Source organism: Bifidobacterium sp. W8110 (genome assembly GCF_016101375.1).
In the GTDB taxonomy this organism is placed as follows: Bacteria; Actinomycetota; Actinomycetes; order Actinomycetales; family Bifidobacteriaceae; genus Bombiscardovia; species Bombiscardovia asteroides.
Window position 1 is genome coordinate 519,044 of sequence record NZ_JACFQO010000002.1, and the last position, 57,671, is coordinate 576,714.

Here is a 57,671-nt window from a genome sequence, read left to right on the forward strand (position 1 = left end):
AACATGCCACCTTCGCCCACGTGGGGATTCAAAGCCGCGACGCCGATGGTCGGGTGTTTGAAGCCGAGTTTCTTGAATTCGGTGTCGATGTTCTTGAGAAATTCGAGTATGCGATCATGGTTCGCCAGATCACAAGCCTTGCGTAACGAAACATGTCGGCTGACGAAAAAAACACGCAGCTTATGAACGTTGAACATGGTTAAGGCATAAGGCGAATGCGTGAGCTCCTGATAAATCTCGGTATGTCCAATGTAAGGCACATCTGCCATTTTCAGTGCAGCCTTATTGATTGCTGCAGTGGAAACGGCGTCGATCTTGCCCTCCAATCCCAGTTCAATGGACTTGGTGATGTATGAGTAGGCGCGAATTGCAGCATCACGCTGAGGGTACCCGTATTCGATTTTCGCATCATTGGCCGCATCCGTCTGTAGCAGATCGACTGTGCCATAGCGGTAATATGCTTCGCCGGGATCGCTGATCATATGGATTTTCAGAGCATCTACATTGCATACTTTCATGGCCTGTTCAAAGCTGTCACGATTGCCGATGACGAACGGTTTGCATATGTCGTAAATCATCGCGGACCTCATGGTCTGCACCACGGTTTCGGGTCCGATTCCAGCTGGATCGCCAAGGGTGACGGCCATAACAGGCTTGTGCAATTCTTCGCTCATTTCAAACAGTCGCTTTCTCTGATTGGTTTACTTGGACATGTTGTTCATCGAAAAGACGGTTGACGACCTGAAGGGAGGTCTCTTCTACGCCGGTCAAGCCTCCTTTACATATCACCGGCGTGCCCGAGAAGGGTCCGCCGACAATAATTGATTGATCCACTTGAGGAATGAGGTAATCGACCATGTGCAGGCCCTGGGCGTCGATGGCCTTGCAGAAACGTACCGTGGTGTCGCCTCCTGTCAGATAGAAGCCGGCGCAACGTTCAGGGCTAACTATATTGGCCACCGTGCGGGCAACCTCACTGAATTTTTCCGTTATCAGATTCGAGGCTTCCTCGGCTGGAAGTCCGCTGATTTTCGTCAATTCGTCGGGTTTGGCAGGCAACTTGTTTTCCAAGGCATTGTCAACAGCAAGAAGCAGAACCCTCGGCAAGGTGGAGCCTGGTGAAAATATCCGTTTGGCTTGTTCTTCGACCCGCTGCATCTCCTTGCTGGATACCAACGGCTGATTTGAAATCAGCTTGATGGGATCGACTGAAAGAACCACTGTGCCTGGCTCAGCAGACAAGCGCATCATCTGCATACGAGTGGTCTTCGTGGCGCTGCCGGCGCAGGTGAGCACGATGCCGTTGTCGAATTCGCTGGCTTCGGTACGTATTGATCGATCAGGACGAGAACTAGGGCAAATGGATCTGTGCCTACGGGCCAATGCCAGAGTGAACGGGCCCGGATCTACGGCAACCACTTTCCATCCCAAATCGACGACGGCATCTGCGATCCACTGAATCTCCTCCAATGTAGCGGCATCAATCACGAAGACCCTGCATCCTCTAGACCGTTGCAGCAGCAGCTGGGCTGCTATGGTATGGGCGCCGAGCACTACATCGTCGACCGGGACATAAGCCACCTCCTGCTGCATCTGGGACTGCACAAGATCGCGCACATCAGAAAGCACTACAGGCGTGCGCACATCATGTGCGACGTCGGTCATTGCCAAGGGAATCGAGTCAATGAGCAAATACCCCCCGATCATGACTTTTTTCGATTGGGGCATCGCCGGCACCACCAACGCGACATAGTCGTCATCCAGGGCCGAAAGCATTCCTTCCACCTCGGAACCGATACTGCCGCGCATAGTGGTATCGATGCGCTTGGAAAACTGTGTGGCACCGAGCGAGAGTAAACTCTGTGTGGCTTCACGCACGGTTTTATAGGCCGCTTCCGGCTTCATGGCACGGGAGTCGGTGCTGGTGATAATCACGTTTTCGTCGGGACCCACGATATCGGCCATGGTCCGTGCGTCATAGCACAAGGTCGGTTCTATTCCTTCGCGTGCCAGCAACGCTCCCACAGTGGTGCCACCAGTGACGTCGTCAGCTACAATGCCAAGTTCGGTCATTATTGCTCCTTTGCTGCTTTCAAAGTTCTGCGGATGGGATGAAAAGTGCTCATTCGGCAGTTGCCTCCACTTCGACAGCCTTGTCATTTCGTGACTCAACTCCAGGTTTGAACTCGGTAAGTGTGAGCAAAATGAAGAATGCGATTACCAATATCAGTACGAAATAGCTGAATGCCACGGTGTAATTGTGTGTGGAATCAAGCAGCGCGCCTACGATCAGAGGTGCGAAGAAGCCACCGAGATTGCCTCCGCTGTTGATGATGGAAATGGCGAACGGATAGGTTGAATCAGTTGTCGTATTCATTGCAAATGACGTAAAGCCAGACCAGCCTATGTTGAGGAAGAAACCGGCAAGGATCAGCACGGTTGCCAAGAGTCCAGAGTTATTGGGAGTGATCAGCAGAATCGCCATCATCACCGCAGTCATCAGTGCCGTAATCAGCATCGCAGGCTTCCTGCGTCCGCGGAAAATGCGATCTGAGACAAAGCCGCCAAGAACAGCGCCGATTAGACCTCCGATATACGGAGTGGAGGACATCCAGCCCATGGAAATGGTTCCATAGCCTCGTGCGCTTTTCAGATAGTCGGGAATCCAGGTAATCATCCCATAGAGCACGTTGTTCATGCAAAAGTAGGCAAGCGTAACACCCCAGATATTCCAGGATTTGAGCACTTCGCCGTTACGACGGAGACGATGGCCTTGGCGCAGTCTGATGACCTTGTCAATCCAGCCCATATTGCCGAAATCGACTGCTGTGGCCTTCCCCCCGGTCTTGTCGCCTTCGATATACTCGAGCTCCGCCTTGTTGACGTGCTTGCTTTCCCTCGGATGAGAATGGACAATCATATAAAATACCACGGCCATGATGAATCCCGGTACCGAGAACCAGATGAACACGGATCTCCAGCCAAATGCCTGAGCCAGGAACACGGAAACTATTGGAACAAGAATCGGGGCCACCATGGTGGAACCGATGTAGACACCTGTGGCGATGCCTTTTTCTTTCAATGGGAACCATGAATTGATCGTTGATGTCATACCGACCGGTGTGGGGCCTTCAAGCAGTCCAAGGAACAGACGTAGGATCAGCAGCGCCAATGCTCCGCCTACATGGCCCATGAGGAAGGTGACGATTGAAAACCCTAAAATCGCCACGGAGACGATTTTTCTGGTGCCGAATTTGCCCATAACCAAGCCGGCAGGAATCTGAGAAACAGCATATCCCAGGAAGAAGAGGCTGGATACTGCACCTGCTTCAAAGTTTGAAATCTGGAATTCGCTTCTTATCATCGGCAGAATGGCACCAATATTAGAGCGATCTGCCATGCAAATAACGTAGCCTACGAAGATTGTCGAAAGGACTACCCAGCGATAACCGCTGCGGTGCTGTTGGGACGCTTTCTGTGTGGTTGCCATATTTGCTTCCTTGCAATATGAGTTCGGTTGAAACATGAAAATTTATATCAATTGTTCTTGTGATTTGAAACTAAAAACTGTACTTTTGAGAAAAGAGGTCAAAACAATGTAGCGAAGATGATACAAATGACGGATTTAACTGATAATGAGAAATCCCGTGACTATCTTGCCGACGTAGCGGAGTTGTATTGGATCCAAGGGATGAAGATCGAGCGGGTGGCACGCGAGATGGGTATTTCACGCTCAACGGTTTCCAGACTCATAGCAAGGGCCAGAAAAGAGCATGTTGTCGAATTCATCGTGCACAGGACGAAGAATTCTGCGCTTGAGCTCGAAAACCGGCTTATCCAGAAATACCATGTTCGAGTAGTCGTTGCCGATACCAGCGACAATGCAGACAACACATTGAAAAGAATGGCTGTAGGAAAATCCGCTGCTGTCTGGCTCAATACCCTTATTCATTCCAACACCACAATCGGGGTTGCCTGGGGCCGCACCATAGAGGCCATGTCGTTGCAATTGCAACAGCGTCATTTGCCGGGCATGCGAATCCTTCAGCTACACGGGTTCGGTAACTCACAAACCTTCGGAGAGAACTATGCCACGCAGATCCTTTCGCGGTTTCATAAGAACTTTGACGCGACAGTGCGGTTTCTTCCGCTCCCTGCGATTTTCGACTCTGAAAATACCAAGAATCTGATGTATCAAGAGTCAAGCATACGCAAGATTCTTGAATTACGAAAACAGATGAATCTGCTGATCACTTCTGTCGGCACACCGAACGGCTCCGAACCAAGCCCGCTGTTTACGCCGGGACTGTTGAGTAGCAAAGACATAAAGGCTCTACATGAACAAAAGGTGATCGGCAACCTCGCCTCTACATTTTACCGCGCTGATGGCAGTACCAGCGACATTGACCTGAACAGCAGGTCGACAGGATTGAATCGTACTGAACTGATGAGTGTTGCATCACGGTTGTTTCTTGTAGCCAGCCCCAGTAAAGCTCAAGCTCTGCATGTCGCTCTCAGGTCCGGGTTTGTGACGCACCTGGTGGTCGACCGTCAGACAGCGGTGGCACTGCTTAAGTTATAAAATATATGGGATGATGAATATACAATCATATGTTACATAACCACTGCTTATAGTACTTGTAAATGCATTGCACTCAGTCATCAGCATTGGGTACCTGTCTATCCAGAATTCCCAGAAATAAACGGATTTAACCAGGCCATGGAAGAAATTTAAGTCTGAGTGGCTCGCTTTTTGGCATGTAATTTTCGTATAAAGAAGATCATTGATAATCCAGAGAAGGGCCTATGAATAGGTAATAATGTGCGTGCTAATGTTGAATTTCGTACATACTACCTTCAAAGCTTGTATGTAAAGTTGTCGTTGCGGATGGCTCGTGGAGCAGGGGAGGCGTTATAGTCACCATAAATAGTGGTTTCTTATTTGTATTTGTGTCAAAAGAGTCTCCTTCAAGTAGCTAACTTCTTTTTTCTTTTGTCACTGGTTGTCTGATTGGGTCATTTGGCTGAATGCCTGAACAGTCACTTGTGAGCAAGATCGGGTTTTGCACAGATAACACACCGTAGGTTGAATCGCTTTTCGTATTTATAAAATCAGTATTTTTGAGCAGGCTAGACTCACCGCACCTTAGCTAATAGCTGTTTGTCAATGTCTCCGTTCAATCAGAATCCGAGTTCTTTCTTTTTTGCTAAGAATCCTGCAAGCGAGATTCGTCCAGCCTCGAAATCCTCATTCAATGCTGTCTTGTTGTATAGGTCACCCTTGGATATGTGTCGCTGCGGCATCGATTCTGATTTGTGAAAGTTGGATGTTGGCCTTTTTTGCTTAGCTGCAGCAGCTTTTTGCGCAGAATCATTAATGGCGGTCGCAAATCTCATCGAGTTAGATATGTGGTTACGGTTGGCCCGGGCTACCCACGCGAAGTCTGGGCCTTCAACAGTTAGATATTTCTCTCCTCCGCTTTTCTTTTGAAAACAAATGCTAAGAGACCGACTGCAAGCATTCTGGTTAACGTTACCCGTGATTCCAATGTTGAGCCATCCTCAACACTCGCGTGGATACCGTCGAGCTTATGTTGTTCGTCTCCGCAAGCTATAAGGTCATCATAAAGTCGAATTATTGTTCCATCGTCTCCCATGAACTTCTTGGGCTCCAGACTTGCCACAGCTATGCCTCTCATTACTTGAAAGCTGTAAGGTTGCCAATCTATATTTTGCAATCGCTGCATTCTTATATAATTATGACTAAACTTAATCCATCATAAACAATCAAACTCATCGAAGAGAGTCTCAGCGGTTGCGTATATAAGAAGATTGATCACAAATTACCTCATAGTGATCTTATAGCGTCCTCTTTGAGTAGGCTTATAAAAAAACAATCAGATTGGTGTCTCTGACATATCACAGTTATTGGCAGCGAAGACACGTCTTCTTTATCTAAGACCACGATGAGCTCCTGAATCGAATTAAAGTAATTGCAGATTCTGACCTAGGGAACCTTTTTAGACAATGGCCATAACTGTTTTGCACTATGTAGAAAGTTGTCATGAATGGGTTTTGCTCATTTTTGTGCTATGTTCTATATTTAAATTCCGGGCCCCAGTAATGCAGTTACCTCTAGAACGGATTGCCGCTTCAACAAACTCCCACGGATTTGAAAGCCTAGTTCCTATTGGACTGGGTAAGTCTCATGCGGGTCATGAGTGCCCGTAATCCAAAAGCCAACCGAATGGATGTGACGCCCCACATGATGCTGAAAGATGGATCCTGGAACAAAAAAACGGTATGCAAAAAGCCAGCCGAGTTGCCTCGGCCGGCCCTTGTCTTGTGGAGCTGCGGGGAATTGAACCCCGGTCCGGTGACCGCACCCTCAGTCTTCTACGTGCGTAGTCTGCTGGCCTTTGTGGCTATCTGTCTGCCCCCACCTGTGTCGCAGACAACCGGTGGCGGGCATAGCCGCAGAAAAAGTCCCCGAACCGCCCTGTGGCGCGGCAGTTCAGGCAAGTCTTCTTAATGACGCTCAGCATCCCCCCGAAGGCGAAGAGGAGTGAACGGAGCAGCTGCTCACTGGTTAATCCTGGCGCGAAGCTCAGGCAGCGAGAGCGAACTCAGTGCGGTTAGATTTAGCACTTGTTGTTTGCGGGAGGACATTAACGAGCGGACCCCCGCGTTCTCGGCACGCTTCCCTGCGACGAACAGGTCACCGTCGAAACCGATCAGCCCCAATCTTGAATTATCAAGCTCCGCTGGCGCCGATTCGGGCCAGCCTCGTCAGTATACAACAGATGGACGCTGCGGATATTCCCGCTTCTCCCTCGGCATTGACTCCAATTTTGGTCAAGCCACAGAGCCCAGTCGGTTGGTGGCATAGTCACTGAAGGCATGCACCTCCTCCACGTCCTCGTGGAAGGCCTCCCGCTTGGTGTCGTTGAAGAGGAAGATGTTGAAGCGAGGCATGTCGTCACCGGCAAAGGGGATGAAGCGCAGGCCATCGCCAGGGTGTACGCCGGCCGAGGTGATCAGGCTGCAGACCAGGCCGGATGTGGTCACCATTTTCAGTGTTTCCACGTCGGAGACCTCAATCAGATGGCTGACTGGCTCAGACAGGTGAATCAGTCGTTCCGCTGCCTGGGCATGGACGAAATCGCGGTTGAGGGTGGCGAAGGGGACGTCCCCGGGAAGCATGGACAGATCCTCGGGGTGCAGGCTGGTCATTCCTGCCGTACCCAATCGTTCGACCATGGACTGGGTGCAGACCATGCCAAAGGGGAAGGAGGCCAGCTTGGTCGTCTCCACGCCATCCACGCTCAGCGACTCGTCGACGCTGGCCACCGCCCCGTAGTCCACGCGGTGGGCCTCTATCTGGCTCAGCAGCTTTTGGGATCCTATGGTTTCCACGGTCGTGTTCTTGTCTGGTTCGCACTGCCCTTGCTGCCCTTGTCCGGAGCTCAGCAGCGATGAGATGATGGGCGGCAGACCGATGGTACGCCGTCGAATCCCGGACCGCGCAGCCAAGGCCTCGGGCAGGGTGTTGATCAGATCCAGGGCCTGGCTGACATGATCCACCACTGTTTTTCCAGCCTGGGTGAGCTGTGTGCCATCACCTGCGCCGAAACGTTGCCTCCGGACCAGCTTGGTTCCCAGACGCTTTTCCAGTCTTCTGATGGCCTGCGAGACGGCAGGTTGGGAGATGCTTGCCTCCAACGCGACATCGGTGAAACTGCCGTACCGGGCCAGCATGGTAAGCAGCTCGAGGTCGCGGACATTATCCATATAGGTCATGAGCCGCTTCCCTTGATTGGTGCTCATATTATTGCTTATCCGTCAACTTTGGCGAAAGACTACTTACCACTACACTATCATTATCGGCTGGATTTAAGAAGATTGACCCTTGAGAATATTGGCCTGGCCTGACTCATGATGAGGGTCCGGTCGCCACGATCATCGGCTATCAATCGTGTCGACCGGACCCTCATCTCAATCTCGCAATATGCGAGGGAGCTGGTTTCGCTCAGGCGTCGTAGTGCCACTGGGCATTGGCCACGGCGGCGTCCACATCCTCAATCGGCTCCCGGTTCAGACCCTCTTGGACCGCCTGTGCAGCCACAGCAGTGGCCACCCGGCGTGAGATCTCCTTGAGGTCGGCCACCGGCGGCAATACGGCGGTTCCGGGCTTGTCCACGTCGATCATGTCGGAGATGGCGTAGGCTGCGGCCAACAGCATCCCCTTGGTGACCAGCCGTGCCTTGGCGACGATGGCCCCGAAGCAGATGCCGGGATACATGAGTGCGTTGTTGCCCTGTCCGATGGAATAGGTGACCCCCTGGTACTCAACAGGCTTTGAGGGGGTGCCGGTGATGACGAAGCCGCGGCCGTGGGTCCAGGCAATCACGTCGGCAGCCTTGGCCTCGGCCAGTTCCGTGGGGTTGGAAATAGGGCAGATCAGCGGCCGCTCCACATGCTTGGCCATGGCCTCAACAACATCCTGGTTGAAGGCCCCGGCCCGGGTTGAGGTGCCGATGAGCACCGTGGGTTGGAAGGCGTCGACAACCTGTGCCAGCGAGGTCTTGTCGGTGACTGAGGCGAACTCATCCGGCTTGCGTGCATAACGGGTCTGACCCTCGGTCAGATCATCCTGACCCTGCTCGATCAGACCCTGACGATCGAAGAGTAGAACCCTGCTGCGTGCAGTCTCTGAATCCATGCCCTGGCGGATGATCAGGTCGTCCACAATCTGGTCGGCGATGCCCACACCGGCGGTCCCTGCGCCGAAGACCATGATCCTGGTGTCCTTGGGGTCGGCTCCGGCAATTTTTCTGGCGGCGATCAGAGCGGCCAGGACGGTCACGCCGGTGCCCTGGATGTCGTCGTTCAAGGTCAGGATTCGGTCCTGGTAGCGCTTGAGGACGGGCGCCGCCTCAGGCCTGCCGAAGTCCTCCCAGTGGATCAGCGCCTGCGGGTAGCGCTGCAGGACCTGCTGGACGAAGTCATCGATGAAGTCGTCGTAGCGCTGGCCTCTGACCCTGGCGAAGTGGTTGCCCACGTAGTCGGGATTGTCCAGAAGGGGCTGGCGGTTGGTGCCGACATCCACCATTACCGGCAGAACGCGCGAGGGATCGATGTTGGCGGCGGCGGTGTAGACCGCCAGCTTGCCCGTCAGAATCTCAGCACCCTGTGCGCCCCAGTCGCCGATGCCGAGAATGCCTTCCGCGTCGGTGCAGACCACCAGGTCGATGGGTCGGTCGCCGGCGTATTGGTCCAGGGCGTCACCGATTCCTTCGGGGTGATCGATGGAGATGTAGGCCACGTCGCTGCCCGAATAGAACTCGTCGTAGCGTTGGATGGATTGTGCCACGGTGGGTGCGTAGACAATGGGCATGTACTCGGTCAGGTGCTTGTCCATGCTCCTGTAGAAGAGCCGACGGTCGGTGCGGCAGATGCTCATCAGATAGAGTCGTTTGTCCAGATCGGTAGGCTGGGCCAGGAAGCGGCGGTAAACGATGCGCTCGCGTTGTTCCTCATCCTGCACGGCAGCAGGCAGCAGCCCGTCCAGCTTTAGCTCGCGCCGCTGCTCATAGTCGAATCCCAGTCCCCGGTTGGCATAGGAATCGTTGATGGTATCGAATCCTGTCATGGTCTCACTTGTCCTTCACGATCGGGGCCGGCCGCGTTGCCGGACCTCTGCAATCAGCCTAGGAAAGCCCTTGGCGGCCCGGCAAATAAGCATCGTCTATATGCAGTTAAAGGCCTATTGCCGGTCCTTGGCGGGTCTGGGAGGTCATAGACAGCCGGCAGTTATGGTGCCCCCTCATATAGGCAGCGCTTATTTGTCGCCCCTACCGCCTGCCGCATAGCATAAGTCCACATGAGCATGCCGACGAAGAGGTCGGCGGTTTCCGGGCAGTTATACGCCGGATCATGAGCGAAGGAGCAATGATGGGTGAAACAGTACGAACGGGTGAGGGCAGGGGAGGCCCCCAGACAGGGGCCAAACAGCCTTTCAATACGGGCCAACTGGTCAAGGCTCTGATCTGTGTGGCGGTAGGGCTGGTCATCTTCCTCATACCGCCTCCCAAGGGGTTGACTCCCCAGGGCATGCACATGCTGGGAGTCTTCGTGGGCACCATTCTAGGGCTGATTCTGCAGCCTCTGCCCACATCAGCAGTGGCCATCATCGGCATGACCGTGGGGATGCTGACCGGGGCCCTGGATCCCAAGAAGGCGGCTTTCAACGGACTGGGCAGCGCCTCGATTTGGTTGATTGTGGCGGCCTTCTTCATTGCCCAGGGATTCGTCTCCACCGGACTGGGCCGCAGGATCGCCCTGGTCTTTCTGTCCAGATTAGGCAAGTCCAGTCTGGGCATAGCCTACGGGCTCTCGGCCGCCGACCTGGTCCTGGCTCCGGCCACCCCGTCAAACACGGCTCGTCTGGGCGGCATCCTTTTCCCGATCATCACCTCCATCAGCGATGTGCAGGGTTCAAAGCCGGACACTGATGAGTCCCGGCGACGCATCGGCGCTTACCTGGCAATCACGGCCAACAATGTCAACGCCATCACATCGGCTATGTTCCTGACCGCCATGGCTGCCGGCCCGGTCGTGGGACAGCTGGCCCAGAAGTTCCACGTGGACATCGGGTGGGGGACCTGGGCCCTGGCGGGCATCGTGCCCGGCCTGATCTGCCTGATTCTCATTCCCGCCTTGATTTACCGCATTTTCCCGCCCACCCTGAGGAACGTGCCCCAGGCTCAGGAGGACGCCAAGGATGAACTCAAGGGACTTGGCCCTCTGAGCATGCACGAGTGGATCATGGCCGTGACCTTCCTGGTCATGTTGGTCCTCTGGGCGACAGGCTCGGTGATACATATCAATTCCACCACTGTTGCCTTCCTGGGCGTGGCTGTGCTGCTGTGCACCAAGATCATCACCTGGCAGGACATGGTGGCCAACAAGTCGGCCTGGTCCACACTGATCTTCTTCGGTGTCCTGGTAGGCATGGCGGAACCCCTGAACACCTTGGGCGTCACCACCTGGGCAGGGGAGATCATCGCCGGACTGGTCAAGGGCATGCCCTGGGTGCTGGTCCTGGTCATTCTGACGGTCTTCTACTTCTTCATCCACTACATGTTCGCTTCTGAGCTGGCTCAGGTCGCGGCCATATACACGCTCTTCGTCAGCGTGGCAGTGGCTGCCGGGGTCCCTGCGATGCCTGCAGCGTTGATGCTGGGTTGCGCCAGCGGTCTGATCGGAGCCATGACCCATTACGCCTCCGGACCGGCGGCATTGATTTACGGTGCCGGATACGTCAAGACCTCTGAGTTCCTGCGGATCGGCCTGATTTGCGGACTGGTGACTGTGGCCATCTTCCTGACCGTGGGTCTGGGCTGGTGGCGCCTCATCGGTATCTGGTAAATTCCGGATTCCGTAGATATAAGACTGGTGCAGATATAAGTTTGGTCCCGTACAGTCGACAGTTCGACCGGGCGGGACCAAATCATGTTCAAAGCTGGTGGATCATTTACCCTGCTGGCCCAGGTAGTCGGGGATATGCTCGGGATATTCGGGCCAGGCGCCCTGCTGGGTGCAGACGAATGCGGCGGTGTTGACGGCAGCTCGGTGGGCCTGGGTCAGGGATGCTCCCAGCAGGCGGTTGATGGCGAAGGTGCCGGAGAAGGCGTCGCCGGCTCCGACCGTGTCGGCTACGGTGATTTCAGGCGTCGGCAGGTGGGAGGACTGGCCGTCCGCCAGGTAGATCGTGCTGTAGTCGCTGCCGGCGGTCAGCACGATGGTGTCAAGGTGCCACTGCTCCATGAACCAGCGGCAGAGCTCGTCGTCCGTGGCCCCGGGAACGTGGAACATGTCACGCAGGGTGACCAGCTCCTCGTCGTTGAGTTTGAAGACCGTGGCCATGTCCAGCAGCTCCTGGATCAGATCCTTGCTGTAGAAGGTGCCGCGCAGGTTAATGTCGAAGAAGCGCATGGCATGGCTCTTGGTGTGACGCAGGACCTGCAGGCAGGTCTCGCGGGACTGACTGCTGCGCATGCCCAACGTGCCGTAGCAGACCGCGTCGGCCCTGCTGGCAAGCCCGGCCAGGCCATCCGTGTATTCCAGATGATCCCAGGCCACATCAGGCTTGAAGACGTACTGGGGGATGCCCTCGGTCAGCTGGACCTCGACAGTGCTGGTGGGGTGGTCGTTGTGCTGCAGGACGGCATCGACCCCGGCCTTGTGAACATCCTCCTCAAGCTCGCGGCCCAGGTCGTCACGTCCCACGGCGCTGATGGCATAGCCTTCCGCCCCGTTCTTTGCGGCGTGGTAGCTGAAGTTGACCGGTGCGCCACCGGCCCGTTTGCCTGTTGGCAGGACGTCCCAGAGAATTTCCCCGATGCTGAGGACCACAGGTTTACTGGTCATGGTGTTCCTTTCCTGACGACAGGCGATGTGCCCGCCTAATGCTTGTTGATTTCACAGTTGAGCGGCCCATGCTGGCCGGATGTTCCAGAAATTGGCTGGCAGCCACCGCGGCTGCCCCTGTCAGCGTGGCATCGGCTGGAAGGCGGGAGAGCAGAATCCTCGTGTGCTCGCGCAGGCCGGGTAGGGCGCGCTGGGATACCATGGTCCGAACTCGTTCCAGCAGTCGGGTACCGGCGTCGGCCACCATGTCTCCGATGACGATTTGGGCCGGGTTGTAGGCGTTGACGATGGTCACGCAGCCATAGCCCACGTAGTCGGCTATCTGATCCACCAGGGTCCGGGCGACCTGCTGACCCGAGCGGGCCTGGTCGAACAGGCTTGAGCAGGCCTTGGCGTGGGTCATGGCCTCGACTCCAGGGAAGTGATCCCGCATATCCGGCTTGCACATGCGGCGGTGGATTGCTACCGCCGAGCAGTAGCATTCCAGGCAGCCTCGGTTGCCGCACTCGCATGGCAGGCCGTTCAGATCGATGCTGACGTGGCCGATTTCTGTGGCCGCTCCCTGGCTGCCGTCAACCAGGGAGCCTCTGTCGATGACTCCTAATCCCACGCCTTCGCCCACCAGGAAGTAGGCCATGCTGGATGCGTTCACTCGGGGATCGAAGAGACTTTGCGCCAGCGCGCCGGCTCGGGCATCCTGCTCGATAAAGGTGGGTACACGGAAGGCCTGGCCGAATTCGTGGATAAAGTCCACCCCACGCCAGCCGGGCATGCTGGTGACCAGGGCGATGCGGCCGGTCTCGCGCAGGTAGGGTCCCGGTACGGCCATGCCCACGGCCACGATGGCGGGATTTGAATCCAATCGTCTTCCCACTCGCGTTCTGACCTCAGCTACTGCGCCGGGGATGTCATCGGGGTCGACGGGGGGCATCTCCTCCGAGTCCAGCAGACGGCCGCTGATGTCGAACAGTCCGATACTGACCATGCTGCGGGCGAACTTGACTCCGATGACCTGGTAGCGGTCGGCGTTCAAGGCCAGGCCGATGGATCGACGGCCGCCCTCTGAGTCCATACTGCCGGTCTCGCTGATCAGACCCAGGCCGATCAGACGGGCCACCAGCTTGCCTACAGCCGCCGGCGTCAGGTTGAGTTCCCGGGCCATCTGGGCTCGCGAACTGGTTCCGTGCTGGTGCAGATATTGGACGATGCGTGACTGGTTGAGTTCGGAGAGGGCCTTTGGTGTGCTGGCGTATGGGCTGCCTCGCATGTCAACCTCCTCCTTGAGTGCTACCGTCACGCTAACTTTGCGCACTTTATGAACAACGTTTATATATTAACATCGTTTAGTATTCTTGCGCAACTGATTCGATGCCGGTAAGGAACCGATAAGGGATCGCCGTCGGCGTTTGTCATAGGTCTGTAGCCGTAGGTGGGTTTGCTCTGTGGAGGTGGGGTGTGGCAACGAAGGGGGTATCGACAGAGTCGATGTAGGTTGTGCCGCCGTGAAGGGCATTATCGAACCCAAGACGTCAAAGGGTTTGATGGTCCGTATGCAGGTGGTCGACTGTCGACCTTCCAATGCTCAGCCCCATACAATTTCGTAGGCTTTTGACCGGGCGCACACGCAGTGGTGCAGACGGATCGATTGGTCCGCCCGGGCGGGCCCTTGTGGCTTGAGATCAAAGCTTCAGACGGTAGTCATCAGGGCTCTCGTCCAGATTCGATTCATGTGCCCATGCAAGCGTCATCTATATAATTTAACGAATTGACAAAATCAATCCCTCCCTCTACCCTTGATGTTCAGGAGGCAGGAACTGATTTCCTCCCCTGTGAACGCCGTAAAGGCAAATGCAATAGGCAAAGGAGCATTTCGGATGGGTCTGTGGGACGTTGACAAGATTGAATACGTGGGTCGCCAGGGCGTCAAGGAAGGCCTGGGCTTCCGTTACTACGACAAGAACAAGGTGGTGGCCGGCAAGCCCATGAAGGACTGGCTGCGCTTCGCTGTGGCCTGGTGGCACACCTTCAACCAGGGTCTGGTGGATCCCTTCGGCGATCCCACTGCGCAGAGGCCCTATTATCGCTACACCGATCCCATGGATCAGGCGCTGGCCAAGGTGGATTACGCCTTCGAGCTCTTCACCAAACTGGGGGTCGAGTTCTTCTGCTTCCACGACCGTGACCTGGCTCCCGAGGGTGACACCCTGCGCGAGACCGATGCCAATCTTGACAAGGTGATCGACCGCATCGAGGCCGCCATGAAGGACACCGGAGTCAAGCTGCTCTGGAACACCTCCTCGCTCTTCACCAACCCCCGCTTCGAGGCCGGTGCCGGTACCTCGCCCTTCGCTGACATCTATGCATACTCGGCAGGCCAGCTCAAGCACAGCCTGGAGATCGGCAAGCGGCTCGGTGCTGAGAACTACGTCTTCTGGGGTGGCCGTGAGGGTTACGAATCCTTGTGGAACACCCGCATGAAGGAGGAGCAGGACCATATGGCCGCCCTCTTCCACATGTGCGTGGACTACGCCAAGGAGATCGGATTCGATGCTCAGTTCCTGATCGAGCCCAAGCCCAAGGAGCCCACCCTCCATCAGTACGATTACGACGCGGCCACCACCATCAACTTCCTGCGCACCTACGACCTGCAGGACAACTTCAAGCTCAACATTGAGGGCAACCACGCCAACCTGGCCATGCATACCTATCAGCATGAGGTCCGCGTGGCTCGCGAGGCCGGATTCCTGGGATCCCTGGATGCCAACCAGGGCGACAAGCTGATCGGCTGGGACATGGACGAGTTCCCTTCGGACCTCTACGATGCCACCGCCGTCATGTGGGAGGTGCTGGCCAACGGGAGCATCGGGCCCCGTGGAGGCCTGAACTTCGATGCCAAGCCGCGCCGCTCCTCCTTCCTGCCTGAGGACCTCTTCAGGACCCACATCGTGGGCATGGACACCTATGCCGCTGGTCTTCTGGTCGCTGCCAAGATGCATGAGGACGGCTACATCGAGCAGCTGCAGCAGGAGCGCTACTCCTCCTTCGAATCCGGCATCGGCTCGACGGTAAAGGACGGTACGGCCACGCTGGCCTCCCTGGAGGAGTACAGCCTTGACAAGCCGCAGGCCGAACTGATCGCCGCCGACAAGTCCGACCATCTTGAAGTGGTCAAGGCCACCATCAACAACTACATCGTCGAGGCTCTGGCCCAGGCCTGAGGATAAGAACATTCTGTTTTCGTCCCCGTGCGGTGCTGCTGGCACCGCACGGGGACGAATCATTTATTGAGACCGTGCGCCTGCAGGTTGTCGATGAGCCAGGACCAATCGTAAGGGCCTTTATAACGTTGGATGAATTCGAGAATAGTGGGAATGCCGGGTGCGCTAAGGGCGCCTCCCGGGGTCTGCACTGAGTAGGCGGATGCCGCTGTCGCCAACTCCATGCAATGGCGCAATGGCCATGACCATGTAAAGGCTGTCATTAAAGCGGCTGCAAAAATGTCGCCGGCGCCGGTGGGATCCTTTGCTTCCACGGAAGGGGCCGGGACTTCGATGAAGCCGGTCGGGTCAGAGGCAGAAGATCCCAGGCCGCCGCGCGTGATGACAGCCGTTGATACATATTCACGTAGCATTTTCAGAGCACCTGCTGTCGTTTTCTGACCAGTGAAGTGTCTTGCTTCGGTTTCATTCATCAGCAGGACATCGACTCCTCTGGCGGATTCGAGGATCTGCCTAGGCCAGCGGCCGGAGGAATCCCATCCGACGCCGCCGAATATGATTGTGCCCTGGTCTCGTAGGGGCTGTGACCAGGTGGGCAATCCTTCAGAGAGGCTGACGAAGAGCGTTCTGGTCAGTTTACCGGCAGGCCAATCCAGGGCAAGCGCTGAACGGTCATAGGTGACAAACGCGCGATCATTGCCAGTGCTGATAGCCACTGAGACCGGATTGCGGTATGCCGCGCTGGTGGTGCACAGATCAAGATTGAGATGGTCAACCTTTTGGAGGGTTTTGAACAATAAAGTCGACAATTGATCGTGTCCGCGGTTGGTGAGCAGACCGGATTCGGATCCAAGTCTTGCGGCAGCCACGGCCCTGTTGGCTGCACCCCCCGGAGAGATGGTCAGGTTGCCGGCCATTACTTCGGTCCCAGGCTGTGGGAAATCAACATCCGAAAAAACCAGATCCAGGTAAGTTTTCCCGGCAATCACTACGTCGAAGATCTTCGGACTGGCTTTATCGATCATCGTCTCATTGTTGATTCTGCTCATGTTTGCTCATTCTAGATAGAAACACTCAAAATGAGCAAACTTTGTCAAATCCTGTCATTTCATGTATGGTGAAGTCATGCTTTTGGATGAACGCCGTCAACGGATTCTCGATCAGCTGGCCGAGCATGGACAGTCAGTCAAGGACTTGTCACATGGTCTTGGGGTCAGTGAATCCACTATCAGAAGGGACCTCACATTCCTGGAGCAGGATGGCCGCCTCAAGCGCAAATATGGCGGTGCGATGCTGACCCAGGGCAACAGGGCCGACATCACTGACTCCGGCAAGCAGGACCGCGTCGTCGAGGCGACTGATGCGCAGATGCAACTTTGGGAACGCATGGCCAAGGCTGCTGCTGACATGGTTCAGGACGGCTCGGTCATCATCTTGGATGTGGCCCCTGAAGCGGCTTTGATTGCACGCAATCTGCGCGGACACAAGGTGACCATCATCACATCGAATCTGGCCGTACTTGATCAGGTTCGTGATGATGAAGCAGTTGACCTGGTGCTCATAGGCGGTGCGGTGCGGCACCATCATAACAGTCTGGTCGGCCCGCTGGCTGAACGGATGATCGCCGATGTTGCAGCTGACTTGATGTTTCTTTGTTGCACCGGTGTGCGGGGGAATGCCGTGGTGGACAACATGGCGGTCGAAGCCCCGATACGTCAAGGTTTCATAAAGGCGTCCCAGCAAATAGTCCTGTTGGCGGATGAATCCAAATTCCCTGGAACCGGAAGTTTCAAACTGTGCTCATTGACTGATTTGGATGCTCTCATCACGACTTCGGGGTCCGGCAAGGGAATGCAAGACAGTTTTGCCAAGGAAGGCAAGAAGGTGGTGGTCGTATGAAATTAACGATTCTTGGTGGCGGAGGCTTCCGTACGCCGTTCATCTGGCAGGCATTGATCAGGGATCAAGGCGAACCGCGCGTGGATGAGCTGGCTCTGTATGACACAAGCCAGTCGCGTATGGATACGATGGTGAACATCATGCGTGTCCAGGCCCAGGGCTTCGACCACAAGCCTGGAATCCGCACATACACGGAGCTTGAGCCGGCCCTGAGCGGTGCCGATTTTATTTTTGCTGCGATTCGTGAGGGAGGTCTCCAGGCCAGATGCTGCGATGAACATGTGGCTTTGGATCTGGGCCTGCTGGGGCAGGAAACCACTGGGCCCGGCGGGCTCGCATACGCCATGCGCACTGTGCCGGTTATGCTGCGGATGGCCCGTATGGCTGCCAGGGTCTGCCCTGACGCATACTTTTTGAACTTCACCAACCCTGCTGGCATCATTACCGAGGCATTGCAAAGCGTATTGGGTGATCGTGTGGTCGGCATATGTGACACCCCATCCGGATTGGGCAGAAGAATAGCCGCGGCTTTGGGACATGATCCAGAGGATGTCAGCATGGATTATGTCGGCCTCAACCATCTGGGTTGGATGCGTAGAGTGTTGGTCGGCGATCATGATCTGCTGCCGGACCTGCTTGCCGATGAGGAGAAGCTGTCGGGGCTGGAGGAGGCCAAGGTCTTCGACCCGGACTGGTTGCGGCAGTTGGGGATGATTCCCAATGAATATCTCTTCTACTACTACTGCGATAGAGATGCCGTCCGTCGTATCTTGGAGTCTCCCATGACCCGCGGCGACTTTCTGCTCAAGACCCAGACTCGTTTCTACAAACAAGCAGCCACGGCCGGGAACGAAGCCGACCGTATCTGGACCGATGCCTTGCAGGAACGTGGAGCCAGTTATATGGCTGAGGCTCTGGGAGGTGTACAAGGTGCCCCCACCAGCAACCGCAAGGAGGAGTTCGATCCTGCCCATTTGGGTTATGCAGGAGTGGCTCTGGGCGTTATGAATGCAATCAGTCGACATGAGCGTCGGGTCATGATTCTCAATGTGCGCAACAGGGGAACAATAGCTGGCCTACCCAATGATGCCGTTGTCGAGGTTCCCTCGCTTGTGGACTCGCACGGAATCCATCCTCTGAATGTGGGAGAGCAGCCCACAATGGACCAGATCGGCCTTATGCAACAGGTGCGTCAGTCGGAAAGGCATGCGGTTCGGGCTGGGATCGAGGGATCCCCCCATGAGGCTTTGCTGGCTTTCGCCTTGCATCCTCTCGTGCAGTCCGTTCCGTTGGCCAGAAAGCTGCTGGCCGGATATCGTCGTGAAATTCCTGAGATGAACGCCATTTTCGAGAAACGAGGATAAAAATGACCAACCAGTCTTCGGCCCGGGGCTAAGCGGGTCGGTACGCGGACGGGGATTTTTTGCGTCCCTCATGTGATGTATCGCAAGAGTTCACAGTGCCAGGTAAAGCGATCAAAGCGGATTGTATTGTAATGGAAAGGTGCTCGGTTTATGCAAATCAAGGTTGATCGAGAGCTGAACAAGTGTAGGCGCTTCCTCAGAGATCGCATACGTCCTTTTATCGAAGAGGAACTTGAATCCTGCACTGTCGCCGCTTATGTCAACTCAGGGGAACCTGAACCTCCCAAGGACTTTATTCGTCGTGCAGAGGCAGGTTTGATTCGATTCCACCCTGTTGATCGTGGAGATGCGTGGGGGACGAACTGGGGCACGACCTGGTTTCGCGTTGATGGCAGGCTGCCTATGTCGGAGTCCCGTCACGGGACGGAGATTGATCTGATTGTTGACCTGGGTTGGAATTCCAGCGTTTCCGGGGGGCAGTGCGAGGGATTGGTCTTTGCCAAGGATGGAAGAGCGATCAAGGGCGTTCAGCCAATGAATGCTTGGGTCCGCTTGCAAGGCAAGGGTGCTATGGCGGGTCTGTGTGACGACAATGGCGCCTTCAGCCTGTATGTTGAGGCCGGGTGCAATCCCATGCTGTTGAATATTCCACAGCGTTCCACGGATTTGGGCGAAGAGGCCGATGGGCGTGTGTGTGGAAAGTATGCCTTCCACGGCATCAGTCTGTGCCGGTTTGATCGTGAACTTTGGGAGTATGCCAGGGATCTGGAGGTCGTTACGGGCCTGCTTGATGTCATTGACAAGAACTCGGTGCGATATTGGCAGGTGATGAAGGCCCTGCAGACCTCGCTCAATCATTATGATGATGATCACCGTGCTGAAACACTCGGCCAGGCCCGACATGCATTGGCTGGGGTGTTGAGCAAAACCAACGGCCCGACGGTTTTCCATGATCATGCGGTCGGTCACGCACATATAGACACCGCCTATCTGTGGCCGAAGCGCGAGACAAGGCGAAAAATCGGCAGGACTGTTGCCAATGTCCTGGCCCTGATGGATCAGGACGACGAATTTGTTTTTGCAATGAGCTCAGCTCAGCAGTTTGCATGGCTGGAGGAGGATTATCCTGATCTCTTCAGACGCGTAAAGGAACGGATAGACCAGGGTCGATTCATTCCTGTGGGCGGAATGTGGGTGGAAGCAGATGCCATGATGCCTTCAGGCGAGTCTCTTGTCAGGCAGATTACCAATGGCCGTAGGTATTTCAAAGACCATCTTGGCATCAGTCCAAAAGGCATCTGGTTGCCCGATAGCTTTGGGTATACAGGTGCTTTCCCGCAGATTGCCAGAAGGGCTGGATACAGCTGGTTCCTCTCACAGAAATTGTCCTGGAATGACACAACCAAGTTTCCCCATCATTCCTTCATCTGGGAGGGAATCGACGGCAGCCCGATACTGACTCATTTTCCGCCTACTGATACTTATGCCGCCGAAATCACTCCCGGTGAATTGCGTTACTCGGAGATGAATGCAGCCGACAAGGAATGGATCGACCAGGGTCTGCTGCTTTATGGATACGGTGACGGTGGCGGCGGTCCCACCAGGGAGATGCTGGGCAGGCTCTCCAGGTTGCGCGATCTTGAGGGCGTGCCCACCTGTACTTCCGCGTCGCCTGACGATTTCTTCCAGACGCTGGCGGATCAGATGAATCGTTGTGATGGCTTTGAGAGGCCACGTTGGCACGGTGAGCTATATCTGCAACTGCATCGAGCCACGCTCACGGCGCAGCAGGACATGAAGGCTGACTGCCGTCGCGAGGAGGGGATGCTCAGAACCATGGAATATCTGGGTTGCCTAGCCAGCTTGTGCCATGCGGAATATCGTTACCCCGGCGATCGGCTTCAATTCATCTGGCACCGTCTTCTGCTCAACCAGTTCCACGACATTCTCCCAGGTTCCTCGATTTCTTGGGTGCACCGTGAAGCCCGTCAGGAGTATGAGCAGGATATGTCCGAGCTGAGCGGGTTGATTCAGTCGGCTGCTGATACTGTGGCCGAGGCTGATTCCGATCTTCCCGTGCTTCAAAAAGGGTATATCGCGCAAAAGGATTGGCTGGTGCATCCAAGTCTTCCAGAGGACTGCGCTGTGGATGACGGTTGTCTTTCCTGCAATGATTCCGCTCCTCAGGTCCATGCTGAAAAAGATGGATTCGTCATGGAGAATGCTTCGATAAAGGTTGTCATCAACAACGAAGGACTGATTGTATCCTTACGTGACCTTAAGGCTGGACGCGAACTGGTGGCTTCGGATCACGCTCTAGGCTCCTATCGCCTGTTGATCGACAAGCCATGCGAACGTGATGCATGGGAATTGGACCGAGATGCCTTCCTGGGTCCCATTGATGAAGGCAGGGTCGTCAAGGTTGAACCTGTTTGCTCATCCGTTTCGGCCGGCGTGGAGATCACCACGGCTATAGGCGCCGGAACAACTATCAGGACCCAGGTTCTTCTGGATGGTCAAAACAGAAGTCTCAGGTTCCATGCCTACGTTGACTGGCAGGAGCGGGATCGCTTTCTCAAGGTGGATTTCCCTTTGAATGTCCAGACATCCATGGCTACTTACGAGTGTCAATACGGTACAGTCGATCGTCCAGTCTGTAGGGATGATGCAGACACGGAGGCGGCCTTTGAGTGTTGCACCCATAGATTCGTGCACCTTCACGAGGGTGGATATGGAGTTGGGCTGGTCAACGAATCCACATATGGCTCCAGTGTCTTCCCGGTGGAGTCCGACGGGAATAACGGTGGCAGAACAGGGACCCTTTTGGAGTTGTCGCTGCTTTCCGCGCCCACATTCCCTGACCCCAATACGGATGTCGGCCGGAGCCACGAATTCACCTGGGAGGTCCTTCCGGGTGCCAATGTGGCGGATACGGTCAAGGAGGCGGGTGTTATCAACGCACCGACAATCGCCCATCTGCCGCAGGTCAGGCCGCTGATTCAATTGCGTCAAGGGAAAGGCACGGTGATTCTGGATTGGGTCAAGCCGGCCGATGATGGATCGAAGGACATCATTGTTCGTTTGTATGAACCTGTCGGGGAATCCGCAACTGCGGACATTCTTGCAGATGATCTGATCGCCGAGGCAACCGTATGCGAAACGGATCTGCTGGAAGTAGCCGGGGCGACCCACGGCATGCCATCCGCCCTGGAAGGCGCTTGGATTCCTCTGCAAGGTGCGCACCTTAACCTGCGTCCGTACCAATTAACGACGTTACGGATTCGACCATGATGGGCTCGGCGCCCAGGCCATGGCCAATGAGGACTGCCGGGGCGCTTATGTACACAACAACATCAAAAGAAAGCAGGGCGATATGACTACGATGTCAGAATCTCCCACATCCCTGTCATCACCAAAACCCAGGGGTGTAAATCCATCCAATCGATGGAAAAAAGGGATACGAAGCAAAAGCAGGTGGGCCGGCTTGGGATTTGTCCTGCCGTTCCTGCTGGTCTTTTTTGTAGCAACCATACTACCTATCATTTATGCTCTGTACCTGAGCCTCTTCCGGGATCAGCTCATAGGCGGCAGCCATTTCGTTGGATTGGCCAACTACCTATCGCTGCTCAAAAGCGGTACTTTCTGGGACGGGGTATGGCGTGTGATCCGGGTGTTCCTGATTCAGGTGCCGATTATGTTGGGCCTGGCTCTCCTGGCGGCCCTGTGCATCGACTCCGGGCGACTCAGAGGGCACGGGTTCTTCCGAATCATCCTTTTCCTGCCGTATGCAGTTCCAGGCGTTGTCGCAGTGCTGATATGGGAATTCCTGTACGGCGATCAATTCGGGTTGACTGCCAGCATCAACAGCTGGTTCAACATAGCCATGCATCCATTGTCCAAAAACGTCATTCTGTGGTCCATAGGCAACATCATGACCTGGTCGTTCCTGGGATACAACATGCTGATTCTGTACTCCGGGCTGAAAACAATTCCTACCGAGCTGTATGAAGCCGCCCGTTTGGACGGAGCCAGCGAATGGAAAATCGCTCGTTACATCAAGGTGCCGGCAATAAAGGGGCAGTTGCTGATCACATGGATGTTCTCCATTATCGGTACCTTCCAGCTTTTCAGTGAGCCACAGCTGCTGAAGACGCCCGCGCCCAACGCAATATCAAGCAACTACACGCCCAACCTTTGGGCATACAACCTGTCTCTTAACGGAAGCCAGTACAACAATGCAGCTGCTCTGGCAATTCTTATGGGACTGATCACAGGGGTGATCACCTATATCACCCAGGAGCGGGGATCGCGAAGCGGCGATGAGAAGAAGCCCAAGGCATCCCGAGCTGCAAAAAGGAGGGCTGATCGATGAGTATCGTCAAACATTTCGGATCAAACAGATCTACCGGCGCCCACAGTCTGGTCCGGCACTCGCCGGCCATGCTCATCTTTATGCTGCTGCTGGCGTCGTATTCCTTGATTCCATTGTTGTGGCTGCTGATCAATGCCACCAAGACCCAGGCTGACGTTATGTCCACGTTCGGTCTGTGGTTCGGACACGGCTTCAACCTGATAGACAACATCAAGGAGACCTTTTCCTATAAGGATGGGATTTTCGCCAAATGGCTTCTCAATACCTTCTTATACGTGCTGATCGGAGCCGGCGGTGCGACTTTTTTGGCGACCATGGCGGGATATGCGCTGGCGATCTTTGACTTTCCGGGCAAGAAAGGCATCCTTGCCACGGTTATCGGAGGCATAGCCATCCCGGGAACAGCGCTGGTCGTTCCTACATTCCTGCTTTTTGCCAAGCTGGGATTGACCAATACACCATGGGCTGTCATTCTTCCGTCGCTGGTGAGTCCCTTCGGCCTTTATCTGGTCATGAGTTATTCGAGGACCGGCCTGCCAGTCAGCGTCATTGAGTCGGCACGCATGGATGGTGCGGGGGAATTCAGAATCTTTGCACAGATTGTGGTGCCTCTTCTGTCGCCCAGCATCATTACGGTGCTTTTGTTCGCTATCGTACAGACCTGGAATAACTATTTCCTGCCGTTGATCATGCTCAACGATCCGCGGTGGTATCCGCTGACCGTGGGCTTGAATGAATGGAATGACCAAGCTACGGGCTCGTCGACGCCAGAACCCATTTACAACCTGGTGATCACTGGTTCCTTGCTTACGGTCATACCGATTATTGTCATTTTCCTAATGCTGCAACGTTACTGGGAATCCGGCCTGACGGCTGGAAGCGTCAAGCAGTGATCCATCGATGTGACAAGGAGGTCATGGAGAAAGTCCCTCGTCTTGGAGGTTGCAGAAGAGACGGGGATAAGTAGGCATCGTCGATTCGTCGGCATGTCAAATCAAAGGAGATTGGTGATGAAACACAGCAGAATGACGAAATTCGCCACTGTCGCCACGGTGGCGGCTTTTGCGACAACTTTGTTGAGCGCCTGCGGAGGTGGCTCTTCAACAACCCAGAGCGGTCATGCAAATGACGTGGAACAGGCGCTTGAGAAAGGAGGCGATCTGGTCTATTGGACCTGGACATCGTCCGCTGATACCCAGGTCAAGGCCTTCGAGAAGCATTACCCCAAGGTTCATGTCAAGGTCGTCAACCCTGGCAGCGGGGCAGCGGCATATACCAAGATGATGAACGCCATAAAGTCGGGGTCCAATGTACCCGACATCATGCAGATCGAGTATCAGGCCCTGTCTCAGTTCTATACTCCGGGTAACCTGTTGGATCTGGCACCTTATGGCTTTGCCTCGCTCAAGAATCAATACGCGGCGTCCGCATGGAGCTCGGTGAGCGTTGGAGGCAAGGTCTACGGACTTCCTCAGGATACCGGTCCGATGGTTCTCTATTACAACAAGAAGGTCTTTGACTCGTTCGGCATCAGTGAGCCGCCAAAAACCTGGGATGAGTTCGTCAAGGACGGCGAGATCATGCAACAGAAGGATCCAAGCGTCCATATCACGAGCGACTCGGGTCAAGGCAATTTGGTGGCCTCCCTGCTTTGGCAGGCCGGCAGCCATGCCTTCAAGGTCTCTGGATCGAATGTAACCATCAATTTGAGTGACCCCGGCGCCAAGCGGTGGGCTGCCGTCTGGGACAAGCTGATTGGAGAGCATCTGATCACTACAGTGGCCAATCAGGGCACGGAGTGGTACCAGGCTGCAAACAAGGGGAAGATGGCATCCATCATTTCAGCCTCGTGGCTTCGCAACACCCTGCAGACCTCGGTAAAGGAAAGTGCCGGGGACTGGAGAGTGGCTCCCATGCCTACATATGACGGGAAACCGGCCTCGGCCAATTACGGCGGTTCGTCTCAGGCCGTATATGCAAAGACGAAGAATCCCGCATTGGCTGCTGGTTTCGTCAAGTGGTTGAACAACTCACGAGAATCCATTGAGCTGGCCACGGCTTCAGGAGGCTTCCCCAGCACAGTCAAGGATTTGAATGCTCAGGACTTCCTGGAGGAGAAAGCCGACTACTTCGGCGGCCAACAGGTCAACAAGGTCTTTAATCAGAGCTCCAAGGATATTCGGTCTGGCTGGCAGTTCCTGCCCTATCAGGTCTACGCCAATTCAATCGTGAATGATTCGATTGGCAAGGCCTATGAGGGCTCGGTCCGTTTCGAGGATGCGTTGAAGACCTTCCAGAAGGACCTGGTTAAGTATGGCAATGAACAGGGTTACACGGTAAAAGGTCTGTAGATCGATTCATGTGATTGACCCTTCCATACCCCCATCTTGAAGACGGCGCGCAATGACAGCGTGGTCGGAGTCAAGATGGGGGTATTTAATTTTGGCGAAGCTGTCATGGGGAAGATGCTTTCCTGATTGTCTGTTTTTCTTTTGCACTTGCGGTTCCTTTGCCAATTTGTGTTATCTGATTTTGCGCACGGCTATGGGGATACAAGAGGCGTATAGCAGCTGATGTCGGATTTTCTGCCAGGTCCGCCGTTTGATGACGACGCGATTGGGCACACTGACTCATGATGGCCAGAACATCTTTACAACTGATGTTGGTCATTGGATAAAAAAGAGATATAATATTACTAAACCGCTTTAGTTTTGAAGCGGAATCTGCACAAACAAGGAGGTTTACGGGATGCAGCTGAAGGTGGAGCGTGAACTCGACAGGTGTGATCGAGTCATGAGGCAACGGGTGCTGCCCTATGTCGATAGAACGGTCGGCCATTGTGCAGTCAGGGTCTACCGGATTCCTGGCGAGCCCATTTCCTCCCAGGACTTCTTCCGCCGCCTGAACAATGGGGACATTCCTTTTGAGCCCTTGGATCTTGGTGAATCCTGGGGGACCACTTGGGGAACAACCTGGATGGAGATCAAGGGAAGCATTGACCAGAGCCATCGAGATGAGGCTCCGCTTGAACTGATTGTGGACCTTGGATGGCAGCCCGACTCTCCCGGCGGCCATTACGAGGCAGAGGCCTACCGCCCCGACGGCTCCATTATCAAGGCGGTCAACCCGAAGAACCAGTGGATCCCTCTTGACGGCAAGGACTGGAAGGGGTTGGCCACTGATGAAGAGCCTTCTCTTATCGGGCCAGACGGTACATTCACCCTCTATCTGGAGGCAGCCTGCAATCCGCTTATTCTCGGTGTTCCGGCCTTCGCGAAGACACAGCTGGGGGAGGGAACCACAGGACGGGCTGATGAGTCCAACATCCTGACCCGTCTGGATGTCTGCCGCTTCGATCAGGAGATATGGAACTACGCAATGGATCTGGAGGCGGTCAGCCAGATCATCAAGGAGTGCAACAAGAAACAGCCCCGCTACTGGCGGTTGGGCAAGGCTTTGCAAACCTCCCTCAATGACTATCAGGAAGGCGATGCAGACAGTCTGCCTCAGGCGCGAGGGGCTCTGGCGGAGGAACTTCGGCGTCCTGCGGTGTCCAGCAGCTTGGACCACGCAGTGGTGGGCCATTCCCATATTGATTCGGCATGGCTCTGGCCTAAGCGTGAAACGCGTCGAAAAGTGGCGCGTACTGTTTCCAACATGCTGGCACTAATGGAGCGCGATCCGGATTTCATCTATGTGATGAGCTCGCCGCAACAGTATGCATGGCTGGAGGACGACCACCCGGACCTGTTCTCCCGCCTGCTGCGTCGAGTCAAGGAAGGGCGCTTCATCCCGGTGGGCGGGATGTGGGTGGAATCTGATGGCATGCTCCCTACCGGTGAATCATTGACAAGGCAATTTTCCTACGGCAAGCGTTACTATCGAGAGCACCTTGGCGTTGACACCGACGTGGTCTGGGAGCCGGACAGCTTCGGATACACAGGTCAGTTCCCCCAGATCGCCCGTCGTGCGGGGATGCGCTACTTCCTCTCACAGAAGATCTCCTGGAATGACACTACCAAGTTTCCACATCACACTTTCGACTGGCAAGGCATTGATGGCACATCCATCTTTACGCATTTCCCACCCATGGACACGTATGCATCCAGCATGACGGCAAGGGAGCTCAATCATTCTGAAGAGAACTATCAAGACAAGGATCTCTCAGATAGAGCAATCGTCCTTTGCGGTTACGGTGACGGCGGCGGCGGCACCACTCGTGAGATGTTGGGCCGCTACGATCGGTTGCGTGACGTCGAGGGAGTAGCCAGGGCACGTTATGAGGCTCCTGAGGACTTCTTCCGTGAATCCAGCAGGCAGATTCATCTGCGTGCCGGTCGGGAGATGCCCGTCTGGAAGGGCGAGCTCTATCTGGAGTTGCACCGCAAGACCCTGACCTCCCAGCAGGATATGAAGCGGGGCTGCCGGCAGGAGGAAGCCATGCTGCGCACGGTCGAATACCTGTGCGCTTACGCCGGCCTGGTCGATGACTCATACGAGTACCCCCGTCAGGAGCTGGACGGAATCTGGCGCACGCTTCTGCTCAACCAGTTCCATGACATTCTTCCAGGTTCCGCCATCTCCTGGGTGCATAGGCTGGCCAGGGAAGACTACCGTAGGGACATAGCACGTCTGGAGCAGGTCGGCGACGAGGCTGCCCGCGTCATAGCCTCCGCCCAGCCAGAGGCTCCCATGGTGTCCGATGCCAGGCTGATACCCATGGACGGCAAGGGTCAGACGGCTTGGAAGGCTGTCGGGCCAGTCCAGGCGCAGGAGGGGCCCGAAGGCATACGGCCTGTCCAAGTCAGTCAAGAGGGTGACGGATTCGTCATGGATAATGGTCTTATCCGTGCCGTCGTCGCTTCGGATGGCGAGGTCCATTCCATCCTTGACAGGACCTCTGGCAGGGACCTGGTCCCCCAGGGCTCATCGGTTGGCGGATATGAGCTCTTCAAGGATGAGCCCTATATGTGGGATGCATGGGACCTGGAGCGCGATGCCCTGCTGACTGCTTCTCCGGTCGATGACCCAGTCGCCATGGAGGCCTTGGGTTCCGGTGTTCGGGTATCGCGTCGGCATGGGGAGACCACAATCGTGACCACAATCGGGCTGACCCCTGGCAGCAGGCAGTTGGACTTCACTGCTGATGTTGACTGGCATCAGGATGAGCAGCTGCTCAAGGTGGACATCCCCGTCGCCGTTCAGGCCAGGTATGCACAATTCGAGTGCCAGTACGGCTTCATCGACAGGCCCATTCAGAAGAACAATGCTGCCGAAGAGGCCCAGTTCGAGAGCTGTACGCACCGATTCGTCAGGATCAGCGACGACGGCCTTGCCGTCGGCGTGGTCAACGCTTCGACATACGGCGGTGACACCACACCGATTCACTACGACGAGAAGGCTGGCAAAGAGGCGGGTACCCTGGTCAGACTGACCCTTCTGTCCGCTCCGGTCTTTCCTGATCCGCATACCGACAGGGGCAGGCACAGTTTTGCCTGGTCAATTGTCCCTGGGGACACCCAGGCTGACATCCTGCAAGCAGCCTATGCCCTCAACGCTCCGGTCTTCCATCATGGACTGCCTGCCGTTGAGCCACTGGCTGCTGTCGAGGATATCCAGGGCACCACCGTCATCGACTGGATCAAGACGGCTGATGACGACAGCGACGATGTGATTGTCAGGGTCTACAACCCGGATTCTTCGCCCTCCAAGGCCAGGCTGCGCACTGGGTCGGTCCTGCAGGGGGCGACCGTGAGGGAGACCAACTCCCTGGAGGATGGACCTGTGCCCGAAGGCGTGCGGCCGGGTCTGTGCTCCGCACAGGGTGAGCAAGCTGATGGTGCCTTGCTGAATCTTGTTCCCTTCCAGTTCACCACCTTGAGACTCTCCAGGCGCTGAGTCGCCTGAGCAGGGGTGTTTGTCCGGCCGGTTCGTTGGTCGGTTTGGACCGGCCGGAAGCCCCACAAAGAAGTGAGTAGTAAAAAAGGAAAGGAAGCTCCGATGAGAGCACTGAAGAAGGTAGCAGTAATGATCTGCGCGACTGCCATGGCGGGTTCGTTGGCGGCGTGCGGAGGAAGCAACAGCAGTTCAGGGGGGTCAAAAGATGGTAAGCCGTCAGGCGAAATCTCCTTCCAGACCTGGAACCTGAAAAACGACAAGTACACTCCGTACTTCAAAAATCTGATTTCAGCCTACGAGAAGTCACATCCCGGCACCACCATCAAGTGGGTCGACCAGCCATCGGACAACTATGAGCAGAAGCTGTCCGCCGATGCTGCGGCCAACTCCCTGCCCGACATCATCGATGCCGGTCCCTCTCTGATGTACGGCCTGGCCAAGGCCGGGGCCCTGATGAACATCAGCAAGGAGGCTCCCAAGGCCCAAAACAACTATTACAAGAATGCCTGGGATGCAGTGACCTTCAAGGGCAAGGACATCGAGGAGGGTGCCTACGGCTTCCCTTGGTACGTCAACGATGGACCGACCTATTACAATTCTGAGCTCATGCAGAAGTGCGGACTCGATCCCAACAAGCTGCCTGTGACCTGGGACGACTACTTCTCCCAGGCGGACACCATGGTCAATAGCGGCTGCGGGGCCTACATGTCCACCATGCTGGGCGGCTCCGTCGATGACTATGCATCGGCCGGCATCCCCATCATGAACAAGGACCACACCAAGTACGTCTTCAATTCCCCCGAGGCCGTCAAGCACCTGCAGCGCTTCGTCGACCTGTATAACAAGAAGGGAATCCCGCCGGAGGCTCTGAGCGCACAGTGGTCTCAGCAGGGCGAGTTCTTCCAGAAGGGCTCCATCGTGGCCATGGGCGGCAGTGCCTACTCGGCGGCGGATTTCAAGCAGAACTCCCCTGACCTGTACAAGCATCTGGCTGTGGGCACCAAGATCAGCGATCAGGGCAAGTCCGCCAGCCTGGCCTATGAGATGCTGGCCGTCAACGCCCAGACCAAGAACAAGACGCTCGCCCTGGACTTCGTCCAGTATGTGACCAATGCCAAGAACCAGCTGTCGTTCGCCAAGAAGTCCAACACCTTCCCCTCCAGCAAGGGCGGCCTTGATGATCCCTATTACGCCAACATCGACACCAGCGATGTTCAGGGCAAGGCCTTGAAGATCACTCTGAACTCCGTAAAGAACGGGTACTCAAGCCGTCCTGCCGAGTTCACCGATGCCAATGGCAAGGACTACCTGCAGCAGCAGGCCGCCCTGGCCCTGCAGGGCAAGCAGACAGCCAAGGAGTCCTTGGACAAGGCCGTCAAGTACGCCAACGAGAAGCTGCAGTAACTATGAGCCACACCGACTCTTCCGCCATCCGGCCGAAGGCTTCTGCCCTCGGCCGGCACGGCGGGCCCCAGGCCGGGGTCCACGGCGGCAGGGGAATCCACTGGACCACTACCCTGGCCCCTTACCTGTTTGTTTTCCCGGCCTTTGCCATCGTCTTCATCTTCGTCATCCTCGCTGCGCTGAATACCTGTCGCCTGGCATTTACCGATTCCACACTGCTGCGACCGGGCAAGTTCATAAACATTCAGAACTTCGTAAAGATCGTGCATGACGACTACTTCTGGACCGCGTTGCTCAACTCCACCCTCTACGTGGTCTGCGTGGTCCCCTTTATGGTGATTCTTCCCCTGATACTGGCCAACCTGGTCAAGGGGAACTCCAGGATCATGGGGTTCTTCAGAACCTCCTTCTACACTCCCGTTGTCATGTCGGCAGTGGTGGTGGGAATGATCTGGACCAATCTGCTTGACCCGAAGGGGCTGGTCAACTCGGTTCTGGAGTCCCTGCACATCATCCACAGCCCGATCCCATTTCTCAGCGATCGCTGGCTGATACTGTTCACTTCCATGTTCGTCACCATCTGGCTGGGCCTGGGATACTACATGGTCATCTACCTGACCGCCCTGGCCAACATTGACGCCTCCCTGTACGAGGCAGCCTCGCTGGATGGGGCAGGCCCGGTAAGGCAATTCCTGTATGTCACCATCCCAGGAGTGAGATCCACCATCGTGCTGATCATGATGCTGTCCACCATCGCGGCCTTCCGTGTGTTCAACGAGATCTACGTGCTCACCAACGGCACGGCCGGACCCGGTGGCGAGGACATCACCATGTCCATGCTCATTCAGAAGGAGGGCACAGGCATCCAGGCCAGGACGGGCTATGCCAGTGCTCTGTCGCTGATCGTCCTGGTTGTGGTCGGAGCCATGCTGGTCCTGCAGCAGATCATCCAGAAGCGGGGAGAGGACTCATGAAAAGCGGTCACTCCAAAGTCACTGTTGGCAAGGTCATTCAGTACCTTGTGCTCATACTGGTCTTCTTCCTGCTGGTGGGGCCCTTCGTCTGGGAGCTGTCGCTCTCCTTCAAGGGCAAGGGCGACAATGTCTATGCGGTTCCGCCCTACATCATCCCGAAGACCCCCACTTGGAACAATTACATATCCGTCTTCAGACAGGTTCCGGTCTTCCGGTACATGCTGAACACGGTGATCGTCGCCGTTCTTTCCATCGGTGGCAATGTCATCTTCTCGACCATGGCCGGATATGCGCTGGGTCGACTCAAGTGGCGCGGGCGCAACCTGCTCTTCACGATTTTCATGGGCACCATGGTCATCCCCGTCGAGGGTGTGGTCATCTCCCAGTTCCTGATCGTCAGAAGCGTCGGTCTGCAGAACACCCTATTGGCCGTCGCCCTGCCAGGCATGGTGGGCGCCGTCAATATTCTGCTGATGACCAATGCCTTCAAGGGCATTCCGGATGAGCTTGAGGAGGCGGCCGAGGTGGACGGCGCCAATCTTTGGCAGCGCTTCTACCGGATCTGTGTGCCTCAGGTCAAAGGCACCATGACCGTCGTCGGCATCTTCGCCTTCGTGGGCGCCTGGAATGATTTCCTCTGGCCCCTTATCGTCATCTCCGACGAGTCAAACTACACGCTCACTCTGGGCATGAACCGACTCAAGGGCATGTTCATTTCGGATCCCAGATTGATAGCAGCGGGGGCCCTGGTCTCCCTGATACCGATCCTGGTCTTCTTCGCCTGCTTCCAACGCTACTTCTTCCGTGGTCTGGAACAGGGTGGCATCAAGGAATAGCATCATTATGAAATTTGGAGTCAATTACACCCCCTCCCACAATTGGTTCTATTTCTGGCTGCATCCGGATTGGGATGCTGTCGCCAAAGACCTGGACGACATCGCCTCCCTTGGGCTGGATCATATCCGCATCTTTCCGCTGTGGACGCTGCTCCAGCCCAACAGGACCTGGATCAACGATGCCGCCCTGGACGACCTGAGGCATATGGCCGCCCTGGCGGATGAACGAGGGTTGGATGTCTATTCGGATGTGATTCAAGGGCACATGTCCAGCTTTGACTTTGTGCCCGCCTGGCTGGTCTCATGGCACGAAACCAACATGTTCACGGATACGGACGCTGTCCAGGCGCAGGCCCGTCTGGTCGCTTCGGTCTATGAAGCCTTGGCGGATCTGCCGCATTTCCGCGGTCTGACCATTGGGAACGAATGCAACCAGTTCACTGACCGTGTCCATCCGCGTCGAATGCCCTCCACCTCCAAGGAGGCCGAGGGCTGGCTGTTGCAGCTGTTGACCCCATTGAAGCAGAGGGCGGCCCAGGAGGGCCGCGTGCTTCTGCATTGCGAAAACGATGCGACCTGGTATCAGGATGGACACGCCTTTCTTCCGCGATATGCGTCCAACATCGGAGACATGACCTGCATTCATTCCTGGGTTTTCAACGGCGCCGCCCAGGAGTGCGGCCCCTTGGCCGAGGAGAGCACGCGGCATGCCGAGTACCTGGTGGAGCTGTCGAAGGCCTTTGCCGGTCAGCCCCATCGGCAGGTTTGGCTGCAGGAGATCGGTGCCCCGCTCAATGTAATGGGTGCAGGGCAGGCTGCTGACTTTTGCAGGTCTTCGGTGGAGCATGCCCTCGATTGCAGCGATATGTTCGGCATCACCTGGTGGTGTTCTCATGATGTCGACCTGCAATTCGGTGATTTTCCTCCCTTTGAGCATCATCTGGGTCTGTTCGACCAAGAGCAGCATCTCAAGCCCATAGGCAGGGCCTTCGCCCAGGCAGTGAAGGACTACTCCGACAAGGTGGTCTCTCAAACCCGGTCCACGGCTCTCGTGGTGGATGTGGACGAGCATGATGATCCTTTGCTCAGATCCGCCTGTGCGCCTGGCGGTTCTATCTTCAAGAAGTGGATGGAACTCAGCCGCCAAGGTGCTAGGCCGGCCCTGGTCACATCCCTGCACGCGGCGGACAGCAGCTGGCTGCGGGACAGGGGGATCAGTGAGTGCATTGCCGTCAAACCTGTTGGTGGAAGCTCATATAGCGCTGTATCCGACCCCTCACTTCTGCAGAATAAGTCCTGACCGCGGCATGCCCGGCTTCCGGATTCGGCTCCTGCCTTCGTCTGAGGCTGGAATGTGAGCGATAACAAGCTCCTTGGCCTCAGAGGAGGTTGTTGACCAAGGTTTTGTGCTGATGAGGGTCTAAGTTAGGGTTAAAGGTCGATATTCATATACGCACAAGGCGTGTGGCAGGCAGTCTGATTTGCTGAGTCGGCCGAGCCGGATCACGGGTGTCGACGAGGATGGTTGATATGAGGTGGCGCATGGACGGCGAGTCCGATGGCGGAGAAACGGAAGCCAGAACGGGCTCGTCTGTTCATAAGGGGACGGACGATGCCAGGGTCAACCTCAAGGACATAGCCAACGAACTGGGGATATCCCAGACAGCGGTCTCCTTCGCCATCAATGACAAGCCTGGAGTCTCCATCCAGACCAAGCGCAGGGTTCGCGAAGCGGCTGCCAGGATGGGATGGAAACCAGTATATGCAGCCCAGGCCCTGGGCAGTTCCAGGACCATGACGGTGGGCTTCGCTCCGGCCAGGTCCATGGATGCCTTCCAGACCGAAGGATTCATGCTGCATTTCATGGCTGGCATCCATACATCCCTGAGCAGGTCGGGATACGGCCTGCTCTTCCGCCCCTGCGCCACGCTTGACGAGGAGCTGGACACTTATCGGGACTGGGCCAGGCGCAAGCGGGTCGATGGGGTGGTCCTGGTTGATCTTCTCTCCGATGATCCCAGGCCTCGGCTTCTGCATAATCTAGGCCTGCCCGCAGTTTTGGCCGGAGGTCCGGACTCGGACAACTATCTGCCCTCGCTGTCCATCGACGATTCCAGAACCATGACGACGATCATGAACCATCTGAGCTCGCGTGGGCATGCCCGGATCGCTTATTTGTCGGGGGATGAAAATCTTGACTACAGCCAAGCCCGTGTCTCTTCCTTCAAGGAGTTCGTCCGTCGTAAAAACCTGGGGGAGCCGAAGGTGGAGTTCACGGACTTTACGCCGGACAAGGCCGCGGCCCTGACTCTTCGTCTGTCCTTGGGGAAGAATCCGTATACGGCTTTTATCTATGAGAACGAGATCATGGCTGCAGCAAGTCTACGAGCGATGCTGGAAAGCAGGATGACCTCCATAACAGTACCGAGGCCTGAGAATAAGGCTGCAGCTCCTGTTTCGGCCTATCTCGGTCTGCCGGCCATGGTCAGCTTCGAGGACAGCTTTATCTGTCAGAGCACCTATCCTTCCATTACATCAGTCCATCGTGATGCCGGGCTCTACGGCACCAAGGTGGCCAACCTGCTTCTGAAGATCTTCCGAGGGGAGCAGGTGGGGGGCAACCGCCGCATTCTGACCCCCAAGCTGGTCATTCGCGAGAGCACGGCGCGTCCTCTGCGATGAAACCTGTGACAAGCGCCGGGAATTCTGTGCCATGGCCCCGGTATCATGGTCGCATGTGAGCGTAAACGGTCACGCCTGTGAAACGTCTGCCGCCAATGCCACCGAGGAGGATGGAGTCGTCATGTTCATACCACGTTATTACGAGGATCCAGCCACGCTGCATGTGGGGACCGAGCCCAACCGTGCCTACTATATGCCGGCCGGCGCCCCCATGGACACGCGTGGCGACCTGCGCAAGCGCTCCGACCGATACCTGGATCTGGATGGAGACTGGGACTTTCGCTATTACGTAAGCATCGATCAGCTGGACGCCGAGGTTCAGTCCGCCAACGAGGCCAAGGATCCGGTCTTTTTCGAAGCAGACTACAGCCCCTCCCGGGATGCGGGCCGAGGGGTGTACCAACCCATCCATGTGCCAGGGGTCTGGCAGACCCAGGGCTATGACAACCCCCAATACACCAACGTGCGTTATCCCTTCCCCTTCGATCCGCCCAGGGTGCCGGCCGACAATCCCTGCGGCATCTACCTGCGCTCCTTCGACTACGAGCCTGATCCCTCGGCACCTCGTGCACTGCTCAATTTCGAAGGGGTGGACTCCTGCTTCTACCTCTGGGTCAACGGGGATCTGATCGGATACAGCCAGGTCTCGCACGCCACCAGTGAGTTCGATGTGACCGACCACCTGCGGCAGGGCCGCAACCAGCTGGCCGTCCTGGTGCTCAAGTGGTGCGATGGCAGCTATCTGGAGGACCAGGACAAGTTCCGCATGAGTGGCATCTTCCGCGATGTCTACATCCTGCGTCGGCCCAAGGCACGTCTGCGCGACTGGTTCGTCCACACCGATCTGGACGAGGACACGAGTCATGCCAAGGTGACCCTGGACTTGGATCCCGCCGGCGTATCGGGCCAGGACGATGCCGCTCTTGACGTGCAGGCTCTGCTGACCGATCCCGATGGGGTGGAGGTGGCCCGGGCCGAGCTGACAGGTTGCAAGGAGCCTGAGCAATTTGTCATGGAAGTCAGCCATCCCCGCCTCTGGAATGCCGAGGACCCTGAACTCTACCGGCTGACTCTGTCGACCAGGGCCAGCGCTTCTGAACCCGACGATTCTGCTCGGCCCTTGCCGGGGGAGTACCCCGACGAGGTAATCACCGAGTACATCGGCCTGCGCACCATAAGCGTGGACGGCCAGGTGGTCAAGGTCAACGGCAGCCCCATCAAGATTCACGGGGTCAACCGACATGACGGGGATCCGCGCACCGGCTTCGCCATCGATCAGAGGCAGATCATGCGCGACCTGACCCTGATGAAAGAGCACAACGTCAACGCCATCCGCACATCCCATTACCCCAACAGCCCCCAGTATTACGCCCTCTACGACCAGCTGGGCTTCTATCTGATCGCCGAGGCAGACCTGGAGACCCACGGCATCGAGGCCCTCTACCACGGTCCGGACTGGAAGGAGCCCGATTACTGGAATGGTCGCATCGCCGACGAGCCGCGCTTCACCAAGGCCATTGTCGACCGGGTCCAGCGCAGCGTGGAGCGGGACAAGAACCATCCTTCGATTCTGATCTGGTCCATGGGCAATGAAAGCGGCTACGGCTGCGGCATCGAGGCGGCTCTGGCCTGGACCAAGTCCCGGGACTCCTCCCGTCTGACCCACTACGAGTCGGCCATCCACGGCTCGCCCCGGAAGGATCTGGACTACAGCAATCTGGACATCACCTCGCGAATGTATCCCAGCATCAAACAAATCGAGGATTACTTCACGCCGAAGGGTCCTCATGGCATCAGCAGCCACGGGGATGACGGAGACGGAGGACGTCGGCCTTACTTCCTCTGCGAGTACTGCCATGCCATGGGACTGGGCCCCGGGGATTTGGAGGACTATTTCCGGGTCATTCAGGCCTATCCAGGGCTACTGGGCGGCTGCATCTGGGAGTGGGCCGACCATGCCATCGACCAGGGCAGGGACCGCGAGGGCCGTCGGATCTATGCCTACGGTGGCGACCACGGCGAGTACCCCAACGATGCCAACTTCTGCATGGACGGCCTGGTCTACCCCGATCGACGGCCCCACACAGGCCTCAAGGAGTTCAAGAACGTATTCCGTCCGGCCCGTCTGGTCGGCTACGATCCCCAGACCCGGCTGCTCACCCTGCACAACTATCTGGACTTCACCTTCCTGGACGAATACCTGAGCCTGAAGTGGACCCTCCTGTGTGACGGGGAGCCGGTTGCCTCCGGGACGCCGGAGCTTGACCGGGGGACCGGCCTGCACATCGCCCCCCATGCCGAGGGTACCGTGGGTCTGCCACCCATGAATCCTCCTGAGAAAGGCCGTCTGACCCTGCTGGTGGAGTATGTCCTGGCCAAGGCCGATTCGGTGCTTCCACAGGGGCATCCACTGGGCTTCGATCAGCTTGAGGCTGCGGACATGGGAATGCCTGAACGTCCCAACGGCGTGGCCAGGGTCATCAGTGCCGATCCCGGCAGCGGATCCCGGGGCGCCCATCGTCCGATGGTCAGGCAGACTGATGCCCGCTTCGATGTGGAGGGGGCCGACTGGCGCTACGTCTTCAACCGCCGAACCGGCATGGTGGAATCCATGTGCATCGACAACCGTTCCCTGCTGACCGCCCCTATGGAGGTCAACCTCTGGCGGGCGCCCACGGATAATGATGCCACCATCAAGGAGGAATGGCACAAGGCCGAATACGACCGGGCCAGCACCAGGGCCCTATCCTGCCAGCTGCAGACCGATCAGGAACGGGGGTTGACCACCATCAAGGCTGAACTGTCCCTGGTGGCACCTTTCATTCAGCCCATGGGCAGCATCCTCGCCACCTGGGCCCTGAGTGACCAGGGTGGGCTGGACCTGAAGATGGAGCTGCATCGGGATCCCGAGTTCCCCTATCTGCCCAGGTTCGGCCTGCGACTCTTCCTGCCCAAGAGCCTGCAGCGGATCACCTACTGCGGCTATGGGCCCTACGAGAGCTACCGGGACATGCACCGTGCCAGCCACTATGGCGTTTTCCATGACACCGCGCAGGGTATGGTCGAGCACTACCTGCGTCCCCAGGAGAACGGCTCCCATTATGGTTGCGACTACGTCCTGGTGGAGGATGACCGCTCACTGTTGCAGGCGGCGGGGGATGGTCCGATCAGCTTCAACTGCTCCCCCTACACACAGGAGGAGCTGACCGCCAAGGGGCACGACCATGAGCTGGAGGAATGCGGCTCGACCGTGCTCTGCCTGGACTATGCCACAAGCGGAGTAGGCTCGAACAGCTGCGGACCCGAGTTGGATCCCGCCTATCGTCTGGATGAAACCGATCTGGTCTTCGGACTGCATCTGCGGGTCCGTTCCAAGTGACCCAGGCTGGCGGGGCCTTTCATCCCCGCCAGCGCAGGTACTGCCGGTAGACCTGCTCACAGGGGGCTCCCGTCAGCGTGGTCTCGATGTCCACCGGCCAGACGGGGGGCTCCTCTTCCCCGGTCAGAGCCCAGGCCGCCTGGCGGGCCGCACCAATGGCCACATATTCGTCCGGACGTGGTAGCTGCACATCCATGCCCAGTATTCCCGGGGCATAGGCTCTGACCGCTGAGGACTTGGCGCCGCCGCCGACCAGGAGGATCCTGGAGACTGTGGTGCCCAGCCGCTTCAGCAGCTCCAGACAGTCGCGCTGGGAGCAGAGCAGACCCTCCACGAATGCCCTGGCCAGGTTGGTGCGGGTGGTATCGGCCAGGGTCAACCCCTCCAGCCTGGCGTGGGCGTCAGGGCGGTTGGGCGTGCGCTCGCCGTCGAAGTAGGGGATCAGGGTGATGCCCTCGGCACCCGGCGAGGAATTCTTCGCCAGTTCGGCCAGACCGTCATAATCCGTTCCGAGAGCGGCCAGGCCCGCGTCCAGGATGCGTGATGCGTTGATGGTGCAGGCCAGGGGCAGCCAGTGGCCGGTCGCATCGGCGAATCCGGTCACCGAGGCGCTCATGTCATAGGCGGGGACCGGGCTGACTGCTGCAGCGACACCCGAGGTTCCCAGGGAGATGGAGACGTCGCCCACCTGCATGGCCAGGCCCAGAGCCGTCATGGCGTTGTCGCCACCGCCCGGTGCGATGATGCAGCCGCCGGGCACATCCCGGCCGGCGATGCGGGGGTCGGCCTTGGCTCCGACCTGGTGGGGGCCAAGAACCTTAGGCAGAATCACACGCTCGGCCATGCCGACGGGCAGGGCCATGGCCAGCAGGTCACGGCGATAGCAGTCGGCGGCTGGGTCGTAGTAGCCGGTGCCGGAGGCATCCGAGCGATCGGTGAAGAGATCCTCCAGTCCGGGTTCGGTCCCCGGGTCGGCTGCGGGGCCATGACCGGCGATGACCCAACTCAGCCAGTCGTGGGGGAGGCATATGGCCGCGATGGCTCTGGCATTATCCGGTTCCACCCGGCTGACCCAGGCCACCTTGGTGATGGTCAGCGAAGCCACCGGGGAGGATCCCACAGCCCGCACCCAGGCTTGTTTGCCGCGCATGGCCAGGTCCTGTTCCGGGCCCGGGTCCTTGTTTGTCCCGCCATTTTCCGCCTGAGCGCTTTCAGCCTCGCTGGTCTTGGACCTGGCTAGCCGGATGATGAGATCATCGGCATCCGGAGCCGAACGCGTGTCATTCCAGAGCAGGGCATCCCTGATCACCTGTCCCTGGTGGTCCAGCAATACCATGCCGTGCTGCTGGCCGCCCACGCTGATGGCAGAGACATCGTTCAGACCTCCCGCCTGGGCTGAAGCCTCCTGAAAGGCCTTCCACCAGGCCATGGGATCGACGCTGGTGCCTGCCGGATGTGGAGCCTTGCCAAAGCGAACCAGTCGACCGGTCTGGGCTTCGGTGACCCTCACCTTGCAGGACTGGGTCGATGTGTCCACTCCCGCCACCAGGATCTCATTCATGTCAGCCTCCTCGCTTTCTGGGCTCCGGTCTTTGGAGTACCCCATCATAGTATCTCAATTATTAAATCGATAAACTAAATGGCCTTGTTCCGGGTGCTCGCAATTGCTGACCCACCGTCGGACTCGAACGTAAGATGTTGAAGAGGCCCAGGATTCAGTGGGCCCATGTTCGTTCATGAAAGGTTGTTGAACCGTGACTGCCCTGCGCTCCATCAATCAGGATGATCTGAGGAACCACAACCTCTCGGTCATCATCGACACCATTCTGCGGTCGCCTACCTCGCTCAGCAGGGCGGATCTGGCCAAGGCCACAGGGCTGACCAAGGCCACCATGTCACTCCTGGCGGGCCTCCTGCTCAGGAATCGGGTGGTGCGCGAGGAGGAGCCCGAGACCTCCCAGAGCAGCCACGGCCGACCCAGCACCCCGCTGTCCATCGCACACGGACGCTGGGCCGGCCTGGGCCTGCAGATCAACACCGATGGTTACGGCTGTCTGGCCGTGGATCTGGATGGGACCCTGATCGATTCGGCCTGGGTCAAGGATGACATGCACGAAGCGGAACCTGATCAGGTCTTCGCCAACCTGGAGAAGCTGGCCAAGCCCATCGAACGCAAGCTCTCCCGTCGCCACTACCGTACAGTGGGTTCGGGCCTGGCCCTGCCCGGTCTGGTCGGCGGCGACACCACCCTGCTTATGGCCCGCAATCTGGGATGGGAACGTCTGGATCTGCAGGACTTCCCCCTGGTTCGCCGTCTGGCTCCCAGAGTGGGCAACGAGGCGCGTCTGGCAGCCCTTGCGCAGATTCCCGGATACGCTGCCCAGCGTCCGGCTGGCGGACATGAGGGGACGCTTTCACCCACGGACTCCTTTATTTACATCTCAACTGACATCGGCATCGGCGGGGCTGTGGTGCGCCGCGGGGCCGTGGAGACCGGGGATCATGGGTTCGCTGGCGAATTGGGGCATGCCTCGGTGGACCTGAACGGGCCCACCTGTCGTTGCGGCCGTCGCGGATGCCTGGAGACCTACGCCGGGCGTCGGGCCCTGGTTGAGGCGGCTGATATCGCCACCGGAGCCGAGGCGGTCACGCCTCAGGCCATGGAGGAACTCTACCGGCGCTGGCAGCAGGGAGACGCCAAGGCGGTCGACGCCATCGACCGCGGACTCGATGCCATGATTTCGGTCATTGCCTCCGCCATCAACATTGTCGACGTGGATACGGTCATCCTGGGGGGATTCTGGTCGCACTTCGGGGGAAATCTGGCCCAGCGCCTGCAGGATCGTCTCAATCAGCTGACCCTGGGCCGGGATGCCGTGGACATCCGTGTGCTCATCCCCACCCAGGCCGACTATCCGGCCCTGGAGGGAGCAGCGCTGGTGGGCCTGCGCCGTTTCATCGACAATCCGCTGGATTTCTTCGAGAACTGATAGGTCGAGGACCGGGACGTCCAAGGGTTCAATGACCAGCCTGAGACTGGTCGGAATCGGCTGGCATCCGCCTGCCGTTGACCCTGAAGAGGGCGTGGGCGTCTCCGCCCTGCAGGCGTTTCAGATAGGTTCGGGCTCGGGCCATGCGTTCCACAGTGGTCTGGGCCAGCGGGGCTGGGAGTTGATCGGGTTCGAACCAACCGACCGACAGGCTCTCCTCGTCACCCACAAATGGGTCGGCATTGCCGTTGGGGTCGGGCCGGCAGATGAACAGATGATCCATGTACATGGTCCGGTCACCGTTGGCATAGGTGACCACCTCCCGGGAGGATGTGACCGCCGCCAGGTCGGTGACGATCACATCCACCCCGGTCTCCTCCTTGACCTCACGGACCACGGTGTCCGCCGGGTCCTCGCCGGGTTCGTTGATCCCGTAGACCAGGGCCCACTGGCCTGTGTCGGAGCGCCGGCCCAGCAGGACACGGCCCTGGTCGTCGCTGACGAGGGCCGTTACGCCGTTCAGCCAGAGCAGGTCATGGCCTATGGACCGGCGGAGTCTGAGTACGAAGTCAGGGGTTGGCATATCAGTCCCGGTCCGGGTCGGCCAGCGCAGCCCGCTGGGCCATCCAGGCCTCCACCTCTTCCACGGTCTTGGGGATGCCTGCAGACAGCCACTGGGGTCCCTGCTCGGTCATGAGCACGTCGTCCTCCACGCGCACGCCGATACCGCGGAACTCCGGGGGCACCAGCAGGTCGTTCTCCTTGAAGTAGAGTCCGGGCTCGATGGTGAAAATCATCCCTGGGGTGATGGGCGCGCCCTGGTAGGACTCGTACCTGGCCTCCGCGCAGTCGTGTACGTCCAGACCCAGGTGGTGGGCGCAGCCGCAGGCGTGCCAGCGCCGATGCTGCTGGCCCTGGGGGGAGAGGGACTCCTCCACGCTGACCTTGAGGATGCCCCACTCGTGCAAAGTTTCAGCCAACACACGCATGACGGCATGATGGATGTCCGAGTAGGTGGCGCCGGGCTTGGCGGCTTCGAAGCCGGCCTGCTGGGCCTTGAGCACAGTCTGGTAGATCCGCTTCTGCAGTGGGCTGAAGGTGCCGCCTACAGGGAAGGTGCGGGTGATGTCGGCCGTGTAGAGGCTGTTGACCTCCACGCCGGCGTCAATCAGGAGCAGGTCGCCTTTCCGGACCGTCCCGTCGTTGCGCATCCAGTGCAGAATGGGAGCGTGCTTGCCCGAGGCGATGATGGAACCGTAGCCCACATCGTTGCCTTTCTCCCGGGCGTTGGCATTGAAAACGCCTTCCAGCATCCGCTCGGAACGGGGCTTGCCCACCACCCGGGGCAGGTGGGTAAGAATCCGGTCGAACCCGTCCTTGGTGGCGGCGATGGCCTTGCGCATCTCGCCCACCTCGTAGTCGTCCTTGATCATGCGGGCCTCGGAGGTGAACTCCTCGAGCTTGTCGTCGGCCTCCTCATTGCGGTCCGGACCACCGATGCCGTTGGCCTTGCGGGCGGCCTCCACCTGGTTCAGGACCTCCTGGTCGGCGGTGCGGATTACCCGCATCCTGACCGCTCCCTGATCCGGTCCCAGATCCTTGGCGATGGCATCGGGGAAGGATGCGATGTCCTTGGTGGGGATGCCGGTCATGATGGCCAGCTCCCGCAACCCGGCCCGGGGACCTACCCAGTACTCCCCATACTGGGAGGACCGGTAGTAGTCGCGGGTGGACTGATCGGCCCGTGGATGGACGAAGAGCTCAGGGGTATGGGTCAGGCCCTTGGCGGCCTCCGGACTGTCGGGGTCCACCGGGTCCAGGACCAGGATGGCCCCGGGTTCGTAGTCCTCGCCCAGGCCCGTGTAGTAGGCGAAGGTGGTATCTGGGCGGAAGGCGTAATCATTGTCGTTGTTTCGGGTCTTATAGGAACCGGCGGGGATGACCAGGCGTTCGCCGGGGAAGCGCCGGCCCAGTTCACGCAGACGGCGCTCAGTGTATTTGCTGGACTCCAGCGGCTCGATCTGGGGCTCCTGGGCCTGCCAGCCGGTGGTCATGAACTTTTGGAAAGCGGCGGAGTTGGGGCGCAGGGTGCGGTTGTTCACCCGGTCTTGCATGTTCTGCTCATCCAGGTCCACATTCTTGGGATCGGTGTCTCCTTGTAGATGCTCCTGAGCGGATACGGTCACGTCCAGCCTCCTTGAAATTCCGGTTCTGACTATGTTGGTTCCATGGTAGTGCGTTCGGCCGATGTGACAGTCGGCTGTTTCGGCCCTCAATCGGGGCCGATGGCGCATAGAATGGGCGGGAAGCATCCACAGCCAGCAGGAGGCGCAGGCAGAATATGTCATTCGAACACCCCAATAGCAAGGGTCAGAATATTCGCGATGTCGAGCGGGCCATCATGTCGCGTCCCGCCGAGCATGACAGCCCCAATCTGGATCTTGACAGGATGGGGATGATGCTGGACCTGCTGGGCCACCCCGAGCATAGCTTCCGGGTCATCCACGTCACCGGGACCAACGGCAAGGGGTCCACGGCGCGGATGGCCGAGGCCCTGGTGCGGGCCTATGGTCTACGCACCGGGCTCTACACCTCGCCCCACCTGGAGCGGATCAACGAGCGGATCGCCATTGACGGCAAGGAGCTTTCAGACGAGGACTTCGTAGACATCTACCAGCAGATCGAGGATTTCATCGCCATGGTGGACGACCGCTTCGCCCAGCAGGGCAGGGCTCCCATGAGCTTCTTCGAGGTCCTGACCGCCATGGCCGTCTGGGCCTTCGCCGACGCCCCCGTGGACGTGGCCATCGTCGAGGTGGGGATGGGCGGCCGCTGGGACGCCACCAACGTCCTCGATGGTGACGCTTCCATCATCGGACCTGTGGACATGGACCACATGAAGTGGCTGGGGGATACGGTCGAACAGATAGCGGGGGAGAAGGCCGGAATCATCAAGCCCAAGTCCACGGTCATCGTCGGCGCCCAGCCTCATGAGGATGCCGTCATGCCCATCATCGAGCAGGCCGTGCGCGAGCAGGGCGCCCCCACACTGTTGAGGGACGGCAACGAGCTGGAGGTGGTCTCCCGCATGCCCGCAGTCGGCGGTCAGGTGGCCACCTTGCGCACGCCCCAGGGGCTCTACAAGGATGTGCCCATTGACAAGTTCGGGGAGCATCAGGCCCACAACGCCCTGGCGGCCCTGGCGGCGGCCGAGACGGTCATCCCCGTCAACGGGGCCCTGGACCAGGATCTGGTGGCCGAGGCCTTGAGCCAGGTGCGCATCCCTGGACGGATCGAGCAGGTGCGTACCTCGCCCACCATCATCATCGACGGTGGGCACAATCTGAATGCGGCCCAGTCTCTGCGTGCGGCCATTGAGGAGAACTACGACTTCAAGCAGCTGGTAGGCGTGATCTCCATGATGGCCGACAAGCAGGTGGAGGACTATCTGGGCCTGCTGGAGCCCGTGCTGGACAGCGTCGTGGTCACCGAGAACTCCTGGAAGGGTCGGGTCATGCCGGCCGAGGATCTGGAGCGAGTGGCCGTCAGGGTCTTCGGGCCCGACAGGGTGGTCCGGCGCGATCGGATGCCTGACGCCATCCAGACGGCCGTCGACATGGTCGACAGCGAGGATCAGACCGGGGTAGGCTACGGCCGAGGGGTGCTGATCTGCGGCAGCTTCGTCACCGCCGGCGACGCCCGCACCCTGCTGGCCGAGCGGCCCAACCCCGATCTGGCCAAACCTAAGGCGGAGCGCGCCTGATGTATCTCAAGGAGCTGACCCTCAAGGGCTTCAAGTCCTTCGCCTCGGCCACCACCCTGCGCTTCGAGCCGGGCATCACCGCCGTGGTGGGCCCCAACGGATCAGGCAAATCCAACATCGTCGACGCCCTGGCCTGGGTCATGGGTGAGCAGGGGGCCAAGAGCCTGCGCGGCGGATCCATGGAGGATGTCATCTTCGCCGGCACCTCCTCCAGACCGCCGTTGGGCCGGGCTCAGGTCACCCTGACCATCGACAACACCGATCGGACCTTGGACATCGACTACACCGAGGTCACCATCAGTCGGACCATCTATCGAAACGGCGGGTCAGAATACGCCATCAACGGGTCCGACTGCCGCCTGCTGGACATTCAGGAGCTGCTCAGCGACACCGGGCTGGGCCAGCAGATGCACGTGATCGTCGGCCAGGGGCGACTGGATGCCATCCTGCGGGCTGATCCGGCCGGCCATCGTGCCTTCATCGAGGAGGCGGCCGGCATCCTCAAGCATCGCAAGCGCAAGGAAAGGGCCCTGCACAAGCTGGCCAACACCGAGACCAACCTTTCCCGTCTGGATGATTTGATTGGCGAGATTCATCGGCAGTTGGGGCCGCTGGGCCGCCAGGCCAAGGTCTCCCGCCGGGCCGACATGATCCAGGTCAGCCTGCGGGACGCCCAGGCCCGTATCCATGCCGACGATGCCCTGACCTCGCAGAAGAAGCTGGAGGATCTGCGCTCGCGGATGGTAGAGACCCGGGGGCGGCTGGCCCGGGGGCAGGAGGATCTGACCAGGGTAAAGCTGCGCATCGAACAGTTGGAGGGGCTGGATAGGCAGTCCAGTCCGGCCCTGGATGCGGTCAACCAGCAGTGGAATGACCTGACCAAACTCGGCGAACGGGCCGGTTCCCTGGCATCCCTGGCCAGGGAGCGCAGCCGTTCGCTGGAGGCCGGCATGGTGGCCGACCAGGGGCAGGATCCCGGGGTGCTCAGACGGCGGGCCGACGAGCTCAAGGGCCAGGCCGACCAGGAGGAGGCCCAGGTTGGAGCCGATCGGATCGCCCTGGATGGTCGCGTTCAAGCCCGTGCGGATCTGGAGCGGCGACTGGCCGCCCACCGGCAGACCATGACCGAGCTGCGGCAGGCGGCCAGAAAGAGGCAGGCTCGGTTGGGCGATCTGGCACAGCTGGTGGCCAAGGAGGAATCGGCCCTGGAACTTTCCAGGCAACGTGAGCGTGACCTGACCAGTCAGCAGGATCAGCTCAGGGAAGGCCTGGAGCGGGCCAGAAACCGGGTACGGGACCTGGATAATCAGGAGGAAAGCCCCGACCAGGACGGCAGGCAGGCCCTTGATCAGGCAAATCGAGTTAGGGACCAGGCCCGCAGCAGACTCAACGACCTCGAGGAGCGCGAACGCCGCATCCGCTCCGATGCCATCTCGGCTCAGGCCAAGGCTGATGCCCTGGCGGACACGCTGGAGCATCGCGGAGCTGGCGAGGCCCTGTCCCAGGACGGGGATCCGGCACTGCTGGGCCTGCTGACTGACTTCGTCCAAGTGGAGGAGGGCTGGGAGGAGCCCCTTGCTCAGGCCCTGCACGACTATGCCTCGGCCCTGGTGGCCAAGGATGGCCAGACGGTCGACCAGACCTTGGAGCGGGTCCGCCAGGATCGCCTGGGACGCGCTGCGCTGATCTCGGCATCAGACCCTCTCGAGGGGGCAGGCATAAGGTCTGGTGACGGTCCCTGGCGGTCGGCCGCCGACCTGGTGACCCTGCGGGAGCATCCTGCCGACCCCGAACATGCCCAGGGGGTGCTGGCGGCTGTCCGCAGTCTGCTGGCCTCCACGGCTGCCGTCGATGACGCTGATCAGGCTCGCCGTGCCCTGGAGGACGGATGGCAGCATGCGCTGACCAGCCTGGGCGATCTCTACGACCGGGTAGGTGCTGTGGGAGGTTCCGCCCCGGCCACCAGCGACCTGGCACTGACCGCACGCAGGGATAAGGCCCTGGCGCAGGTGGAGGCCCTCCAGGAGGAATCCAAAACACTGCAGCCGCAGATGGATGCGGCCCGTGCCGCCCTCGAGCAGGCTGAAAAGAGGCTGCAGGAGGCGCGCAATCAGTGCACCGAGGCCCGGGTCAAGGCCGAGCAGGCTGCCCGGGAGCTGGCGGCAGCCCGCAAGGAATCGGATCGAGCCCAGGCCGGGGTCAGGGGTCTGGATGACAGGCTGACCCAGGTGCGCGACCAGATGCGCACCCACGAGCTCAAACTGGAGGATCTCAAGGCCGGCCTGGCCCGTGCCCAGGAGGACGGCGGATTTGATTCTGATGACCCGGAGGGCATGGAAGACCGGCAGCATGAATTGGAGACGGCCCTGGACCAGGCCCGCACCGCCGAGATGGAGGCCAAGCTGACCTGGACCGAGAGTGATCGGCGGCATGCCTCCCTGTTGCGTCAGATTGATCTGCTTCGGGATCAGGCCGACCAGGCCGAACGCCATCGTCAGCGGATAGGCGAGGAGAACCGCCGACGCAAGGTCGGCATGGCCTCTCTTGGGCAAATCGCGCTCAGGGCCGACCTGCTGGCCCAGCTGATCCAGGGGAGGATGGAGCATACAGCCCGTCGCCGGGATCAGCTCAGGGCCAAGGCTTCGGCCCACGACAAGGAGCTGACCGATCTGCGGGCCAGCAGGGACGCTCTGGAACCCAGGGTGGCCGGTCTGCGCCAGGATGAGCACGGTCTGGACCTGGAGCGTGAGCGTCTGGCAGGTGAAGACGGCCGTCTTCGTCAGCGCATCCAGGATGACCTGGGTATGGAGCCGGAGGAGCTGATCCGCGAATACGGCCCCGACCGCCCGGTTCCTGTTCTGGATGACGAGGGCAACCCGGTCCCCTTGGAGCAGGATGCAACGGAGGAAGACGGGAATTCACCAGACTTTAGGACAGTGCCCTACCAGCGCGGTGAGCAGGAGAAGCGGCTGGCCAAGGCCAAGCGGGACCTGGCCGCTCTGGGCAAGGTCAACCCGCTGGCCACCGAGGAATACGAGGCCCTGGAGTCCCGCAACCGCTACCTGCACGAGCAGCGTCAGGATGTAATAGGCTCACGGGATGACCTGATGGCCCTGGTCAAGGATCTGGATTCGACCATGGTCACGGTTTTCAAAGAGGCCTTCGACGACACCGCCCAGGCCTTCGAACACATCTTCGCCACCCTCTTTCCCGGCGGGCGTGGACGGCTGCGGCTGGAGGATCCGGACGACCTGCTGACCACCGGTGTTCTGGTCGAGGCCAGCCCGGCCGGCAAGAAGGTACGTCGGCTCTCCCTGCTTTCGGGCGGGGAACGGTCGTTGACGGCCCTGGCCCTGCTCCTGGCCATCTTTACGGCCAGGCCCAGCCCCTTCTACGTCATGGATGAGGTCGAGGCCGCCCTGGACGACGTCAACCTGACCAGGCTGCTCAAGGCCTTCGAGCAGCTGCGCGAGCATGCTCAGCTGATCATCATCACCCACCAGCAGCGGACCATGGGCATTGCCGACGCCCTCTACGGGGTCACCATGCGGGGGGACGGGGTGACGGCCGTCATCTCCCAGCGGCTGGAGGATCCGAATCGTTCCGGTCGTGAAGATCCCGAGCCCGATCAAGGGTGACCCTGGCCAGAACCGCCTGGGAGTCCACGATGGGCAGCTGCGGCATGGGGTAGGCCTCGTTGAGCACTGAGAGCTCGGTGCAGCCCAGTATGCCGGTTGGAATTTTTTCCTCTGTTGAAACCATCTACCAGGTTCTCGTGCGTCCCACTCTGCCACGGGGCATTCGGATTTCCATCTTAGGGTCTTGTCGGGTAGTCATCCTTGGGATGCTCCGGTGGCTCCCAGATCGTAGCTTTTCGTGCCCAGCAGGCGAGCAACCACATGGTCGTCGCCCTCATAGGGCACGTGGCCGCCGTCCTTCTTGATCCAGCGTTCCTCGCCCTTGCCGATGACCAGGGTGACGCGCAAACGGTCCCCTGGCCGGCCTGGATTCCCAAGGGCCTGCTTGATGGCCTGGGTCCTGTCCGGCTCGATGCTGACATCCAGTTCCGGGTTGGTCACGAAGCCCAGCATCTGCCGGTCCACCTGGTCCGAGCTTTCTCCGTCCTCGTCGTCGGCGGTCAGGATCAGCCGATCGACACGGTCCTGGGCGGCGCTGACGATGCCCTCCCTGCGGTCGATGGCCTTGCCGCCTGCGGAACCGGAGACCAGGGTGATCAGGGGCCTGCGCTGGCCATAGCGCTCGTCCACGAAATCCAGGAGGGCCGTGACCGAGGCCTTGTTGTGGGCGTAGTCGACGTAGACCACCCGGTTGTCGGCCTTGAAGCGTTCCATCCTGCCGGCGATTCTGACGCTCTCCATGGCCTGGATGGCTCCGGCATCAGGCTCCAGACCAAGACGGGTCAGCATGGCAAGGGCGGCGGCAGCGTTCAGGGCGTTGAAATCCCCGTCCATGGACAGGCTGACCGGCCGCAGGGTTCCGCCAAAGGGCCCTATCAGGTAGTCGTCGCCATTGCCGGGTGCCTTACGGACCAGGAAGTCGGTCTGTCGGGTTCCATCGCCGAAGGTGGTCACCGGAACGCCGGCGGCGCGGGCATCCTGACGGATCAGGTCGGCTCCTTGCGCATTGGCTCCCAGGACCAGCTGCCGGCTGTTGTATGTTATGCGGCGCTTGCAGTAGAAGTAGTCCTCGAAGCTGGGATGCTCGATGGGGCTGATGTGGTCTGGGGAGATGTTCAGGAATGCCCCCAGATCGAAGGTCAGCCCGTAGACCCGGTCCACCTTGTAAGCCTGGGATGAGACCTCCATGACCATGTAGCGCATGCCCGCATCCACCGCCTGGCGCATCATGCGGAAGAGGTCCAGCGACTCGGGAGTGGTCAACTGGGATTCCTGGTAGTGCCGACCGTCCAGGCAGTTGTCCACCGAGGAGAGCAGGGCGGCGCGTCCCTCGGAGAGCCTGGAGAGCATGGCCTGCAGGAAGTAGGCAGTGGTTGTCTTGCCCTTGGTGCCGGTGATTCCCACCAGGGTCAGCTGGTCCTGGGGGCGGCCATAGAAGGCCGAGGCCAGCAGGCTCATGGATTTGCGCACGTCATTGACGATGATCCCCGGAGCCGTGGTGTGTGCGGACAGGTCCTGCTGGGCCACATAGGCCGCCGGTCCTTCCGGGCCGCAGGAATCCAGATATTCAGGCAGGAAGCGTCCCTTGCAGAAGAGCAGGCTGCCAGGTCCCACTTGACGGGTGTCATAGGTGACATCGGTGAAAGGTCTGGATGGCTGGATATCCTCGGGCGAATCCAAGGTCCACCGGTCGCCTTGGATCACCTCGCGCAACTGATCATGTCCGTGCAGTAGCTCCAAGGCCGAAGCCATCGTCAACGCCATGCCATCCTCCCCCTTGTCCGTTGGGTTGTGTCTGTCCCGATAGGAGACCTGAATGAGACCAGACCCAAGTCTATAACCCCGTTGAGGTCGAAGGAGGCGGGCCCGGCGACCCCTTGACTGAATGGTCAAATGCGGGGTGGCCGCTCATCCTGACCGTCCCCTGCCAGGTATTTGCAGGCAGAGGCCGCTGGGCATCAGGGCCGGGGATCAGAGCCAGGCGTCGGTGACCGGACGGCGGCCCTGGGAGGTCAGGTACTGGTTGAAGTGGTCCCGCCACTTGGCCTGCGCCTGCCGCTGCCAGTCCATGAGGGAGTCCATGGTGATTCGGGCCACCTGGGGGAAGAGGGTGGTCATGGGCTTGATCAGGTCGACGGCCGCCACTGTATCCGCCGTGGCATTGTGGAAGTTGCCATGGGGGATGACGCCGTAGTATTCGCTGGTCACTCCCAGGGTGCGGCGGCCCGACCGGTGGGAGATCTCCCTGTCCAGGACCAGAGGGTCCACCACCAGCAGATCCCCCTGGCCCAGGGGCTTGACCGATCCTGCGCACCAGTGGGCGATGTCCCCGTCCAGCATCTGTACGTCGAAGGGGGCGTTGTAGGCCAGCAGGGGGATGCGCTTGTCCTGGGCGAGGGCAATGAACCCGGCCATCTGCGCTGTGGCCACCTCAGGCTCCATGCCCTCGGCGGCCAGTTGCTGATCGGTGAACCCGTTGACCCGGCTGGCCCCCTTGGTGATATGTCGGTGCGGATTGACTATCCAGGTGGCTACCACATCCCCTGCGTAGCCCTTGGATGGGTCGCGCAGAACCAGGCTGGCCGAAACGATGCCGTCCCTGCCTGGTCTGGTGCCCGTGGTCTCGGTGTCGAATCCCAGAAGCCAGGAGTCCCCTAGGCGTGTCGATCCCTCTTGCTGGGGGGCGGACTGTAGCGCCTGCTCCATGCTTGTGTACTCGGTGTTTTCCATAAGCGTGATTTCTCCTCAGTCATTATGGTAACCGAGGACCGACCTGCCCGCGACCGGGTCGAAACAGCGACGGGCGAGGGGGGATGGCACAATAGGGGTGTGGCAGATACCAGCGAACTCGAAAGCAGAAAACGTCAATTCGAGGCCCTGGCCATGCCTGCGGTGGATGTGCTCTACCGCCAGGCCATGCGCCTGACCAACAACCCCGACGATGCCCAGGATCTGGTCCAGGATACCTTCGAGCGCGGATTCAAGGCCTTCGACCGCTTCCAGCCCGGCAGCAATTTCGAGGCCTGGATGACCACCATCGAACGCAACGCCTACTTCAACCAGTATCACAAGGCCAAGCGGCGCCCGCAAAGGGCCAACGATTCGACCGGCGAGTACAACGACTGGGATATCTACTCGGCCTCGGAGCACGGTTCCGAGGGGCTTAAATCCGCCGAGCAGGAATACATGGAGACCTTTGCCCCCGAGGAGATCATGGCAGCCCTGGACCGGCTCAGTCCGGAACGCCGGCGGGTCTTCATCGACGCCGCCATCGATGGCAAGAGCTACCAGCAGGTGGCCGACGAGGAGGGCATCAAGATCGGCACGGTCATGAGCCGATTGAACCGTGCGCGCTCGCAGCTGCGTCAGGAGCTGGAGCGGTATGCCAAGGAACGCGGCTACCAGCAGGAGCACGGGGCTGCAGGCAAGCCCTCAGCGGAACGCCATGGCGCTGTTACGGCCAGGCCTAGTATAAAAAAAGAGATGAACAGCAAGGGGCGTTGAGGGCCCCCCGAAGATTGGGTATCAGGAAGCGGGCAGGAGCATGGACGGACGCGTGGAGATGAGTCACTATGCCTACGATGACGGCGGCTCTGTCAGGGTGACCCACACCAGCCTGCGCATCTACCAGGATGCCTCCTGCGTTGATCCCAGCGACTGCTTCGATCCGGAATCCTGCTGCGACGAGCGGGAGCGCATGGTCATCGAGGAGCTGCGTCGGTATCTGCGTCCCGAATGCGCACCGGACTGTCTGCTGGATCGGCTCAGGCACATGTTCGATCAGATGGATGAACTGGGGCAGGGGGCCCCGGAACGCAGTACGGACAAGTAGATCCGGTCAAGTAGTTCCAGTCGCTTTCTTGGCAGGGCGACGGTTCCGTCAGACTATTCAGGCTATTGCAGAGACCATGGTCATGCCTATGCAACCATGGTTTTATTTTTACGTATATATGCAAAACCCCGGCACCGTTGGTGCCGGGGCAGACGATCAGGTGTTCGGCCTCTTGCCGTGGTTGGCGGCCTTCTTGCGGCGATCCCTGCGCTTGCGTCCGCGCATGCCCATGATTGGACTCCTTTGCTACTGATGATCCGATAAGCCTTGCCGATTATCGCACACCGGGCTGACCTTTGTCGACCAGCCAGGACGCTCAGAGCTGTTGTGCCCGGTATCCCACCTGGGTGGTGTAGACGGCGGCAGGTTGCAGAATGACCAGGTTCCGGCCAGTTCTGAAAGCGTTGGCGTAGGCGGTCATGGGCTCCACGGCAACGCCGGCCGGGCGCATACCTGCGTCAAAGCCGGTCCCGGTGCAGACCTGCCAGGAGGTGATGGTCTCATCGCCCCAGAGCTGAATGCGGATGCCGTCCGGCCTGGTGAACCAGGCCGAGCATGTGCCGTCATCGTCTCGTTCCACATCGGTCCAGGCATCGTCAAAGGCCGTATCCTCGCCCAGCGCAGGACCCTGGCGCAGATCGGTTCGTCCCTGGACGGGTTCGGTGCCGGTGGGCAGCAGCCTGTCCGGATCGACCACCACGTGGGTGCGGCAGGGGATGGACAGGGTGCAGGGGGCGTTGTCCTTCTGAATCTGGTCACCGACGCCCTGCTTGCCGTTGGCCAGCCAGGGGTGGATGCCGAAGGCCCAGGGTGCGGCCTCGTCGCCCAGGTTCAGGGCCCTGGTGGTCATGGTCAGCCCCTGGTCGTCCAGGGTGTAGGTGACGGTGACCACCACGTCGAAGGGGTATCCGCCCATGTCCGGCACCCGCCAGGAGAGGCTGACGGAGTCCTCGGTCAGGGCTTGCAGCCGCCAGTAGGCCCGGTATCCGTAGCCGTGGATGGCGGTGTTCCGGTCGTGCTCGTCGATGGGCAGGGTGTATGTGTGACCCTGGAATTCGTAGGTGCCGTCCTCGATCCGGTTGGGGAAGGGTACCAGCACGTTCCCGTTGCTGCAGGGTACGGTTCCATCCGGATCGAATGAGGCCAGCAGGTCCTTTCCCCGGTATTTCAGGACGCGCAGGATGGCTCCCAGCTCGGTCACCACCGCCTCGTAATCCCCATGACGGATGCTGTACTGCTGTCCTGTCCGGGGCACGGCCCCGCCCATCATCTCGTTCGTATGCATACTCCCACTTCCATAGTGCCGTTGATGCTTGGTACGCCACCATCCTAGCGCCTGGTTGGTCTTGGCTTCTTGGTGAAAGAGTGGCGGATGGACTACCGGGAGACCTCGCGGCTTTCTACCATGGACTTGCAGTGTCCGGGATTGCCCGGATCGACATCGATAAGGAGCGGCAGTGGCAGGATTTCGGACCACCGTGTGCGAACAGCCGACCCCACAGGGCCATGGGCGGGTCATCCTGGCTGATCCGCGCGGGTTCTGTGCGGGGGTGGACCGTGCCATCCAGACCGTGCAGACCATCCTGGATGCGGACAATCCCCACCAGGGTCTGCCACCGGTCTATGTGCGTCGGCAGATAGTCCACAACCGGCATGTGGTCGAGGACCTGTCCAGGCGTGGAGCCGTGTTCGTGGATGAGCTGGACCAGATTCCTGAACAAGCGGTCCGTGCCGGTGTACCTGTGGTCTTTTCAGCCCATGGAATCGCTCCCTCGGTCGTCAAGGAGGCCCAGCGGCGGGGGATGCGAGTGGTTGATGCCTCATGCCCCTTGGTCAGCAAGGTCCACCGGGAGGTGCAGCGCTTCGTGCGGGACGGCTATCGGATCATCTACATAGGTCACCGTGGGCATGACGAGGCTGTCGGAGTCATGGGGGAGGCCCCGGACCAGGTTCATTTGGTGGAGCATGAGGCAGATATCGAGGCCTTGGACTTCGGGCCCGACACGCCGCTGGTCATGCTGACACAGACCACTCTGAGCCTTGATGAGACCGCCGATCTGGCTGCAGCCCTGCGTCGACGATTCCCCTGGATTGAGGAGCCACCGGGTTCCGACATCTGCTACGCCACCCAGAACAGACAGCAGGCGGTCAAGCTGGTGGCCGGTCAGGCGGACTGCATGATTGTGGTGGGGTCGGCCAACTCCTCCAATTCGGTGCGTCTGGTCGAGGTGGCCCGTCAGTCCCTGGATGCGCGCTTTCCTGGTCAGGGCCAGCAAAGGGCCCACCGGGTCGACGATGCGGGGGAGCTGGACCCGACCTGGCTGCAGGGCATGGATTCGGTAGGGCTCACCTCGGGTGCCTCGGTTCCCGAAAACCTGGTTCAGGGTGTGCTGGAGACCCTGGCCTCCCGGGGGTTCACCCAGGTGACCCGGGAACGAGCAGTCGACGAGCACATGCATTTCGTCCTGCCTGCTGCCCTGCGCTCAGCACGTGCATCCAGGAAGGTTCCACAGCCGCAAGGCTAAGCCCCAGCACAAAAATTCTCAGGCGGTGGCCAGCGGTGCGGTCCTGGCCTTGAGAACACGAATCAGATCTCGCGGGTCCAGACCCAGGCTGATGCCGCGCTTGCCGCCGGAGACCATGATGGTGTCGAACTCCAGGGCGCCCTGGTCCAGCACGGTCAGGTGTTGGGTGCGTTGGCCGAAGGGCGAGATGCCGCCCAGGACATATCCGCTCTCCCGCTCGGCCTGGGCCCTGTCTGCCATACGAGCCTTTTTGGCACCTACGGCGGCAGCCAGGTGCTTGAGGTTCAGATGGCCGGTCACCGGTACAATGCCGATGACACGCTCCTTGCCAGTGTCGGCCATCAGGGTCTTGTAGACCGTGCGCGGATCCAGGCCCAGTTTTTTGGCCGCTTCGATGCCGTACCCCTGGTCCATGTGGTCGGCACTGTGATGATACTCGTGGACGGTGAAGGGAACCCCCAGACGCTCCAGCTGGGCCATGGCCGGAGTCGCGGCATCCGAGTCCGCCCGCTTCTTCTTGCTCATGACTCCATGCTAAGGTACTGACCGTTTAGGTAGGCTGAGGGGTGTCTTTGGCGCCATTTGCGCGGAAAGGGTAGTCCATGACCGCTGTCAATGCCTGGCTGCTTGATGCGGTGACGGGCGGCTGGGGGCTGGCCGTGCTTTTCCTGGCCGCATTTCTGGATGCGCTGATCATTCCCATACCCACGGAGCTCATGGTCCTGGCCACGGCTTCGGCCTTTCGAGCCACAGGAAGACCCCTTCCCGTCCTGGTCTTTCTGGTATGCGCCCTGGCTTTCGCGGGCGGCGATGCCTGTACCTATGGGCTTGGGCGCCTGGTCCCCTTGAATCGTCTGGCTGTCTTCCGTGGTGCCGCAGGCAAGGCTGTTACCTCATGGGCCCACCGGGCCCTGCTGCAGGGGGGCGGCTTCTTCACTCTGGCATCGCGGTTCGTGCCCTCGGGCCGAACCGTGGTCAATCTGACGGCCGGGGCGGCGCGCTATCCGCTCAGCCGTTACCTGCCCCTGGCTGCACTGGCCGGCCTGCTCTGGTCAATCTACATGTGGACCCTGGGGTATCTGGCCTCCTCCTGGCTGGAGAACAACCCTCTGGCCGTCATGGTCATCGGCTTTCTGGTGGGCATGGTCGTCGGCCTGGTCTGCGACCTGGCCATGCGGGCGCTCACCCGGAGGCACTGATCACACAAGGGGGTCCGTTCCCCGTAGGGAACGGACCCCGTAAACGCTATGGCCGGAGGAACCGGCCGGATGCTCAGTCGCCCAGCTTGGCGAAGTAGAGCAGGGTGCGGATCATGTTGCTGGTGAAGCCATACTCGTTGTCGTAGAAGGCAACGGTGCGGACCAGCTGGTCGTCACCGTGGGTGTTGACATCGGTCTGGGTGGGATCGAAGATGCCACCGTGGGTGTCGCCGATCACGTCGGAGGAGACGATGCCCTCGTCGTTGTAGCCGTAGTAGTCCTTGCCCTCGAAGGCCTTCTTGGCGGCGTCGTTGATCTCGTCGACCGTGACCTTCTTATCCAGGACGCAGGTCAGCTCGGTGACGGAGCCGGAGGGAACGGCCACGCGCTGTGCATGGCCCTGCAGCTTGCCGTCAACGGAGGGAACGACCTTGCCGATGGCCTTGGCGGCACCGGTGGAGTGCTCGATGGTGTTGATGGCGGCGGCGCGGGTGTTGCGCGGCTTGTTGCCCTTGGGGCCGTCCAGCAGCATCTGGGAGCCGGTGTAGGCGTGGATGGTGGTCATGTAGCCGATGCGAATGCCGAAGTTGTCATCCAGCATCTTGACCATGGCAGCCAGGGAGCCGGTGGTGCAGGAGCCGGCGGAGATGATCTTGTCGGAGGACTTCAGGGTCTCCTCGTTGACGCCGTAGACAACGGTGGGCGTGGTGTCGTCCTTGGCGGGAGCGGAGATCAGAACCTTCTTGGCTCCGGCGTTCAGGTGGGCCTGGGACTTCTCGGCCGAGGTGTAGAAGCCTGTGCACTCCAGCACGTAGTCCACGCCGTCGTTCTTGACCCAGGGGATGTTGTTGGCATCCTTCTCGGCATAGACCGGGTACTCCTTGCCGTCCACCACGATGGCGGTATCGGTGGAGGTGACCGAGACAGGGGTGCCGTCGTCGTGACGGAAGGTGCCCTGGGTGCTGTCGTACTTGAGCAGATAGGCCAGAATGGCCGGGGTGGTCAGATCGTTGATGGCGGCAACCTCGATGTTGGAGGCGTCGCCGCCACGGGCCTGGAGCTCAAAGATGCGCCGGAAGGCCAGACGACCGATACGTCCGAATCCGTTGATGCCAATCTTTACTGTCATTCAATTCTCCCTTGGAGATTGGCCGTATACAGCACAAAAATTACCGGACCGTATATGGCCGATTACTGATAACATCTCATAGTTTATAGAACCCTGTGTACTTATAGCAAGCGATTACGCGGGTTGTGCCGAGGAAA

The 57,671-nt window shown here is 59.0% G+C and carries 41 protein-coding genes, 1 other RNA gene and 1 pseudogene (1 of these 43 cut by a window edge); 24 read left to right on the forward strand and 19 right to left on the reverse strand.

The genetic code is table 11. The features are described 5' to 3' along the window. The 3 genes in view from pdxA to H3T88_RS05170 are tightly spaced (at most 49 nt apart) and all read right to left on the reverse strand, a layout consistent with a single transcriptional unit that may run on beyond the window. Positions 1 to 674: the 5' portion of a 4-hydroxythreonine-4-phosphate dehydrogenase PdxA gene (gene pdxA / locus H3T88_RS05160; RefSeq protein ID WP_198203795.1), read on the reverse strand. 379 nt of this gene lie to the left of the window's left edge; the window shows 674 of its 1,053 coding nt (coding positions 1-674); the start codon lies at positions 672 to 674; its stop codon lies beyond the left edge, outside the window. Between the two features lies 1 nt (position 675). Continuing rightward, entirely contained in the window at positions 676 to 2,073 is a 1,398-nt protein-coding gene (locus H3T88_RS05165; RefSeq protein ID WP_198203796.1) for a four-carbon acid sugar kinase family protein, read from the reverse strand. A gap of 49 nt (positions 2,074 to 2,122) precedes the next feature. Further along, complete coding sequence (locus H3T88_RS05170) at positions 2,123 to 3,490, reverse strand: MFS transporter (RefSeq protein WP_198203797.1); 1,368 nt, start codon at positions 3,488 to 3,490, stop codon at positions 2,123 to 2,125. Between the two features lie 126 nt (positions 3,491 to 3,616). On the opposite strand from H3T88_RS05170, the gene H3T88_RS05175 reads away from it, so the two are divergent. Next, on the forward strand, positions 3,617 to 4,582 hold the full coding sequence (locus H3T88_RS05175; protein ID WP_198203798.1) for a sugar-binding transcriptional regulator: 966 nt from the start codon (positions 3,617 to 3,619) through the stop codon (positions 4,580 to 4,582). Positions 4,583 to 5,459: 877 nt separating this feature from the next. Here the strand turns inward: H3T88_RS05175 and H3T88_RS05180 are convergent. The 4 genes from H3T88_RS05180 to H3T88_RS05195 form a co-directional block, all read right to left on the reverse strand. Continuing rightward, a complete protein-coding gene (locus H3T88_RS05180) occupies positions 5,460 to 5,684 on the reverse strand; it encodes a hypothetical protein (protein WP_198203799.1) in 225 nt (74 codons plus the stop codon). Between the two features lie 659 nt (positions 5,685 to 6,343). After that, positions 6,344 to 6,742: a transfer-messenger RNA gene (gene ssrA, locus H3T88_RS05185) on the reverse strand. A 113-nt stretch (positions 6,743 to 6,855) separates the two neighbouring features. Further along, positions 6,856 to 7,827, reverse strand: a complete 972-nt coding sequence (locus H3T88_RS05190; RefSeq protein ID WP_198203800.1) for a LysR family transcriptional regulator — start codon at positions 7,825 to 7,827, stop codon at positions 6,856 to 6,858. A gap of 202 nt (positions 7,828 to 8,029) precedes the next feature. Further along, on the reverse strand, positions 8,030 to 9,652 hold the full coding sequence (locus H3T88_RS05195) for an NAD-dependent malic enzyme (protein WP_198203801.1): 1,623 nt from the start codon (positions 9,650 to 9,652) through the stop codon (positions 8,030 to 8,032). A 302-nt stretch (positions 9,653 to 9,954) separates the two neighbouring features. Between H3T88_RS05195 and H3T88_RS05200 the strand changes: the two genes are divergently transcribed. Beyond that, positions 9,955 to 11,430, forward strand: coding sequence for a DASS family sodium-coupled anion symporter (locus H3T88_RS05200; protein WP_198203802.1), 1,476 nt, complete (start codon positions 9,955 to 9,957; stop codon positions 11,428 to 11,430). Between the two features lie 102 nt (positions 11,431 to 11,532). Here the strand turns inward: H3T88_RS05200 and H3T88_RS05205 are convergent, their stop codons facing one another. Further along, positions 11,533 to 12,432: a carbohydrate kinase family protein gene (locus H3T88_RS05205; protein WP_198203803.1), complete on the reverse strand. Its 900-nt coding sequence runs from the start codon at positions 12,430 to 12,432 to the stop codon at positions 11,533 to 11,535. Then, complete coding sequence (locus H3T88_RS05210) at positions 12,422 to 13,699, reverse strand: ROK family transcriptional regulator (protein ID WP_198203804.1); 1,278 nt, start codon at positions 13,697 to 13,699, stop codon at positions 12,422 to 12,424. Before H3T88_RS05210 ends, H3T88_RS05205 begins: the two co-directional genes overlap by 11 nt. 607 nt (positions 13,700 to 14,306) lie before the next feature. On the opposite strand from H3T88_RS05210, the gene xylA reads away from it, so the two are divergent. After that, positions 14,307 to 15,650, forward strand: coding sequence for a xylose isomerase (gene xylA / locus H3T88_RS05215; protein ID WP_015021581.1), 1,344 nt, complete (start codon positions 14,307 to 14,309; stop codon positions 15,648 to 15,650). 59 nt (positions 15,651 to 15,709) lie between these two features. Here the strand turns inward: xylA and H3T88_RS05220 are convergent, their stop codons facing one another. After that, positions 15,710 to 16,699, reverse strand: coding sequence for a carbohydrate kinase family protein (locus tag H3T88_RS05220; RefSeq protein WP_015021582.1), 990 nt, complete (start codon positions 16,697 to 16,699; stop codon positions 15,710 to 15,712). A 76-nt stretch (positions 16,700 to 16,775) separates the two neighbouring features. On the opposite strand from H3T88_RS05220, the pseudogene H3T88_RS08915 reads away from it, so the two are divergent. The 14 genes and pseudogenes from H3T88_RS08915 to H3T88_RS05285 all read left to right on the forward strand — a co-directional run. Beyond that, a pseudogene (locus H3T88_RS08915) lies at positions 16,776 to 16,934 on the forward strand (DeoR family transcriptional regulator); the annotation flags it as partial. A gap of 6 nt (positions 16,935 to 16,940) precedes the next feature. Further along, a complete protein-coding gene (locus tag H3T88_RS05225) occupies positions 16,941 to 17,549 on the forward strand; it encodes a DeoR/GlpR family DNA-binding transcription regulator (protein ID WP_232347145.1) in 609 nt (202 codons plus the stop codon). Beyond that, positions 17,546 to 18,913, forward strand: a complete 1,368-nt coding sequence (locus H3T88_RS05230) for a 6-phospho-beta-glucosidase (RefSeq protein WP_198203805.1) — start codon at positions 17,546 to 17,548, stop codon at positions 18,911 to 18,913. The genes H3T88_RS05225 and H3T88_RS05230 overlap by 4 nt, the downstream gene beginning before the upstream one ends. Before the next feature lie 150 nt (positions 18,914 to 19,063). After that, complete coding sequence (locus H3T88_RS05235; protein WP_198203806.1) at positions 19,064 to 22,204, forward strand: alpha-mannosidase; 3,141 nt, start codon at positions 19,064 to 19,066, stop codon at positions 22,202 to 22,204. 82 nt (positions 22,205 to 22,286) lie between these two features. Next, positions 22,287 to 23,285, forward strand: a complete 999-nt coding sequence (locus H3T88_RS05240) for a carbohydrate ABC transporter permease (RefSeq protein ID WP_198203924.1) — start codon at positions 22,287 to 22,289, stop codon at positions 23,283 to 23,285. After that, the gene (locus H3T88_RS05245; RefSeq protein ID WP_232347146.1) at positions 23,282 to 24,178 is read left to right on the forward strand and encodes a carbohydrate ABC transporter permease; all 897 of its coding nucleotides are present in this window, start codon (positions 23,282 to 23,284) and stop codon (positions 24,176 to 24,178) included. Before H3T88_RS05240 ends, H3T88_RS05245 begins: the two co-directional genes overlap by 4 nt. Positions 24,179 to 24,295: 117 nt before the next feature. Then, a complete protein-coding gene (locus H3T88_RS05250; protein ID WP_198203807.1) occupies positions 24,296 to 25,636 on the forward strand; it encodes an ABC transporter substrate-binding protein in 1,341 nt (446 codons plus the stop codon). A gap of 397 nt (positions 25,637 to 26,033) precedes the next feature. Continuing rightward, on the forward strand, positions 26,034 to 29,183 hold the full coding sequence (locus H3T88_RS05255; RefSeq protein ID WP_198203808.1) for an alpha-mannosidase: 3,150 nt from the start codon (positions 26,034 to 26,036) through the stop codon (positions 29,181 to 29,183). Between the two features lie 102 nt (positions 29,184 to 29,285). After that, positions 29,286 to 30,587 (forward strand): ABC transporter substrate-binding protein, encoded by a 1,302-nt coding sequence (locus H3T88_RS05260; protein ID WP_015021590.1) that lies wholly within the window; start codon positions 29,286 to 29,288, stop codon positions 30,585 to 30,587. Between the two features lie 2 nt (positions 30,588 to 30,589). Beyond that, positions 30,590 to 31,561, forward strand: coding sequence for a carbohydrate ABC transporter permease (locus H3T88_RS05265; protein ID WP_198203809.1), 972 nt, complete (start codon positions 30,590 to 30,592; stop codon positions 31,559 to 31,561). Beyond that, positions 31,558 to 32,397, forward strand: a complete 840-nt coding sequence (locus H3T88_RS05270; protein WP_015021592.1) for a carbohydrate ABC transporter permease — start codon at positions 31,558 to 31,560, stop codon at positions 32,395 to 32,397. The genes H3T88_RS05265 and H3T88_RS05270 overlap by 4 nt, the downstream gene beginning before the upstream one ends. A 7-nt stretch (positions 32,398 to 32,404) precedes the next feature. Beyond that, positions 32,405 to 33,697, forward strand: coding sequence for a glycoside hydrolase 5 family protein (locus H3T88_RS05275; RefSeq protein ID WP_198203810.1), 1,293 nt, complete (start codon positions 32,405 to 32,407; stop codon positions 33,695 to 33,697). Between the two features lie 230 nt (positions 33,698 to 33,927). Continuing rightward, the gene (locus H3T88_RS05280) at positions 33,928 to 35,079 is read left to right on the forward strand and encodes a LacI family DNA-binding transcriptional regulator (protein WP_232347147.1); all 1,152 of its coding nucleotides are present in this window, start codon (positions 33,928 to 33,930) and stop codon (positions 35,077 to 35,079) included. A gap of 121 nt (positions 35,080 to 35,200) precedes the next feature. Beyond that, the gene (locus tag H3T88_RS05285) at positions 35,201 to 38,458 is read left to right on the forward strand and encodes a glycoside hydrolase family 2 TIM barrel-domain containing protein (protein WP_198203927.1); all 3,258 of its coding nucleotides are present in this window, start codon (positions 35,201 to 35,203) and stop codon (positions 38,456 to 38,458) included. A gap of 19 nt (positions 38,459 to 38,477) precedes the next feature. On the opposite strand, the gene H3T88_RS05290 is transcribed toward H3T88_RS05285, so the two are convergent. Next, positions 38,478 to 40,019 carry a xylulokinase gene (locus H3T88_RS05290; protein WP_198203811.1) on the reverse strand — a complete coding sequence of 514 codons (1,542 nt, stop codon included), beginning with the start codon at positions 40,017 to 40,019 and terminating at the stop codon, positions 38,478 to 38,480. Positions 40,020 to 40,212: 193 nt separating this feature from the next. Between H3T88_RS05290 and H3T88_RS05295 the strand changes: the two genes are divergently transcribed. Further along, positions 40,213 to 41,448, forward strand: a complete 1,236-nt coding sequence (locus H3T88_RS05295) for an ROK family protein (protein ID WP_015021597.1) — start codon at positions 40,213 to 40,215, stop codon at positions 41,446 to 41,448. Between the two features lie 28 nt (positions 41,449 to 41,476). Here the strand turns inward: H3T88_RS05295 and H3T88_RS05300 are convergent, their stop codons facing one another. Continuing rightward, a complete protein-coding gene (locus H3T88_RS05300; RefSeq protein ID WP_198203812.1) occupies positions 41,477 to 42,031 on the reverse strand; it encodes an NUDIX hydrolase in 555 nt (184 codons plus the stop codon). A 1-nt stretch (position 42,032) separates the two neighbouring features. Beyond that, on the reverse strand, positions 42,033 to 43,634 hold the full coding sequence (locus H3T88_RS05305; RefSeq protein WP_198203813.1) for an aminopeptidase P family protein: 1,602 nt from the start codon (positions 43,632 to 43,634) through the stop codon (positions 42,033 to 42,035). 155 nt (positions 43,635 to 43,789) lie between these two features. Here H3T88_RS05305 and H3T88_RS05310 point away from each other — a divergent pair, with 155 nt between their 5' ends. Both H3T88_RS05310 and smc read left to right on the forward strand, forming a co-directional pair. Beyond that, a complete protein-coding gene (locus H3T88_RS05310; RefSeq protein WP_198203814.1) occupies positions 43,790 to 45,211 on the forward strand; it encodes a bifunctional folylpolyglutamate synthase/dihydrofolate synthase in 1,422 nt (473 codons plus the stop codon). After that, positions 45,211 to 48,849 carry a chromosome segregation protein SMC gene (gene smc / locus H3T88_RS05315; RefSeq protein ID WP_198203815.1) on the forward strand — a complete coding sequence of 1,213 codons (3,639 nt, stop codon included), beginning with the start codon at positions 45,211 to 45,213 and terminating at the stop codon, positions 48,847 to 48,849. Before H3T88_RS05310 ends, smc begins: the two co-directional genes overlap by 1 nt. Before the next feature lie 195 nt (positions 48,850 to 49,044). Here smc and H3T88_RS05320 read toward each other — a convergent pair whose 3' ends face one another. Both H3T88_RS05320 and H3T88_RS05325 read right to left on the reverse strand, forming a co-directional pair. Continuing rightward, the gene (locus H3T88_RS05320; RefSeq protein WP_198203816.1) at positions 49,045 to 50,613 is read right to left on the reverse strand and encodes a Mur ligase family protein; all 1,569 of its coding nucleotides are present in this window, start codon (positions 50,611 to 50,613) and stop codon (positions 49,045 to 49,047) included. Between the two features lie 207 nt (positions 50,614 to 50,820). Continuing rightward, a complete protein-coding gene (locus H3T88_RS05325; RefSeq protein ID WP_198203817.1) occupies positions 50,821 to 51,579 on the reverse strand; it encodes an exonuclease domain-containing protein in 759 nt (252 codons plus the stop codon). A 153-nt stretch (positions 51,580 to 51,732) separates the two neighbouring features. Between H3T88_RS05325 and H3T88_RS05330 the strand changes: the two genes are divergently transcribed. Together H3T88_RS05330 and H3T88_RS05335 are read left to right on the forward strand one after the other, a co-directional pair. Beyond that, on the forward strand, positions 51,733 to 52,353 hold the full coding sequence (locus H3T88_RS05330; RefSeq protein WP_198203928.1) for a sigma-70 family RNA polymerase sigma factor: 621 nt from the start codon (positions 51,733 to 51,735) through the stop codon (positions 52,351 to 52,353). A 40-nt stretch (positions 52,354 to 52,393) separates the two neighbouring features. Continuing rightward, the gene (locus tag H3T88_RS05335; RefSeq protein ID WP_015021605.1) at positions 52,394 to 52,681 is read left to right on the forward strand and encodes a hypothetical protein; all 288 of its coding nucleotides are present in this window, start codon (positions 52,394 to 52,396) and stop codon (positions 52,679 to 52,681) included. 156 nt (positions 52,682 to 52,837) lie between these two features. Here the strand turns inward: H3T88_RS05335 and H3T88_RS08920 are convergent, their stop codons facing one another. Together H3T88_RS08920 and H3T88_RS05340 are read right to left on the reverse strand one after the other, a co-directional pair. Next, entirely contained in the window at positions 52,838 to 52,912 is a 75-nt protein-coding gene (locus H3T88_RS08920) for a 50S ribosomal protein bL37 (protein WP_099327425.1), read from the reverse strand. 85 nt (positions 52,913 to 52,997) lie between these two features. Next, a complete protein-coding gene (locus H3T88_RS05340; protein WP_198203818.1) occupies positions 52,998 to 53,966 on the reverse strand; it encodes an aldose 1-epimerase family protein in 969 nt (322 codons plus the stop codon). Positions 53,967 to 54,138: 172 nt separating this feature from the next. On the opposite strand from H3T88_RS05340, the gene H3T88_RS05345 reads away from it, so the two are divergent. Next, positions 54,139 to 55,206, forward strand: coding sequence for a 4-hydroxy-3-methylbut-2-enyl diphosphate reductase (locus tag H3T88_RS05345; protein ID WP_198203819.1), 1,068 nt, complete (start codon positions 54,139 to 54,141; stop codon positions 55,204 to 55,206). A gap of 18 nt (positions 55,207 to 55,224) precedes the next feature. Here H3T88_RS05345 and ybaK read toward each other — a convergent pair whose 3' ends face one another. Continuing rightward, positions 55,225 to 55,731, reverse strand: a complete 507-nt coding sequence (gene ybaK, locus H3T88_RS05350; RefSeq protein WP_110417004.1) for a Cys-tRNA(Pro) deacylase — start codon at positions 55,729 to 55,731, stop codon at positions 55,225 to 55,227. 77 nt (positions 55,732 to 55,808) lie between these two features. On the opposite strand from ybaK, the gene H3T88_RS05355 reads away from it, so the two are divergent. After that, positions 55,809 to 56,405, forward strand: a complete 597-nt coding sequence (locus H3T88_RS05355) for a DedA family protein (RefSeq protein WP_015021609.1) — start codon at positions 55,809 to 55,811, stop codon at positions 56,403 to 56,405. A 73-nt stretch (positions 56,406 to 56,478) separates the two neighbouring features. On the opposite strand, the gene gap is transcribed toward H3T88_RS05355, so the two are convergent. After that, a complete protein-coding gene (gap, locus tag H3T88_RS05360) occupies positions 56,479 to 57,534 on the reverse strand; it encodes a type I glyceraldehyde-3-phosphate dehydrogenase (RefSeq protein ID WP_015021610.1) in 1,056 nt (351 codons plus the stop codon). Between the last annotated feature and the right edge of the window lie 137 nt (positions 57,535 to 57,671).

What these genes read in the sequence shown, in the direction of transcription:
- xylA (WP_015021581.1), top strand. Translation starts at nt 14,307, where the DNA reads ATGGGTCTGTGGGACGTTGACAAGATTGAATACGTGGGTCGCCAGGGC.
- H3T88_RS05235 (WP_198203806.1), top strand. Translation starts at nt 19,064, where the DNA reads ATGCAAATCAAGGTTGATCGAGAGCTGAACAAGTGTAGGCGCTTCCTC.
- H3T88_RS05195 (WP_198203801.1), bottom strand. Translation starts at nt 9,652, where the DNA reads ATGACAGGATTCGATACCATCAACGATTCCTATGCCAACCGGGGACTG.
- H3T88_RS05300 (WP_198203812.1), bottom strand. Translation starts at nt 42,031, where the DNA reads ATGCCAACCCCTGACTTCGTACTCAGACTCCGCCGGTCCATAGGCCAT.
- H3T88_RS05230 (WP_198203805.1), top strand. Translation starts at nt 17,546, where the DNA reads ATGAAATTAACGATTCTTGGTGGCGGAGGCTTCCGTACGCCGTTCATC.
- H3T88_RS05335 (WP_015021605.1), top strand. Translation starts at nt 52,394, where the DNA reads ATGGACGGACGCGTGGAGATGAGTCACTATGCCTACGATGACGGCGGC.
- H3T88_RS05220 (WP_015021582.1), bottom strand. Translation starts at nt 16,699, where the DNA reads ATGAGCAGAATCAACAATGAGACGATGATCGATAAAGCCAGTCCGAAG.
- H3T88_RS05170 (WP_198203797.1), bottom strand. Translation starts at nt 3,490, where the DNA reads ATGGCAACCACACAGAAAGCGTCCCAACAGCACCGCAGCGGTTATCGC.
- H3T88_RS05205 (WP_198203803.1), bottom strand. Translation starts at nt 12,432, where the DNA reads ATGACCAGTAAACCTGTGGTCCTCAGCATCGGGGAAATTCTCTGGGAC.
- H3T88_RS05165 (WP_198203796.1), bottom strand. Translation starts at nt 2,073, where the DNA reads ATGACCGAACTTGGCATTGTAGCTGACGACGTCACTGGTGGCACCACT.
- H3T88_RS05325 (WP_198203817.1), bottom strand. Translation starts at nt 51,579, where the DNA reads ATGGAAAACACCGAGTACACAAGCATGGAGCAGGCGCTACAGTCCGCC.
- H3T88_RS05240 (WP_198203924.1), top strand. Translation starts at nt 22,287, where the DNA reads ATGACTACGATGTCAGAATCTCCCACATCCCTGTCATCACCAAAACCC.
- H3T88_RS05285 (WP_198203927.1), top strand. Translation starts at nt 35,201, where the DNA reads ATGTTCATACCACGTTATTACGAGGATCCAGCCACGCTGCATGTGGGG.
- H3T88_RS05255 (WP_198203808.1), top strand. Translation starts at nt 26,034, where the DNA reads ATGCAGCTGAAGGTGGAGCGTGAACTCGACAGGTGTGATCGAGTCATG.
- H3T88_RS05330 (WP_198203928.1), top strand. Translation starts at nt 51,733, where the DNA reads ATGCCTGCGGTGGATGTGCTCTACCGCCAGGCCATGCGCCTGACCAAC.
- H3T88_RS05190 (WP_198203800.1), bottom strand. Translation starts at nt 7,827, where the DNA reads ATGAGCACCAATCAAGGGAAGCGGCTCATGACCTATATGGATAATGTC.
- gap (WP_015021610.1), bottom strand. Translation starts at nt 57,534, where the DNA reads ATGACAGTAAAGATTGGCATCAACGGATTCGGACGTATCGGTCGTCTG.
- H3T88_RS05275 (WP_198203810.1), top strand. Translation starts at nt 32,405, where the DNA reads ATGAAATTTGGAGTCAATTACACCCCCTCCCACAATTGGTTCTATTTC.
- H3T88_RS05310 (WP_198203814.1), top strand. Translation starts at nt 43,790, where the DNA reads ATGTCATTCGAACACCCCAATAGCAAGGGTCAGAATATTCGCGATGTC.
- H3T88_RS05320 (WP_198203816.1), bottom strand. Translation starts at nt 50,613, where the DNA reads ATGGCGTTGACGATGGCTTCGGCCTTGGAGCTACTGCACGGACATGAT.
- H3T88_RS05210 (WP_198203804.1), bottom strand. Translation starts at nt 13,699, where the DNA reads ATGCGAGGCAGCCCATACGCCAGCACACCAAAGGCCCTCTCCGAACTC.
- H3T88_RS05265 (WP_198203809.1), top strand. Translation starts at nt 30,590, where the DNA reads ATGAGCCACACCGACTCTTCCGCCATCCGGCCGAAGGCTTCTGCCCTC.
- H3T88_RS05280 (WP_232347147.1), top strand. Translation starts at nt 33,928, where the DNA reads ATGAGGTGGCGCATGGACGGCGAGTCCGATGGCGGAGAAACGGAAGCC.
- H3T88_RS05355 (WP_015021609.1), top strand. Translation starts at nt 55,809, where the DNA reads ATGACCGCTGTCAATGCCTGGCTGCTTGATGCGGTGACGGGCGGCTGG.
- smc (WP_198203815.1), top strand. Translation starts at nt 45,211, where the DNA reads ATGTATCTCAAGGAGCTGACCCTCAAGGGCTTCAAGTCCTTCGCCTCG.
- H3T88_RS05340 (WP_198203818.1), bottom strand. Translation starts at nt 53,966, where the DNA reads ATGCATACGAACGAGATGATGGGCGGGGCCGTGCCCCGGACAGGACAG.
- H3T88_RS05290 (WP_198203811.1), bottom strand. Translation starts at nt 40,019, where the DNA reads ATGAATGAGATCCTGGTGGCGGGAGTGGACACATCGACCCAGTCCTGC.
- ybaK (WP_110417004.1), bottom strand. Translation starts at nt 55,731, where the DNA reads ATGAGCAAGAAGAAGCGGGCGGACTCGGATGCCGCGACTCCGGCCATG.
- H3T88_RS05200 (WP_198203802.1), top strand. Translation starts at nt 9,955, where the DNA reads ATGGGTGAAACAGTACGAACGGGTGAGGGCAGGGGAGGCCCCCAGACA.
- H3T88_RS05270 (WP_015021592.1), top strand. Translation starts at nt 31,558, where the DNA reads ATGAAAAGCGGTCACTCCAAAGTCACTGTTGGCAAGGTCATTCAGTAC.
- H3T88_RS05260 (WP_015021590.1), top strand. Translation starts at nt 29,286, where the DNA reads ATGAGAGCACTGAAGAAGGTAGCAGTAATGATCTGCGCGACTGCCATG.
- H3T88_RS05175 (WP_198203798.1), top strand. Translation starts at nt 3,617, where the DNA reads ATGACGGATTTAACTGATAATGAGAAATCCCGTGACTATCTTGCCGAC.
- H3T88_RS05245 (WP_232347146.1), top strand. Translation starts at nt 23,282, where the DNA reads ATGAGTATCGTCAAACATTTCGGATCAAACAGATCTACCGGCGCCCAC.
- H3T88_RS05225 (WP_232347145.1), top strand. Translation starts at nt 16,941, where the DNA reads ATGCTGACCCAGGGCAACAGGGCCGACATCACTGACTCCGGCAAGCAG.
- H3T88_RS05250 (WP_198203807.1), top strand. Translation starts at nt 24,296, where the DNA reads ATGAAACACAGCAGAATGACGAAATTCGCCACTGTCGCCACGGTGGCG.